This window comes from Pseudomonas sp. S3_C06 (assembly GCF_054667675.1).
In genome coordinates, this window is the sequence record NZ_CP162747.1 from 1901042 (window position 1) to 1958712 (window position 57671).

44 protein-coding genes (2 of these 44 running past the window's edge) are annotated in these 57671 nt (G+C 59.8%); 28 read left to right on the forward strand and 16 right to left on the reverse strand.

All coding sequences use genetic code 11. The features are described from left to right. Positions 1-210 carry the 5' end (the start) of a response regulator gene (locus tag AB4N44_RS08225; RefSeq protein ID WP_007908710.1) on the reverse strand. The gene continues 471 nt to the left of window position 1, outside the view, so 210 of the gene's 681 nt are visible here — the first part of the coding sequence; the start codon lies at positions 208-210; its stop codon lies beyond the left edge, outside the window. A gap of 238 nt (positions 211-448) precedes the next feature. Here AB4N44_RS08225 and AB4N44_RS08230 point away from each other — a divergent pair, with 238 nt between their 5' ends. From AB4N44_RS08230 to dsbG, 4 genes are all read left to right on the forward strand, one after another. After that, positions 449-1141 (forward strand): hypothetical protein, encoded by a 693-nt coding sequence (locus AB4N44_RS08230; RefSeq protein ID WP_455807429.1) that lies wholly within the window; start codon positions 449-451, stop codon positions 1139-1141. Between the two features lie 98 nt (positions 1142-1239). Beyond that, positions 1240-2973 (forward strand): protein-disulfide reductase DsbD, encoded by a 1734-nt coding sequence (dsbD, locus tag AB4N44_RS08235; RefSeq protein ID WP_460109344.1) that lies wholly within the window; start codon positions 1240-1242, stop codon positions 2971-2973. Further along, the gene (locus AB4N44_RS08240; RefSeq protein WP_127929200.1) at positions 2973-3854 is read left to right on the forward strand and encodes a TlpA disulfide reductase family protein; all 882 of its coding nucleotides are present in this window, start codon (positions 2973-2975) and stop codon (positions 3852-3854) included. The genes dsbD and AB4N44_RS08240 overlap by 1 nt, the downstream gene beginning before the upstream one ends. Continuing rightward, complete coding sequence (dsbG, locus tag AB4N44_RS08245) at positions 3830-4600, forward strand: thiol:disulfide interchange protein DsbG (protein WP_150775656.1); 771 nt, start codon at positions 3830-3832, stop codon at positions 4598-4600. Before AB4N44_RS08240 ends, dsbG begins: the two co-directional genes overlap by 25 nt. A 103-nt stretch (positions 4601-4703) precedes the next feature. Here the strand turns inward: dsbG and AB4N44_RS08250 are convergent, their stop codons facing one another. Next, the gene (locus AB4N44_RS08250; protein ID WP_127929202.1) at positions 4704-5519 is read right to left on the reverse strand and encodes an alpha/beta fold hydrolase; all 816 of its coding nucleotides are present in this window, start codon (positions 5517-5519) and stop codon (positions 4704-4706) included. Between the two features lie 183 nt (positions 5520-5702). Next, positions 5703-18701, reverse strand: coding sequence for a non-ribosomal peptide synthetase (locus tag AB4N44_RS08255; protein ID WP_460109341.1), 12999 nt, complete (start codon positions 18699-18701; stop codon positions 5703-5705). 369 nt (positions 18702-19070) lie between these two features. On the opposite strand from AB4N44_RS08255, the gene AB4N44_RS08260 reads away from it, so the two are divergent. Beyond that, the gene (locus AB4N44_RS08260) at positions 19071-19625 is read left to right on the forward strand and encodes an RNA polymerase factor sigma-70 (RefSeq protein ID WP_141127401.1); all 555 of its coding nucleotides are present in this window, start codon (positions 19071-19073) and stop codon (positions 19623-19625) included. 136 nt (positions 19626-19761) lie between these two features. Here AB4N44_RS08260 and AB4N44_RS08265 read toward each other — a convergent pair whose 3' ends face one another. The 3 genes from AB4N44_RS08265 to AB4N44_RS08275 form a co-directional block, all read right to left on the reverse strand. After that, complete coding sequence (locus AB4N44_RS08265) at positions 19762-20775, reverse strand: GNAT family N-acetyltransferase (protein WP_460109339.1); 1014 nt, start codon at positions 20773-20775, stop codon at positions 19762-19764. Positions 20776-20861: 86 nt separating this feature from the next. Next, entirely contained in the window at positions 20862-21659 is a 798-nt protein-coding gene (locus AB4N44_RS08270; RefSeq protein WP_127929206.1) for a substrate-binding periplasmic protein, read from the reverse strand. Between the two features lie 92 nt (positions 21660-21751). Beyond that, positions 21752-22375: a TetR/AcrR family transcriptional regulator gene (locus tag AB4N44_RS08275; RefSeq protein WP_122597091.1), complete on the reverse strand. Its 624-nt coding sequence runs from the start codon at positions 22373-22375 to the stop codon at positions 21752-21754. A 184-nt stretch (positions 22376-22559) separates the two neighbouring features. Between AB4N44_RS08275 and AB4N44_RS08280 the strand changes: the two genes are divergently transcribed. From AB4N44_RS08280 to ppnP, 8 genes are all read left to right on the forward strand, one after another. Continuing rightward, complete coding sequence (locus tag AB4N44_RS08280; RefSeq protein ID WP_460109336.1) at positions 22560-24344, forward strand: acyclic terpene utilization AtuA family protein; 1785 nt, start codon at positions 22560-22562, stop codon at positions 24342-24344. Positions 24345-24356: 12 nt separating this feature from the next. After that, positions 24357-25226: an SDR family oxidoreductase gene (locus AB4N44_RS08285; RefSeq protein ID WP_127929208.1), complete on the forward strand. Its 870-nt coding sequence runs from the start codon at positions 24357-24359 to the stop codon at positions 25224-25226. A gap of 3 nt (positions 25227-25229) precedes the next feature. After that, a complete protein-coding gene (locus AB4N44_RS08290; protein ID WP_127929209.1) occupies positions 25230-26846 on the forward strand; it encodes an acyl-CoA carboxylase subunit beta in 1617 nt (538 codons plus the stop codon). A 30-nt stretch (positions 26847-26876) separates the two neighbouring features. Beyond that, positions 26877-28034, forward strand: a complete 1158-nt coding sequence (gene atuD, locus AB4N44_RS08295) for a citronellyl-CoA dehydrogenase (protein WP_007908685.1) — start codon at positions 26877-26879, stop codon at positions 28032-28034. Further along, entirely contained in the window at positions 28031-28828 is a 798-nt protein-coding gene (locus tag AB4N44_RS08300) for an enoyl-CoA hydratase/isomerase family protein (RefSeq protein ID WP_160041285.1), read from the forward strand. The genes atuD and AB4N44_RS08300 overlap by 4 nt, the downstream gene beginning before the upstream one ends. Positions 28829-28946: 118 nt before the next feature. Continuing rightward, a complete protein-coding gene (locus AB4N44_RS08305) occupies positions 28947-30908 on the forward strand; it encodes an acetyl/propionyl/methylcrotonyl-CoA carboxylase subunit alpha (RefSeq protein WP_460109334.1) in 1962 nt (653 codons plus the stop codon). Positions 30909-30978: 70 nt separating this feature from the next. Further along, complete coding sequence (locus tag AB4N44_RS08310; RefSeq protein WP_127929212.1) at positions 30979-31521, forward strand: 3'-5' exonuclease; 543 nt, start codon at positions 30979-30981, stop codon at positions 31519-31521. Positions 31522-31638: 117 nt separating this feature from the next. Continuing rightward, entirely contained in the window at positions 31639-31923 is a 285-nt protein-coding gene (ppnP, locus tag AB4N44_RS08315) for a pyrimidine/purine nucleoside phosphorylase (RefSeq protein ID WP_003226701.1), read from the forward strand. Between the two features lie 87 nt (positions 31924-32010). Here ppnP and AB4N44_RS08320 read toward each other — a convergent pair whose 3' ends face one another. Beyond that, positions 32011-32817 (reverse strand): MOSC domain-containing protein, encoded by an 807-nt coding sequence (locus AB4N44_RS08320; RefSeq protein ID WP_127929213.1) that lies wholly within the window; start codon positions 32815-32817, stop codon positions 32011-32013. A gap of 167 nt (positions 32818-32984) precedes the next feature. Beyond that, positions 32985-33920 carry a chemotaxis protein CheV gene (locus AB4N44_RS08325; RefSeq protein WP_007908676.1) on the reverse strand — a complete coding sequence of 312 codons (936 nt, stop codon included), beginning with the start codon at positions 33918-33920 and terminating at the stop codon, positions 32985-32987. A 455-nt stretch (positions 33921-34375) separates the two neighbouring features. Between AB4N44_RS08325 and AB4N44_RS08330 the strand changes: the two genes are divergently transcribed. The 3 genes from AB4N44_RS08330 to AB4N44_RS08340 all read left to right on the forward strand — a co-directional run bounded on the left by AB4N44_RS08330 (position 34376) and on the right by AB4N44_RS08340 (position 36878). Next, positions 34376-34843, forward strand: a complete 468-nt coding sequence (locus tag AB4N44_RS08330) for a hypothetical protein (protein WP_127929214.1) — start codon at positions 34376-34378, stop codon at positions 34841-34843. Between the two features lie 485 nt (positions 34844-35328). Beyond that, positions 35329-36222, forward strand: coding sequence for a sensor histidine kinase (locus AB4N44_RS08335; protein WP_127930432.1), 894 nt, complete (start codon positions 35329-35331; stop codon positions 36220-36222). Beyond that, positions 36219-36878 carry a response regulator gene (locus tag AB4N44_RS08340; protein ID WP_034155212.1) on the forward strand — a complete coding sequence of 220 codons (660 nt, stop codon included), beginning with the start codon at positions 36219-36221 and terminating at the stop codon, positions 36876-36878. The genes AB4N44_RS08335 and AB4N44_RS08340 overlap by 4 nt, the downstream gene beginning before the upstream one ends. Here AB4N44_RS08340 and yegS read toward each other — a convergent pair. Further along, a complete protein-coding gene (gene yegS, locus AB4N44_RS08345; protein WP_316916865.1) occupies positions 36862-37779 on the reverse strand; it encodes a lipid kinase YegS in 918 nt (305 codons plus the stop codon). The genes AB4N44_RS08340 and yegS overlap by 17 nt on opposite strands. 313 nt (positions 37780-38092) lie before the next feature. Between yegS and AB4N44_RS08350 the strand changes: the two genes are divergently transcribed. After that, on the forward strand, positions 38093-38401 hold the full coding sequence (locus AB4N44_RS08350; RefSeq protein WP_174245074.1) for a hypothetical protein: 309 nt from the start codon (positions 38093-38095) through the stop codon (positions 38399-38401). Between the two features lie 60 nt (positions 38402-38461). Here the strand turns inward: AB4N44_RS08350 and AB4N44_RS08355 are convergent, their stop codons facing one another. Then, a complete protein-coding gene (locus AB4N44_RS08355) occupies positions 38462-39688 on the reverse strand; it encodes a molybdopterin molybdotransferase MoeA (RefSeq protein ID WP_127929216.1) in 1227 nt (408 codons plus the stop codon). Then, positions 39672-40211 (reverse strand): molybdenum cofactor biosynthesis protein B, encoded by a 540-nt coding sequence (moaB, locus tag AB4N44_RS08360; protein WP_064120226.1) that lies wholly within the window; start codon positions 40209-40211, stop codon positions 39672-39674. The genes AB4N44_RS08355 and moaB overlap by 17 nt, the downstream gene beginning before the upstream one ends. Positions 40212-40292: 81 nt before the next feature. On the opposite strand from moaB, the gene mobA reads away from it, so the two are divergent. Both mobA and AB4N44_RS08370 read left to right on the forward strand, forming a co-directional pair. After that, complete coding sequence (mobA, locus tag AB4N44_RS08365) at positions 40293-40895, forward strand: molybdenum cofactor guanylyltransferase MobA (protein WP_460109324.1); 603 nt, start codon at positions 40293-40295, stop codon at positions 40893-40895. A 77-nt stretch (positions 40896-40972) separates the two neighbouring features. After that, the gene (locus AB4N44_RS08370) at positions 40973-41194 is read left to right on the forward strand and encodes a YgdI/YgdR family lipoprotein (protein WP_007908660.1); all 222 of its coding nucleotides are present in this window, start codon (positions 40973-40975) and stop codon (positions 41192-41194) included. Positions 41195-41273: 79 nt separating this feature from the next. Here the strand turns inward: AB4N44_RS08370 and AB4N44_RS08375 are convergent, their stop codons facing one another. The 3 genes from AB4N44_RS08375 to AB4N44_RS08385 all read right to left on the reverse strand — a co-directional run bounded on the left by AB4N44_RS08375 (position 41274) and on the right by AB4N44_RS08385 (position 42901). Beyond that, positions 41274-42164, reverse strand: coding sequence for a pseudouridine synthase (locus AB4N44_RS08375; protein WP_460109322.1), 891 nt, complete (start codon positions 42162-42164; stop codon positions 41274-41276). Positions 42165-42234: 70 nt separating this feature from the next. Further along, positions 42235-42552: a transcriptional regulator gene (locus tag AB4N44_RS08380; protein WP_123466484.1), complete on the reverse strand. Its 318-nt coding sequence runs from the start codon at positions 42550-42552 to the stop codon at positions 42235-42237. A gap of 112 nt (positions 42553-42664) precedes the next feature. After that, the gene (locus AB4N44_RS08385) at positions 42665-42901 is read right to left on the reverse strand and encodes a glutaredoxin family protein (protein WP_127929219.1); all 237 of its coding nucleotides are present in this window, start codon (positions 42899-42901) and stop codon (positions 42665-42667) included. A gap of 209 nt (positions 42902-43110) precedes the next feature. Between AB4N44_RS08385 and AB4N44_RS08390 the strand changes: the two genes are divergently transcribed. Then, positions 43111-44823, forward strand: a complete 1713-nt coding sequence (locus tag AB4N44_RS08390; protein WP_150750720.1) for a cation:proton antiporter — start codon at positions 43111-43113, stop codon at positions 44821-44823. Here AB4N44_RS08390 and AB4N44_RS08395 read toward each other — a convergent pair. Further along, on the reverse strand, positions 44820-46028 hold the full coding sequence (locus tag AB4N44_RS08395; protein ID WP_016985472.1) for an ammonium transporter: 1209 nt from the start codon (positions 46026-46028) through the stop codon (positions 44820-44822). The two genes, AB4N44_RS08390 and AB4N44_RS08395, sit on opposite strands and share 4 nt — an antisense overlap. A gap of 305 nt (positions 46029-46333) precedes the next feature. On the opposite strand from AB4N44_RS08395, the gene AB4N44_RS08400 reads away from it, so the two are divergent. The 8 genes from AB4N44_RS08400 (at position 46334) to AB4N44_RS08435 (ending at position 57652) form a co-directional block, all read left to right on the forward strand. After that, positions 46334-46648 (forward strand): ElaB/YgaM/YqjD family protein, encoded by a 315-nt coding sequence (locus AB4N44_RS08400; protein WP_007908653.1) that lies wholly within the window; start codon positions 46334-46336, stop codon positions 46646-46648. A gap of 2 nt (positions 46649-46650) precedes the next feature. Beyond that, a complete protein-coding gene (locus tag AB4N44_RS08405; RefSeq protein ID WP_016985474.1) occupies positions 46651-47037 on the forward strand; it encodes a phage holin family protein in 387 nt (128 codons plus the stop codon). Further along, positions 47034-47372 (forward strand): hypothetical protein, encoded by a 339-nt coding sequence (locus AB4N44_RS08410; RefSeq protein WP_150776328.1) that lies wholly within the window; start codon positions 47034-47036, stop codon positions 47370-47372. Before AB4N44_RS08405 ends, AB4N44_RS08410 begins: the two co-directional genes overlap by 4 nt. 124 nt (positions 47373-47496) lie before the next feature. Then, on the forward strand, positions 47497-48660 hold the full coding sequence (locus AB4N44_RS08415; RefSeq protein WP_150750718.1) for an EAL domain-containing protein: 1164 nt from the start codon (positions 47497-47499) through the stop codon (positions 48658-48660). A gap of 76 nt (positions 48661-48736) precedes the next feature. Then, positions 48737-50065, forward strand: a complete 1329-nt coding sequence (locus AB4N44_RS08420) for a deoxyguanosinetriphosphate triphosphohydrolase (protein WP_127929223.1) — start codon at positions 48737-48739, stop codon at positions 50063-50065. Positions 50066-50379: 314 nt separating this feature from the next. Continuing rightward, positions 50380-51006 carry a response regulator transcription factor gene (locus AB4N44_RS08425; RefSeq protein ID WP_007908640.1) on the forward strand — a complete coding sequence of 209 codons (627 nt, stop codon included), beginning with the start codon at positions 50380-50382 and terminating at the stop codon, positions 51004-51006. Positions 51007-51014: 8 nt separating this feature from the next. Further along, the gene (locus AB4N44_RS08430; protein ID WP_460109315.1) at positions 51015-54659 is read left to right on the forward strand and encodes a transporter substrate-binding domain-containing protein; all 3645 of its coding nucleotides are present in this window, start codon (positions 51015-51017) and stop codon (positions 54657-54659) included. A 47-nt stretch (positions 54660-54706) separates the two neighbouring features. Then, positions 54707-57652, forward strand: coding sequence for an HD domain-containing phosphohydrolase (locus tag AB4N44_RS08435; RefSeq protein WP_460109312.1), 2946 nt, complete (start codon positions 54707-54709; stop codon positions 57650-57652). Here the strand turns inward: AB4N44_RS08435 and AB4N44_RS08440 are convergent, their stop codons facing one another. After that, positions 57653-57671, reverse strand: partial view of a GAF domain-containing protein gene (locus tag AB4N44_RS08440; protein ID WP_127929226.1) — the end only. Its footprint extends 464 nt past the window's final position; 19 of the gene's 483 nt are visible here — the last part of the coding sequence; its start codon lies off the right edge, out of view; its stop codon occupies positions 57653-57655.

Consider the following 57671-nt stretch of genomic DNA (forward strand, 5'->3'; position numbering starts at 1 on the left):
GCCGCTCTGCCGCAATTGTTGCAGCAACTTGAGGCCATCTTCGTCTGGCAGGCCGAGATCGAGCACCATCACGTCAAATTCGGCAACCTTGAGCATCGCCCGCGCTTTCGACGCGGTGTTGACGTGCTCGACGGTCAAACCCTGAGCCGTGAGACCGGCAACGATGCCACTGGCAATCAGCTCATCGTCTTCGCAAACCAGTACGTGCATGGGTGCTCCGTGGATAAAAAAGGCGAGTGAAGCAGGCGAGGATTAAGCGGCAATTATGGCCGTCACCGGTGTTTACGCAAAGCCGGGCAAACACATCGGGGCGCCACCTGACGCTGGGACTCACTCTGCGCTGAAACTTCCCCACTAATAAAGAAACAGTTTCTCACTATGTAATAACCCTTCGTTCATTTAGTTTTCGACTGGCAACCACCAACAACTTTAAAGGGACTTAATAAGCATGCCTAAACTAAAAAACTTCGTCGCGATCGATTGGCGCTCAGGCCCCGACCGGATTTATTTCTTCTTCAAGGACAGCGACACCTATTCCCGATTCGATCTCGGTGACAACAAGGTATCCGCCAACTATCCCGCATCGGTCGGCGCTAGCTGGGACAGCTTTGGCCCCCATGCCAAAGACTTGCGTTTCGGACTGACAACCACTTCATTCGGCTGGAATACCTCGTCCGACGAAGATATTGCCTGGCTGTTCTTCTATCAGGGAACAATCCCCATGGTGTGTAAATACAACCAGGACAAGGACAAGGTCGATGCCTTCTATAAAGTGGCCGATTCGATCTGGAAGCCCATCCTGCCTTACTTCGACAAAATCATAGCCGGCACCTGGTTTCAACTAACCGGCCACCCGTTCCTGTTCAGATTCATCCTCAACGATGGACACTATCTATCGTTTAACTACAGGGCAAAAACCCTCACTTACAAATCCTTCGGGGATTATCAACTTGGCGCGCTGAAACCGTACAAGGACCGCATCATCACGGCAGCGCAAAATGACCGGACTTTCGCCGACAGCTACTGGTACATCTTCCTGACCGACAACCAATACCTGACTTACAACATTCAGTCCGACCGTCTGGTCTCCGGACCGAAAACCATCAATGACGCGAACTGGCCAGGACTGCTGCGAGGCTGATTGGCCGAAGCCCCGAGGGCCTTGTAGGATACGGTTAATTATCGGTTAATCGCAGCCGCCCATTCTGCGCCTCACTTGCACAGGGACAAGGCTCCTCCATGCGTCATTTTTTTCTATTGTTTGCTCTGCTGATTTCCAGCCTGGCCCAGGCTGGAAACAATCCATTTGAGACAAAACCAGAGTTTCTGCCGGTCGACCAGGCATTCGTGCTCACGTCCGAACGCCTGGAATCCGGTGAAACCCAGCTGTTCTGGCAAATTACCGACGGTTATTACCTGTATCAGAAACGCCTGAAATTCGACGGACTGAACGCAGCACAGCAGCCGACACTCCCGGAGGGCGAATCCCACAGCGACGAGTTTTTCGGTGAGCAACCGGTCTATCGCCAAGGGCTGGAGGTGAAGATCCCGGCAGCGGCCACAGGCCAGATCAAGGTCAGCTATCAGGGCTGTGCCGATGCGGGCCTGTGCTATCCACCGCAAACCCGGGTCATTGATCTGGGCGGCAAAGCCACAGTGGCCGCAAGCACTGAAGCGCCGGATCAGGCCTTGGCCAGCAGCCTGCAACAACGGGCGCTGGGCTGGAGCTTGCTGGTATTTTTCGGCCTCGGTCTGTTGTTGGCGTTCACGCCTTGCACGTTGCCGATGCTGCCGATTCTGGCCGGCATGGTGGTCGGCAGTGGCGCCACCCCGCGTCGCGGTTTCGCGCTGGCCGGCAGCTATGTAATCTGCATGGCGCTGGTGTATGCGGCGATGGGCGTGATTGCTGCGCTGCTTGGTGCGAATCTGCAGGCGTGGTTGCAGAATCCGTGGCTGCTCGGCACCTTCGCCGCGATCTTCGTGGTGCTGGCCTTGCCGATGTTCGGTTTCTTTGAACTGCAATTGCCGGTGGCCCTGCGCGACCGCCTCGAACACGCTTCGCGCAGTCGCAGCGGTGGCAGCCTGATCGGCGCCGGGGTACTCGGAGCATTGTCCGGTCTGCTGGTCGGCCCGTGCATGACCGCGCCGCTGGCCGGTGCGTTGCTGTATATCGCGCAGAGCGGCAATGCATTGCATGGTGGCCTGATTCTGTTTTCACTGGGCATCGGCATCGGTGTGCCGTTGTTGTTGCTGGTTACCGTGGGCAATCGCTTCTTGCCTAAGCCCGGCGCGTGGATGAACCTGCTCAAGGGCGTATTCGGTTTCCTCTTCCTCGCCACGGCGCTGTTGATGTTGCGTCCGGTACTGGATGCTTCGTTGTGGCTGGGCCTGTGCGGTGCATTGCTGTTGATCGCCGCGTTCTGCGCGTGGAAACAGTCCGAAGGTTTTGGCCGCGTTGCCCAGTTGTTCGGCGCCAGTTCGTTGTTGCTCGGCCTGTGGGGCAGTCTGCTGGTGATTGGCGCGGCGGGCGGCAGCGATGATCCGTATCAACCGTTGCATGTCTACAGTGCCGGTCGTGTCGGGACTGCGGCGCCTTCGGCTCATGACGCATTCATCACGATCAAGGATCCGGCGGCACTGCAAAGTGAACTCGATGCCGCCAAAGCCAAGGGGCAGTGGGTACTGCTCGACTACTACGCCGACTGGTGCGTGTCGTGCAAAGTCATGGAAAAACAGGTATTCGGCAAGGACAAGGTCATGCAGGCGTTGAGCGACGTGCGCCTGCTACGGCTCGATGTCACCGCTGACAACGCGGCCAGCCGTGAATTGCTCAGCCACTACAAAGTGCCGGGGCCACCGAGTTTCGTCTGGATCGGCACGGATGGCGAAGAACGCCGCAGCCAGCGCATCACCGGCGAAGTCGATGCCGAGACATTCCTGCAACGCTGGGCTACCACCCGGGAAGCCAATTAATGCTGACTTTCACCCTCGGCACCTTTGCCATTGCGCTTAATCACCTGCTGCTGATCAGTGCCCTGGCGCTGGCGACCTTTGTCGGCTGGCGGGTGGCCAAGCGTGGCGGCGATAACCCCGAGTCGGCGTTGTTCAGCCTGTTTCTGCTGGGGATGCTCGCAGCGCGTGTTGCCTTTGTGTTGCTGTACTGGTCGCACTATCGCAGTGACCCGTGGCAGATCATCGATTTGCGTGACGGTGGCTTCCTCGCCTGGCCGGGCGTGATCGTGCTGCTGCTGGTGGCGCTGTATCGCGGCTGGCGCCGTCCGGGCTTGCGTCGCCCGCTGGGTTTTGGTGTGGCCAGCGGCGTGACGTTCTGGCTGTTGGCGACGCTGTCGCTGAATATCTATGAACAAGGCACCCGGCTGCCGGACATCTCGCTGCGCAATGCGGCTGGGGAAACCATCCAGCTCAGCGACTATCAGGGTGGCCCGCTGGTGATCAATCTGTGGGCGACCTGGTGTCCACCGTGCCGACGCGAAATGCCGGTACTGGAAAACGCTCAGCAACAGCGCCCGGACCTGACCTTCCTGTTCGTCAATCAGGCCGAAAGCATGCAAAGCGTGGCGACGTTTCTGGAAACCCAAGGCCTGAGCCTGAACAACGTGTTGTTTGACCGCAGCGGTCGGCTGGGCCAGGCCGTGGGTTCCATGGCCTTGCCGACTACGCTGTTCTATAGCCCCGACGGTCGGTTGCTGAGCAGTCACCTTGGTGAGCTATCGAACGCCAGTCTGGCGCGCGCCCTGGAAAACTTCGACACCCCGACCCCGAATTCGAACCCGGCCACTGCACCGGCCACCTCTGCAAGGAAACTGCCATGCCCCGCCTCCGCCACCTGCTGACGCTGACTCTGGGCACCGCCCTGCTGCACTTGCCGTCGGTGCAGGCTGCTGAAGAGTTGCCTGCGGCGATCAAACAGATCGAAGCCAAAGGCGCGAAAATCGTCGGCCAGTTCGACGCCCCCGATGGCCTGCGCGGCTATGCGGCGCAGTATCAGAATCGCGGCATGGCGCTGTACCTGACCCCGGATGGCAAACACGTTTTACTCGGTAATCTGTACGACGCCGACGGTAAGGACTTGAGCAGTGAACCGCTGCAGAAACTGGTTTACGCGCCGATGGCCAAGGAAGTCTGGGCCAAGTTCGAGGCAAGCAACTGGATTCAGGACGGCAACAAGGATGCACCGCGCACCGTGTACCTGTTCAGTGACCCGAACTGTCCTTACTGCAACATGTTCTGGGAACAGGCTCGACCATGGGTCAAGGCCGGCAAGGTACAGTTGCGGCACATTATGGTCGGCATCATCCGCGAGGACAGCCCGGGTAAGTCGGCCGCGTTGCTGGCGGCGAAAGATCCGGCCAAGGCGCTGGAAGATCACGAGAAGGCTGGCAAGGGCAGCACGCTCAAGGCCTTGAAAGATATTCCGGTGGCCGTGCAGACCAAACTGGCGGCGAACATGCAGTTGATGGAAGACCTCGACTTGCAAGCCACACCGGCAATCTTCTATATGGATGACAAGGGTGAGTTGCAACAGCAACAAGGCGCGCCTTCGCCGGACAAGTTGGTGAAGATTCTCGGGCCTAAATAATTTTCGGTGCCTGGACTGGCCCCATCGCGAGCAGGCTCACTCCTACAGGGGAATGCATTCCAAATGTAGGAGTGAGCCTGCTCGCGATCGAAGATCACTCGGTTTAACGGTTGCGCGCGCTGAGGAAGGTAAGCAACACCTCGGTGACAAACTGAGGATTCTCCAGATTGGAGATATGCCCCGCCTCCGGCACCAGTACCCACGGGCAACCGATCAACTCGGCCATTTCCTGTGTTTCCGACGGTGGTCGCGGCTTGTCCTGATCGCCGCACATGACCAGCGTGGTCGCCGCATTCAGCTCACCCAGCCGTGGCAACAAATCATCCCGGCCAAACGTGATGCGCCCCATCGGTACGATGCTTTCGCGTAACCGATCGGACGAGTACGCCGCCAGTTTCGCGCGAAAATCCTGATACAGTGCCGACTGCGGATCGATGCCCGGGCGGAAGAAGATCGGCACGACGATATCGAGTAACTGATCGGAGATTTCGCCGGTTTCTTCAATCTGTTTAAACAGTGAGAAGTAGTACTGGCGGGTCGGCTCAGGCTCGACACCGACGAAGGTGTCCATCAGCACCAGACCATTGACCCGCTGCGGTGCCGACAGCGCCAGACGCACGCCCCACATGCCACCGACCGACAGCCCGACGAGGGTGACCTGATCGATGTCCAGATGATCGAGCAAGGCCTGCGCCTGTCGGGCAATGTCATCCAGAGATGTCGTGCCTTCAGGCAACCGGCCCGATTCGCCATGGCCCCACAGATCCAGCGCAATCACCCGATAATGCGGCGATAACGCGGCAATCTGCGGCGCCCACATGGCCTGATCCCACAGATAACTGCCGGCCAGCAAGACTGCCGGGCCGGTGCCTTGATCAATGTAATGCAGCGCTTGTCCGTCAACCGTGAAAAAAGGCATCGACCACCCCCGCGACAAAAAAGAGAACCGGCAGACTGAGCTGCCGGTTGCTTGTCGTCAACCTTGGAAATGTAGGTGAATGTGCGGACGCCAATCGCGAGCAGGCTCACTCCTACAGGGGAACGCATTCCAAAATGCAGGCCTTCGCCTGCTCGCGATGAGGCCAATGCAGGCGCTAAAGAACTAGAAGCCCTCCAGCTCCGCCATCAGATCATTCAACCGATCAACCTTCTCCTCGGTGATATCGCTCGCCGCCAGCCCGTCAATGTATTCGGCCAGTTCCTCCACCGTGCTGCACTCGAACATCGCCCGCAACGGCACATCACGTTGCAGGGTTTTCTGCACCCGCGAAGCGATCTGCGTGGCCAGCAACGAGTGCCCGCCCAGCTCGAAGAAGTTGTCGCGGACACCAACTTGCTCGACCTTCAACACCTCGGCCCAGATATCAGCCAACGTCTGTTCAAGATCATTGCGCGGGGCCAGATAATCCTGGCTCTGCAACTGGCCGATCTCCAGCGCCGGCAAGGCTTTGCGATCGAGTTTGCCGTTGGCATTGCGCGGTAGCTGATCGAGCCACAACCAGTGCAGCGGCACCATGTATTCCGGCAGTTCGGCGCGCAACCGCTGCTTGATCCGCTCCAGTCGTTCACCCGGATTCAGCGCGCTATCAGCAGCCACCAGATAACCGACCAAGTGCTTACCGTTAACGCCTTCCTGCACACCGACCGCGCCATCGCGTACTTCCGGTTGTTCGTGCAGACGCGCTTCGATCTCGCCCAGTTCGATGCGATAACCGCGAATCTTCACCTGATGGTCAACCCGACCGACGTACTCCAACACACCGTCGCTGCGACGCCGCGCCAGGTCGCCGGTGCGATACAGACGCTCGCCCGGCGCACCGAACGGGTTCGGCACAAACACCGGCGCGGTGCGCAACGGATCGCTGACATAACCGCGACCAACGCCCGTACCCGCCACGCACAACTCACCCACCGCGCCCAACGGCACCAGTTCCAGAGCGCCATCAACGAGGTACAGCAAGTTGTTGTCGGTCGGCGTACCGATCGGCAAGTAACTGCCGCGCGTCGACGCCATGTCGACGCGGAAGAACGCCACGTCATCGGAGCATTCCGCCGGGCCATAAGCGTTGACCAGCCCGATGTCCGGGTAACGCAGCAGCCATTGGTGCGCCAGTTCCGGCGGCATTGCCTCACCGGTCGGCAGCATCCAGCGCAGGCCATCCAGACTCAGGCGATCCGAGGCGAGCATGCCCTGAATCAACGAAGGCACACTCTCCAGCACGGTGATGCCCTGCGCCTGCACATGCACCAGCAACCCTTGCGGATCGTGGGCGATGGTGTTCGGCACGATGTCCACCCGTGCGCCGAACAACGGCGCGGCGAGGAACTGCCAGACCGAAATGTCGAAGCTTTGCGACGCGGTCTGGGCGATCACGTCGGCATCGCTCAGTTGCAGATACGGCACCTTGCTCAACTGATTGTTGAGCATGCCGCGCTGCTCGACCATCACGCCTTTCGGCAGGCCGGTGGAGCCCGAGGTGTAGATCACGTAGGCGAGGTTGTCCGGGCCGCTGTAAATGCCCAGGTTCTGCGCCGACGTCGCCGCTGCTTGAACCTCTTCCCACACCAGCAAGCGCGGGCGATTGGCGCAGCTGAATTCATCCAGCAAGGTCTGCGCCTGTTCAAAGCATGTTTTAGAGCAGACCAGCACCGGCGTGCGGCTCAGCTCGATGATGCGTTGCAGACGTTGACTCGGCAGGCCCGGATCCAGTGGCAGATAACCCGCGCCAGCCTTGAAGCTGCCGATGATCATGCCGAGCAGATCGAGATTCCGTTCTGCGAGCAAGGCCACCGGTTGATCCATCTGCACACCCGCGGCGACCAGTGCATGGCCGAGACGGTTGGCGTTGTGGTTCAGCTCGGCGTAGCTCTGTTGCTGGTCAAGGCATGTAGCGGCGATGCGCTGCGGATGCGCGGCAACTTGAGCTTCGAACAGCGCAACGTAGCTCTGCTCCAGCGGATAATCGTGGGCACTCTGGTTGCAACCGTGCACCAGGAAGTCCTGTTCTTCACTGCCCACCAGCGGCAGATCGGCCATGTCGCCATGGAAGCCGTCGACCAGCGCCAGCAGCAGACGTTTGAACTCGCCGAGCATGCGCTCGATGGTCGATTCGTCGAAATAACGCTGGTCATACGACAGGTGCAGACCGAGATCATCGCCCGGGTAGCACACTGCCGTCAGCGGGAAGTTAGTGTGCGTACGGCCCGAGTCCGAGGTCGCATTCAGGCTCTGCGCGCGATCAAGCACCGAGACTTCCACCGGGGCGTTTTCGAAGACGAACAGGCTGTCGAACAGCGGCTGGCCTTTCGGCAGTTCGCTCTGTTCCTGAATGTTCACCAGCGGCAGGTATTCGTACTCGCGCAGCTGCATGTTGCTGTCGAGCAAACCACTGAGCCACTGACGCACGCTGCTGCGTTCATCGTCCGCCGGCATCTGCACCCGCAGCGCAATACTGTTGATGAACAGGCCGACAGTACGTTGCATCTCCGGCATTTCCACCGGGCGACCGGCCACGGTCACGCCGAACAGCACGTCACGATCGCCGCTCATACGGCGCAGCACCAAGGCCCACGCCGCTTGGGCGAAGGTGTTGATGGTCAGTTGATGGGCCTGCGCCAGTTCACGCAGACGCGCGCCGTCCTCGACATTGAGGCGGGTGTAGCGGTCGCCGACGATCATGCCGCCGCTTTCGCCAGCATGTTCACGCAGGAACGGCCGGTCGCTCGGGATCGGTGTAGTACGCTCGAACCCTCGCAGGTTCTGCTGCCACCACTGCCGCGCTTCGGCCAGGCTCTGGCGTTGCAACCAGCCGATGTAATCGCGATAACGCGGCGGCACGGCGAGTTGCGCTTCACGCCCCTCACCCAGTGCGGTGTAGATTTCGAAGAAGTCATTCATCAGCAACGAGCGGCACCAGGCATCGATGAGGATGTGGTGGTTGCTCATCATGAACCAGTAACGCGCCGCGCCGACCTTGATCAGGCGCAGATGAAATGGCGCCTGATTGAGCAGATCGAAACCGGCTTCGCGCTCGTTTTTCAGCAGCGTTTGCAGCTTCGGTTCCTGCTCGGTTTCAGCGATGGCGCTCCAGTCCAGATACTCGATCGGCGTGCGACCCGGCGTGTGAATCACTTGCAGCATGTCTTCGCCGACGTTCCAGCAGAACGACGCGCGCAACGCTTCGTGACGGGCGATTACTGCTTGCCACGCCTGGGCGAAACGCTCGGCGTCGAGTTCGCTGTTGATGCGGTAGCGATCCTGCATGTAGTACAGACCGGTGCCCGGCTCGAGCAAGGTGTGCAGCAACATGCCTTCCTGCATTGGCGTCAGCGGATAGACGTCTTCGATGTGCGCGGCCGGCACCGGCAACGCATCGAGTTGCGCCTGAGTCAGTCTGGCCAGCGGGAAGTCCGACGGCGTCAGGCCGCCGGCCTCGTCTTGCAGGCAATGGGCGATCAGGCTTTGCAGCTCGCCGAGGTAAGCGTCGGCCAGATCGTGGATGGTTTGCGCCTCGTAACGCTCGGCGCTGAAGGTCCAGCGCAGCAGCAATTCACCACCGTAAACCTGGCTGTCGATGCTCAGTTCGTTCGGCAATGGCGCCTGCGGATCGTGGGCGGCACCGACCGCTTCATCCAGCGGACGGAACAGCGCATCGCTACCGAAGCTCTGGTCGAACTGGCCGAGGTAGTTGAAGGTGACCGGCGCCTGCGGCAACGCGGCCATGCTGCGCTGGCTGAGATCGTCGGCGAGATAACGCAGCACGCCATAACCCAGACCTTTGTGCGGCACTGCGCGCAGTTGTTCCTTGATCGCCTTGATCGAAGCGCCCTGCCCGGCAGCTTCTTCGATGTTGTGCGGGGTCAGGCGCAGCGGGTAGGCGCTGGTGAACCAGCCGACGGTGCGGGTCAGGTCGATCTCGTCGAACAGGGTTTCGCGACCGTGGCCTTCCAGTTGAATCAGCGCCGACGGCTGACCGCTCCAGCGGCACAGCACGCGCGCCAATGCCGTCAGCAACAGATCGTTGACCTGAGTGCGATAAGCGGCTGGCGCCTGTTGCAGCAACTGTTTGGTGTGCTCGGCATCGAGGCGCACGCTGACGGTTTGCGCATGACGATTGTGCTGGCCGCCCTGCGGATTTTCGCAAGGCAGATCGGCGTTCTGACCGGCCAGTTGGGTCTGCCACCAGTTGAGTTCTTCACGCAGGGATTCGCTGCCGGCGTAGGCCTGCAAGCGTGCCGTCCAATCCTTGAAAGCACTGGTTTTCGCCGGTAGTTTTACCGATTGCTCAGCCGTCAGTTGGCGATAGACCGTTTGCAGATCGTCGAGCAACACGCGCCACGACACGCCGTCGACCACCAGGTGATGGATCGCGATAAACAGGCGTTGCTGACCTTCAGGGCCGTCCACCAGCAAGGCGCGAACCAGCGGGCCGTTTACCAGATCAAGGCTGCGTTGCGCATCAGCGAACAGCGCTTCGCACTTGTCCATCGAGGTGACGCGCACTTGCCACAACACCGCCGCATCGGAGACCGGTTGGTGCGTCGCTTGCCATTGACCGTCGGCCTCGGTGAAGCGCAAACGCAAGGCATCATGCTGTTCGATCACCGCCAGCAGCGCTTGCTCCAGACGATGGGGTTCGAGGGTCACCGTCGGCTCCAGCAACAACGCCTGGTTCCAGTGCTGACGCTCAGGAATATCGGTATCGAAGAACCAGTGCTGAATCGGCGTCAGACGCGATTCACCAACCACCAAGCCTTGCTCCGCCGTCACTTGTTCGGTGCGGCTGGCCACAGCGGCGAGGGTTTGTACAGTCTGGTGCTGGAACAGATCGCGCGGGCTGAAATGAATGCCCTGCTGACGGGCACGGCTGACCACTTGAATCGACAGAATCGAATCGCCGCCGAGTTCGAAGAAGTTGTCGTTGAGACCGACCTGTTCGACGTTGAGCACTTCGCACCAGATCTGCGCCAGGGTCTGCTCCAGCTCGTTGCTCGGCGCCACGTAGTCCTGACGATTGAGCTCCGGATCCGGCGCTGGCAAGGCGCGACGGTCAAGTTTGCCGTTAGCGGTCAGCGGCATGCTCGCCAGCAGAATCAGGTGCGTCGGCACCATGTAATCCGGCAGTTGTGCCTTGAGGTGCGATTTCAGCGCTTCGCGCAGCTCGGCCTGCTTGGCTTCGTTTTGCTCAGCGACATCGGTGACGAGGTAACCGACCAATTGCTTGCCGCTCGGCGCATCCAGTGCGAGCACGACGGCTTCGCGGATCGAGTCGTGATCGAGCAGGCGCGTTTCGATTTCGCCCAGTTCAATACGGAAACCACGGATCTTTACCTGATGGTCGATCCGGCCCAGGTATTCCACCAAACCATCGGCACGCTGGCGCACCAGGTCGCCGGTGCGGTACATGCGCCCGCCATCGGTGGCGAACGGATCCGCGACAAAACGTTCGGCGGTAATGCCCGGACGGTCGTGATAGGCCTGGGCCAGACCTGCGCCGCCAACGAACAGTTCACCCGTCGCGCCTTGCGGCACCAGCGCCAGATCGGCGTCGAGAATGTAGGCAACACGCGCACCGATCACGCTGCCAATCGGCACACTGCCGGCGCCCTCTTCCAGCACCTCCGGCGCCAGACTGGCCAGCGGCATGACCACGGTTTCGGTCGGGCCATAGGCGTTGAAGAACGTCGCCGGTTTGAACGCTGCGCGAATCCGTTGCAGGTGTTCACCGGTCAACGCTTCGCCACCGGTGATGATCATCCGCACCGGGAGGATTTCGTTTTGCGTGGACAGGAACTGCGCCAACTGGCTGCCGTAGCTCGGGGTAAAACCGAGCACGTTGATCTGATGAGCACGGATCAAGCCGCAGATTTCTTCCGCGTCCCATTGACCCTGCGCACGCAACACCACCTGCGCACCGCTGAGCAGCGGCACCAGCAGACGTTCGGTCGCCGCATCGAAGTTGATCGAATAGAAGTGCAGTTCGCAGTCGTCGGGGCGCATACCGAAACGCTCGATCACCGCTTGGCAGTGCATGGCGATTTCACCGTGGGAGACCACCACGCCTTTCGGCTTGCCGGTCGAACCCGAGGTGTAAATCAGGTACGCCTGATGCTGTGGCAGGCTGATAAACGGCAGCTCGCTGGCCGGGTAAGCGGCCAGCGCTGCGCTGTCCTCCTCCAGGCACCAACGCGCCACATTTGGCGGCAGATCGCCGAGGGCGTTGAACATCGCGCGATCACTGAGCAGCAAACCAATGCGGCTGTCTTCGATCATGTAATGCAGACGGTCGAGCGGGTATTCCGGGTCCAGCGGCACGTACGCGCCGCCAGCCTTGAGAATCGCCAGCAGGCCGATGACCATTTCCAGCGAGCGCTCCAGTGCCAGACCAACGCGCACTTGCGGACCGACGCCGCGCTCTCGCAGGGCCCAGGCCAGACGATTGGCGCGGGCATCGAGTTCGGCGTAGCTCAGGGTCTGCCCGGCGAAGGTCAGGGCCGGCGCGTCTTTGCGCGCCAGCGCCTGTTCGGCGAACAGGTGATGAATGCACTGGTCGAGACGATGCTCGCCCGGCTCGATGCCAAGGCTGTCGAGCAGCTGCTGTTGCTCGGGTTGATCGAGCAGCGGCAATTCGCTGAGGCGCTGTTGCGGATCGGCGATCAGCGCTTCAAGCAGATTGCGCCAATGTTTGGCCATGCGCGCGATGGTCGGCTCATCGAACAGATCAGTGCTGTAGGTCAGGCAGCAACCGAGGCGATGGTCGAGGTCGGTGACTTCCAGGTTGAGGTCGAACTTGGTCGCCCGCGCATCGTTGGCCAGGTACTCGACGGTCATGCCGGCGAGCATGCGGCTCTGCTGGAATTCCCAGCGCTGCACATTGCACATCACCTGGAACAGCGGGTTGTACGCAGCACTGCGCGGCGGCTGCAACGCTTCGACCAGATGATCGAACGGCAGATCCTGATGCGACTGGCCTTCGATCACGGTGTGGCGCACCTGCTCGAACAGTTCGCCGACCGACATCATGCCGTCGAGCTGGCAACGCAGCACTTGGGTGTTGAGGAACGCCCCGATCAGCCCTTCGCTTTCCGGACGGATGCGGTTGGCTACCGGCGCGCCGATGCGCAGATCGGTCTGGCCGCTGTAGCGGTACAGCAGGGTGGCGAGTGCGGCGGTCATGGTCATGAACAGGGTCAGACCGTTTTGCGCATTGAACGCACGAACCCGCGCGGCGAGGTCATCGCTCAGGTCGAAGCGGAACAGTTCGCCTTGGTGGCTTTGCACCGGCGGACGCGGACGATCACCGGGCAACTCCAGCAGCGGATGTTCACGGCCGAGTTGCGCGGTCCAGTAGTCGAGCTGACGCTGACGCTCGCCGGATTCCAGCCAGTTGCGTTGCCAGACGCTGTAGTCGAGGTACTGCACCGGCAGCGGCTCAAGCGGTGAATCACGGTCATCGACAAACGCTTCGTACAGCGCACTGAGTTCGCGGGCGAAGATGTCCATCGCCCAGCCTTCGGTGACGATGTGGTGCAGAGTCAGGACAAAGTAATGCTCTTGCTCGGCAGTCTTCACCAAACAGGCGCGCAGCAGCGGACCGGTTTCCAGATCGAACGGCAGATGTGCTTCCTCATCGGCCAGTTGCTGAACCTTTTGCTCACGTGCATCGGCGGCAAGTTTTGAAAAATCCTTCCAGCCCATGCGCACACCGGTTTCGGCATGCACCTGCTGACGGGCGACGCCGTCGACGCTCGGGAACGTGGTGCGCAGGGTTTCGTGGCGCAGGATCAGCGCTTGCAACGCCGCCTCGAAACGCTCGACATGCAACACGCCGCGCAGACGCGCCATGCCGCCGACGTTGTACGCCGGGCTGTCCGGCTCCATCTGCCAGAGGAACCACATGCGCTGTTGCGAGTACGACAACGGCACCGGTTTGCTGCGATCAACCTTGTCGATCGGCGGCTGTTTGTTGGTGCGGCCGCTGGCCTGGATCAGGCGGATCTGTTCGGCGAAATCACCGAGTTCGCTGTGTTCGAACAAGGCGCGCAACGGCAGTTCGACGTCGCAGGCCTGACGGCTGCGTGAGATGATTTGCGTGGCCAGCAGCGAGTGACCGCCAAGGGCGAAGAAATCGTCGCGCAGGCCGACTTGTGCCAGACCGAGCACTTCGCGCCAGATCGCGGCGATCTGCTGTTCCAGTTCAGTCACCGGCTCGACGTGTTCACGCACTTGCCATTGCGGTTCGGGCAGCGCGCGGCGGTCGAGTTTGCCGCTTGGGCTGAGGGGCATTGCGTCGAGGCGCATCAGTTGCGCCGGGACCATGTATTCCGGCAGCTCGGCGGCCAGTGCGGTTTTCAGGCGTGTTATTTGCTCGTCGTGATCTTCGCTGGCATCGGTGGCGGTGAAGTAGCCGATCAGCTGCGCGCCGGCAGCAGTTTCACGCACCTGCACCACGGCTTGGGCGACGCCGTCCTGTGCGAGCAAGCGTGCTTCGATTTCTTCCGGTTCAACGCGGAAGCCACGCAGTTTGACCTGCTGATCAAGACGGCCGAGGTATTCGATCACGCCGTCGCAGGTCCAGCGCGCACGGTCGCCAGTGCGGTACAAACGTGCGCCCTGCTCGCCCAGCGGATCGACGACAAAACGTTCAGCGGTCAAGGACGGTCGGCCGAGGTAACCACGGGCCAGACCGACGCCGCTGATGCACAGCTCACCCGGCACACCGCTCGGCACTGGATTGAGATCGGCATCGAGCACGCGGCAAATCACGTTGCCCAACGGCCGGCCGATCGGCGAGCGTTCGCCATCGGCCGTGGTGCAATGCCAGTGGGTGACGTTGATCGCGGTTTCGGTCGGGCCGTAACGGTTGTGCAGTTGCACCGTTGGCAACTGCGCCAACACGCGATTACGCAGTTCGGCCGGCAGCGCTTCACCGCCGGAGAATACCCGGCGCAGGCTGGTGCACTCGGCGCTCAGCGGTTCGTCGATGAACAGCGAGAGCAGCGGCGGCACAAAGTGCAACGTGGTCACGCCATGTTCTTTAACGAGCTGGGCGATGCGATGCGGATCGCGGTGTTCGCCGGGGCCGGCAATCAGCAGACGCGCGCCAGTGATCAGCGGCCAGAAGCATTCCCACACCGACACGTCGAAACTGATCGGCGCCTTTTGCATCAGCACATCAGTTTCATTGAGGGCGTAAGCGTTCTGCATCCATTGCAGACGTTCGGCCAGCGCGGCGTGAGTGTTGCCGACGCCTTTCGGCTGGCCAGTGGAACCCGAGGTGTAAATCACATAGGCGAGGTTGTCGCCGTGCAGGTGCAAACCCGGTGCCTGGCTCGGCCAGTTTTCCAGGTGCAACGCGTCCATGGCGATCACGCTGACGCCATCGCTGGCCGGCAAACGGCCGAGCAATTCGGTTTGGGTCAGGAGCAATTCGACGCCGCTGTCGCTGAGCATGTAGGCCAGTCGATCGGCCGGGTAATCCGGGTCCAGCGGTACATAGGCGCCGCCGGCCTTGATGATCGCCAACAGACCGATCAACAGCTGCGGCGAACGCTCGGCGGCGATGGCCACGCAGACATCCGGGCCGACGCCTTTGTCGCGCAGATAGTGCGCGAGACGATTGGACTGGCTGTTCAATTCGGCGAAATCGAGGCTGCCGCCGTCCCATACCAGCGCCGTGCGCTCAGGGGTCAGGCGCGCCTGTTCGTGGAGCAGTTCCGGCAGCCATTGTTGCGCCGGGGTGCAGGGTGCAACGCCCCAGACTTTTTGCTGATCGTACTCGCTGGTGGTCAGCAACTGCAGATCACCGATGGCTTGCTCCGGGCGTTCGCAAACTGCGCGCAACAGGTTGCTGAAATGCTCGGCCAGACGTTCGATGGTCGCGGCGTCAAACAATTCGCTGGCATAGTCGAAGGACAAGGTCAGGCGACCGTTGCGATCTTCCTCGCTATGCAATTGCAGGTCGAACTTGGCTTCGCGACTGTGCCACGGCAGTTCTTCGGCGAGCAGCCCCGGCAGGCGCTTGAGCGCGCTCAGATCGCGCTGCTGGTGGTTGAACATGACCTGGAACAGGCCTTGTTCGCGGGCCTGCGGGAAGGCTTCGAGCAGTTGTTCGAAGGGCAGATCCTGATTCGCTTGTGCCCCGAGGGCGGCCTCGCGGGTCTGGGCCAGCAGTTCAACAAACGGCAGGCGCGAATCAATCTCGGCGCGCAGCACTTGAGTGTTGATGAAGAAACCGATCAGGCCTTGGGTTTCCAGGCGCGGACGGTTGGCATTCGGCACGCCGATGCGGATGTCGCGCTGACCGCTGTAGCGCTGCAGCAAGCTCTGGAATGCCGAGAGCAGCAGCATGAACGGCGTCGATTGATGCGTTTGCGCCGTGTTGCGGATCGCATCGCTGAGGCTGGCGCCCAGACGCACAGTGTGGCGTGCTGCGCTGTGATTTTTTTGCGCCGAACGCGGATGATCGGTGGCCAGTTCCAGCGTCGGATGCTCGTCACCCAACTGCGCTTTCCAGTAGGCCAGTTGTCGCTCGCCCTCACCTTGCGCCAGCCATTGGCGCTGCCAGCTGCCGTAATCGGCGTACTGGGTTGGCAGTGGCGCGAGGCTAGCCGTCGCGCCTTGCGAAGCGGCGGCGTACAGGCGCGAGAACTCGTCGATCAACACGTTCAGCGACCAGCCGTCGGCGATGATGTGGTGCATCGTCACCAGCAGTTGATGATCTTCGTCATCGAGGCGCACCAGCGTCACCCACAGCAGCGGGCCATTTTCCAGATCGAACCGGGTGCGTGCTTCTTCTTCGCGGATTTGTTGCGCGCGGGCTTCACGCTCATGGGCCGGCAGGTCGCTGATGTCGACCAATTGCAAATTGAATTCGGCGGCGGCATCGACTTGTTGCAAGGCCACGCCGTCGCGCTCGAAGAAGCGCGTACGCAAGGATTCGTGGCGCTCGATCAGTTGCTGGAAGCTGGCGCGCAAGGCGTCTTCGTCCAGTTCGCCGCGTAAACGCAGGGCACCGGGAATGTTGTAGGCGCTGCTCTGTGGGTCGAGTTGCCAAGTGATCCACAAACGGTTTTGTGCCAGCGATTGCGGCATTGGTTCGGAGCGCGACAACGCGGTGATTGCGCCTTGAGCGCTACCGCCGTCCTGTTGCTGTTGCGCCACGGCAGCGGCGAACGCGGCCAGCGTCGGCGCTTCGAACAGCAGGCGCAGGTTCAGCTCAAGGGCGAGTTCTTCGCGGACTCGGGCGATGACTTGGGCGGCGGCGATCGAGTTGCCGCCGAGCAGGAAGAAGTGATCGTCAGCGTTGACCTGTTTGACGCCGAGTTGCTCGGCCCAGATTTTACCGATCAGTGCTTCGAGTTCGGATGTGCTGGCTGTTGCACCGTGGGTTTCGGACGTGTTCGACGGAAACACCGCGTAACTGTCGAGGCTGCCATCGGCCAGGCGATTGCGGCACGCCGAACGCTGCAATTTGCCACTGGAGGTTTTCGGCAGCGCGCCTGGATTGAGCAGCACCACCACGCTTGGGGCCTCTTGATAAGCCTCGGCCACCGCTTGGCGGATGGCTTTGATCAACGCTTCCGGCGGCAGGATTTTCTGCACGCTACGGCTGATTTCCGCCGCGATGCCGATGCCCTCTTCGCCATTCTGACTGACGGCGAATGCAGCGACGCGGCCCTTGCGCACCACTTCCACTTCGTTTTCGACGGTCTTCTCGATGTCCTGCGGATACAGGTTGTGACCACGCACGATCAGCATGTCTTTCAAACGGCCAGTGATGAACAGTTCACCGTCGCGCATAAAGCCCAGGTCACCGGTACGCAGCCAGGTCCGGCCGGCGTGCTGAACGAAGGTCTTGGCGCTGGCTTCGGGGTTGCGCCAGTACCCGAGGGCGATACTCGGCCCGGCAGCCCAGACTTCACCGACGGCGTTATCGGCGAGTTCTTCCAGTGATTGCGGTTCGATGATCAGCACGGCGTGTTCGGGCTGGCTGATGCCGCAGCTCATGATCGGGCTGCCCTCGCCCGGCTCGGCACGGTTTTGTGCCAAAGCCTGATCGTCGACGCGCAGCGCGGGAATACCGGTGCCGCGTGGGGTGCCGGCGACGAACAGCGTGGCCTCGGCGAGACCGTAAGAAGCCATGAAACTGTCGGCGCTGAAACCGCTCGCGGTGAACTTCTCGGCGAAGCGTTCGAGGGTGTCGAGACGGATCGGTTCGGAGCCGGAATAGGCCACACGCCAGCCGCTTAGATCCAGGCGTTCAAGCGCCGATTCGCTGACCCGCTCGCTGCACAAGCGATAAGCGAAGTCCGGCCCGCCGCTGATGGTGCCGCCGTATTGGCTGATCGCTTCGAGCCAGCGCAATGGCCGGCCGAGGAAGTAGGCCGGCGACATCAGGATGCACGGCACGCCGCTGAAAATCGGTTGCAGCAGACCACCGATCAAACCCATGTCGTGATACAGCGGCAACCAGCTGACGATGACGTCATCAGGGTTCACATCGATACCGAAACCGTGGCGGATCAGCAATTCGTTGGCGACCAGATTGCCGTGGCTGACTTGCACGCCTTTGGGCAACGCGGTGGAGCCGGAAGTGTATTGCAGGAAGGCGATGTGGTCTGGTGGCAGATTCGGCTCAACCCAGTTTTGCGCCAGTGCGCTGTCGAGGCTGTCGACACACAGCAGCGGCGGCGCGCCTTCGATTTGCTGCAAGGCGTCGCGCAGGTCGGTGCTGGTCAGCAGCAGACGCGGTTCGGCGTCGGCAATGATCGACAGCAAACGCTCCTGATGGTGACGACGCGCGGATTCCGGCGGATAGGCCGGCACCGCGATCACCCCTGCGTACAGGCAGCCAAAAAAAGCAGCGACGTAATCCGGACCGCTTGGGAACAGCAGCACCGCGCGATCACCGAATTCAGCGTCAGCCTGCAATGCAGCGGCAATGGTGCGCGCGCGCTCATCCAGTTCGCGATAGCTGAGCACCACAGCCTGCTCTGGGTTTTCGGCAAGAAAACGCAAGGCCAGTTGATCCGGCGTCAGGGCCGCGCGGCGCTGGAGGGCTTGGACCAGGGTGCTGGGGAGTTCGAACGCGTCGGTCATGAGGTTTCCTGCCTGAATTCGGCTTGCTAGTGGAATCGGGTTGCTGCGTCACGCCCCTCAAAGGGCATGCAGGGCGCGGTCTGTGCCGACCGCGCGAGGCATTGGAATGCTGTCTGGTCGGGCGCTTCCCCCGGAACCATTCACCAATGAGAACGGATGACGTCTTGAAATAATTAGTCGGCAGGCTGGATCGCCAACGGGGCCGGGGTGTGGCGGCGTGTCGCAGTTCTCACATCGCACCGATTTGGATCATTAGTTCTCTTTCTCAATTGACAATCATTATCATTCAACATAATTTGTCGCTCGATGTGTAGGACGGCCCGTCCCCGAAGGCGTCCCACTAACCTATTTGGCAGCAAGGTGATTTCCATGACGGAACAAGTATCCACAAGCAAGTGCGATTCACCGCTACTTCAGGCATTCGTCGACAATCGACTGATTCTGGTCAAGATTGCAGCCCGCATTACCGGCTGCCGGTCGCGCGCCGAAGATGTGGTGCAGGATGCGTTTTTCCGACTGCAATCGGCGCCACCGATCACGTCGTCGATCAAGGCGCAACTGAGCTATCTGTTCCAGATCGTGCGCAACCTCGCCATCGATCACTACCGTAAACAGGCGCTGGAACAGAAATACTCCGGCCCTGAAGAGGAAGGGCTGAATGTGGTCATCCAGGGTGCTTCGCCGGAAACCTCGCACATCAATTTTTCGACCTTGGAAAACATCGCCGACGCACTGACCGAGCTGCCGAGTCGCACTCGTTATGCGTTCGAGATGTACCGCCTGCACGGCGTGCCGCAAAAGGACATCGCCAAGGAACTCGGCGTTTCGCCGACCCTGGTCAACTTCATGATTCGTGATGCGCTGGTGCACTGCCGCAAGGTCTCGGGCAGTCGTCGGGATGCGGTGATCGCGGGTCGTCGCTAAGATTCAGATTTTGCGTCAAGCCATTCGCGAGCAGGCTCGCTCCCACATGGAATTTGTGAGTGCCACAAAACCCATGTGGGAGCGAGCCTGCTCGCGAAGGCGGCCTCAAGATCACAGAAATCCTGAAGCCAGATCATCACGCCAATTTGCACCGATCAAAAAACCGCTCACGCCCCAGGATCATCAGCGCCGCACGCTTGTGCGGGAAGTCGAACTCTTTCTCACAGTGAAAGCACTGATTCTGCATATGGCCGATCATCTTCGCATTGTCGGCGCGTGGTTCAGCGACCACCCGCTGCGTGCGCGGATCATCCAGAAACAGGTAATGCACCAGCGCCGATAGCCAGCTCGCCACTTTGTGCGGCCCGCGGTGATCCTCCTCGCCGACCAGCATGTGAATGCCACGATCGTAATTGTCGGCATCGTAGAACGGTGCAATACGATCTTCCTTGGCCCAATAAGCCTCGAAATAGGCAAACGGCTGATCATCGAAACAGCCGATCAAGGTCAGCGTGTGCGGGTCGGCATCGAGTTTGTCCAGGTATTCGCGGTGTTTCTCGAGACTGCCCTCTTCCTGCCAGAAACTGGCGACACGCGGGCTGTTCTGCCAGCGGTTGAAGCGCGGCAGGTCTTCTTCGATTTCTACGGTGCGCAGAGAAATCCACGCACCCAGACGCGCATCGAAACGCCGATAGACTTCACCGCGCGGCTTCACCGGCCGCAGCGGATGACGCTTGCCTTGGCTGATGATCATCTGCTGCGGATAGCTGCCGGTCAGCGAAGTGCCGAGCCACGGTTGTGGCAATTGCCAGAACAGCGTGCGCTCGCTGCGATATTCGCCAGCCACTTCGGCGCTCACCAACAAGCCACTGAGCAACGCCTCGGTCGGCGGCTGATCCAGTTGCCAGGTCAATTGCTGGCACGCCGGATCCCGCGCGAACAGCCAGTAACAGGCCGCCCACAGTGCCTGCCCGGGCGGCAGCGCAAAGCGCTCATCAAGCTGGATCGGTCCCTTGGCCTCCCTGTCTAGGCGCAGGCGAATCAGTGGTTGCCCGTCCAGGCTCAGGCTCAGACGGCTTTCGGTAGCATCAGCGATCAGTTGACTGCCCGATGGCAAGGCCAGGGCAGTGAGGTCATTCAGATTGGACATGGGTCGGGCTCACGATAATCGTCGACAGTTCAACGATGTGACGTGAGCCGAGAGGGGAAATTTAGGCCCTTAAGGGAAATCAGGCATCAATGAAGGGGCACCGGCACTACCGCAATCTTGTACGGATCGAAAATCTTCAGCATTTCGCCATTGTCACGTAACCCCTTAAGCAGCTTGCCAAACGCAGCACCGGTGATCGGCGCCGTCGGGCGAAGAATGGCGTAATGGTGATAGACCTGATCGATGCGCTGCGACACCAGCAATTCGTCGCGCACTTTCTCGTTACGCAGCAGGTAATCGAACAGATAGGAACGCGTCACCAGGGCGATATCCGCCCGCGAACGCAGGACCATCAGCAGATTGCTGTCGTGGGAATAGGTCAGCGTAGCGTTGTAATTCTGCGCAAGAAATTTGGGGTCAGCGTTGAAGTTGGCGAACTCGTAGTGATAACCGCTGAACAGCGCCAGGCGCTTGCCGGTGAGGTCGGCAAAATAGTTCTGCTGACGACCGTCTTCGCGTTGCGCGACGAAAATCTCCGCGTCCTCAAGACCCATGTCGACGTCCGTGTGCGGGATATCCTTCCAGCCCCATTCCGGATTCTCGAAAATCGCCATGTCGATACGGCCCTGCTTGAAGTCACCGAAACGCCGGGGGATCGAGGTCGGCACAAGGACGAACTGATAGTCGCTTTGCAGGCGATTGAGGGCCTCGACCAGTTGCGGCAAGAGGCCGGTGTCGGCACCGTTTTCCGGGCGAATGGTGTAAGGCGGAAAATGCGCCGCGCCGACCCGAACCAATTGCGCTGCCTGAGCGGGCAATACCCAGAATGCAGCCAGCGCTGCGAGCATCAACCCCGCGGCCGTCCGAATTGGCAAAGACTTCAAAACACCCCACTCCCCGAAAAAATACCGATCAATGCATTCAAGCTAGGCGGTTTCGCCCAGTTAGCCAGTTTCCCAGCTGGATAGAAAGTGCTTCAACGTTCTTCGAGGACCAGAATCAACGCCTCGTCGGCCAGTTGATCAAGGCTCAGACTGCCGCCGGCACGGAACCATGTGGTCGTCCATGACAGTGCACCGGTGAGGAAACGTCGGGTAATAAATACATCGCCACGGATAAATCCGGCGTCCTTGGCCTCACCCAGCACCTGCAGCCAGATGTCTTCGTAAACATCGCGCAGCGCCAGTACTTTGGCCTGCCCCTCTTCGGACAGCGAGCGCCACTCATAAACCAACACCGCCATGGCTTCACCGCTGCCGCCCATGATCGACTGCAGTTCGCAGCGAATCAGCGCCAGCACGCGCTCGCGCACATCTGCAGCGTCGGCCAGCGCCGCGCGCATCAGGGCCGTGTTGTAGCGGATGGTTTCTTCCATCACCGCGCGGAGGATTTCATCCTTGCTTTTGAAGTGATGAAAAATGCTCCCGGACTGGATGCCGACGGCGCCGGCCAGATCGCGCACCGTGGTGCGTTCGTAGCCTTTGTTGCGAAACAGGTGAGCCGCCACTTGCAGCAATTTGCCACGGGCGCTGTCGGGGTCGGTCAACTGGCCTTCGTCGACCAAATCGCGCATGACCCTCAGGGCTTTTTGCTCGTCCACCCGTTCTCTCCTACAGTCGATCAGTCTGTTGCCCCCTGAAACCGCAGGGTTGCGCGCAATTTAAGCCGCCAGCGGCAACCAAGCAAGCGCTTGGGAAGAAGATAGTTTCAACTGTTTACAAACCAAGCGCTTGCTTGGTAGCCTCCAGACACTTCTGTCGCAGGTTGCTGAGTCGGAGAAAAAAATGCCCACCACCGTTCGCATCGGATGCGCCAGTGCATTCTGGGGAGATACGTCCACCGCCGCCGCGCAGCTAGTGGGAGGCGGCGAGCTGGACTATCTGGTGTTCGACTACCTCGCCGAGATCACTATGTCGATCATGGCCGCTGCGCGCATGAAAGATCCGCAGGCGGGCTTCGCCAGTGACTTCATCGAAATCCTCACGCCCCTGCTGCCACAGTTGGCCGAGCAGAACATCCGCGTGATCAGCAATGCCGGCGGAGTCAATCCGCAGGCCTGCGCCAATGCCTTGCAAGCAGCTTGCGACAAGGCCGGCATCAAGCTGAAAATCGCCGTACTGCTTGGCGATGACCTGCAACCGCAACTCAAACACCTCAGCGGCATCAGCGAGATGTTCAGCGGCGCTCCACTGCCACCGATGTGCGTGTCGACCAACGCCTACCTCGGCGCACCGGGCATCGTCGAAGCGCTACGTCTGGGCGCCGACATCGTCATCACCGGACGCGTGGTCGACAGCGCTGTGGTCAGTGCCGCACTGGTGCACGAATTCGGCTGGTCGTGGCACGACTACGACAAACTCGCGCAAGCCGCGCTGGCCGGGCACATCATCGAATGCGGCGCGCAATGCACCGGCGGCAATTTCACCGATTGGCGCGAGGTGCCGGACTACGAACACATCGGCTTTCCGATCGTGGAAGTCAGCGCCGACGGCCAATTCATCGTCAGCAAGCCTGAAGGCTCCGGCGGACTGATCACGCCGCTGACCGTTGGCGAACAGATGCTGTATGAAATCGGCGATCCACAGGCCTATCTGCTGCCCGACGTGGTCTGCGATTTCACTCAGGTCAAACTTCAGCAGCAAGGCAAAAACGCGGTGCACGTGCACGGCGCCAAAGGCTTGCCGCCCAGCGACAAGTACAAGGTCAGCGCCACTTACCCGGACGGTTTTCGCTGCACCGCCAGTTGCCTGATCGCCGGTATCGATGCGGTGGACAAGGCACGGCGCGTCAGTCAGGCGATCATCGCCAGAACGGCGGAGATGTTCAGCCAGCGTGGCTGGGCGCCCTACAGCGAAACCGATATCGAACTGCTCGGCAGCGAAGCCACCTACGGCCCCCACGGTCAGCGTCACGACAGCCGTGAGGTGGTAATCAAACTCGCCGTGCGTCACCCGAACAAACAGGCATTGATCCTGTTCTCCCGGGAAATTGCCCAGGCCGCGACCGCCATGGCGCCGGGATTGACCGGCATCGTCGGCGGACGGCCAACGGTGTACCCGCTGATCCGTCTGTTCTCGTTCCTGATTGATAAAAGTGCCTGCACCCTGCAAATCGACATGGCCGGTAAAAGCCATCCTTGCGCCCTGCCCTCACTGGTTGCACTCGACAGTGACGATTTGCCGATTGCCCACCAACCAGACAAACCTCAAGGCCGCGCCGATGCCAGCGTGGCGCTGGTGAAACTGGCCGTGGCGCGCTCTGGAGACAAAGGCAATCACAGCAACATCGGCGTGCTGCCGCGCCAACCCGAATACCTGCCGTGGATCGCCGAAGCGCTGACGCCAGCCGTCATCGTCGACTGGATGAGCCACGTGCTCGACCCGATCCACGGCCGGGTCGAGCGCTGGTATCTGCCTGGCACCCACAGCCTGAATTTTCTCCTGGAAAACGCGCTCGGCGGTGGTGGCGTGGCCAGCCTGCGCATCGACCCGCAAGGCAAAGCCTTCGCCCAGCAACTGTTGGAAATCCAGATTCCGGTGCCGCAAAGCATCGCCGAACAGCTCGACTAGAGGAGGGTTTGCATGGCTTACGCGTCGATATTCAAGGCCGATCTGTTCAGCGGCCAGACCATCATCGTCACCGGCGGCGGCAGCGGCATCGGCCGTTGCACCGCGCATGAACTGGCAGCGCTCGGCGCGAATGTGCTGCTGGTCGGGCGCAAACCGGAAAAACTGCAAAAAGTCGCCGGCGAAATCGCCGAGGACGGTGGCCGCGCGCACTGGAAGGCTTGCGATATCCGCGATGAAGAAGCGGTGAAACAACTGGTCAAGGAGCTGATCGCCGAGCACGGGCCGATTCACGGTCTGGTCAACAATGCCGGCGGCCAGTACCCGTCGCCCTTGGCTTCGATCAATCAGAAAGGTTTCGAAACCGTGTTGCGCACCAACCTGGTCGGCGGTTTCCTGATGGCGCGGGAAGTGTTCAACCAATCGATGAGCAAACACGGCGGCAGCATCGTCAACATGCTCGCCGACATGTGGGGCGGCATGCCCGGCATGGGCCACTCCGGCGCGGCGCGTTCGGGCATGGACAATTTCACCAAGACTGCCGCGTTTGAATGGGGTTATGCCGGGGTGCGGGTCAACGCGGTGGCGCCGGGCTGGATCGCCTCCAGTGGTATGGACACCTATGAAGGTGCGTTCAAAGCGGTGATTCCAACCTTGCGCGAGCATGTACCGCTCAAACGCATCGGCACCGAGTCGGAAGTCAGCGCAGCGATTGTGTTTCTACTCAGCCCGGCGGCGGCGTTCATCAGCGGCAGCACCTTGAAAATCGACGGTGCGGCCAGCCTTGGCAGCCGTGCATGGCCGCTGCACAAGGCGAATCACAGCGAGTCGTTCAACGGCTTTCACCGGGCCTACCTCCCCGATGTCCTCAAGGACAAGGAGTAAGTCATGTCGCAGATCCAGTCTCAACTCGATCCGCGCAGTGAGGCCTTTGCCCGTAATCGTGCGGCAATGCTCACGGCCATTGAGCAAGTGCAGCAGCTCGAACAGAACCTGTTGAACAGAGCCGCAGAAGCCAAGGCGAAATTCGACAAGCGCGGGCAACTGTTGCCCCGCGAGCGCCTGAATCTGTTACTCGATCCCGGTGCCCCCTTCCTCGAACTGGCCAGCCTCGCCGGCTACAAACTGCACGACGACAAGGACGGCAGCTCGGCCGGGGGCGGACTGATCGCCGGCATCGGTTATGTCTGCGGCATCCGCGCGATGGTCGTGGCGAATAACAGCGCGATCAAGGGCGGCACCATCTCGCCGAGCGGCCTGAAAAAATCCCTGCGCCTGCAACAGATCGCTCAGGAAAACAAGCTCCCGGTGATCACCCTCGCCGAAAGCGGCGGCGCCAACCTCAACTACGCCGCCGAGATTTTCGTCGAAGGCGCGCGCAGTTTTGCCAACCAGGCGCGAATGTCCGCCATGGGCTTGCCGCAGATCACCGTGGTGCACGGTTCAGCCACGGCTGGCGGCGCTTATCAGCCGGGGCTGTCGGATTACGTGGTGGTCGTGCGCGGCAAGGCCAAGCTGTTTCTCGCCGGGCCGCCGCTGCTCAAAGCCGCCACCGGCGAAGTCGCCACCGATGAAGAACTCGGTGGCGCCGAGATGCATGCGCAGGTCGCCGGGACCGCCGAATACCTCGCTGAGAACGATGCCGATGGCGTGCGTCAGGTGCGTGACATCCTGCGCATGCTGCCGTGGAATGAACAACTGCCATGGTTGCCGGAGCCGCAGTACAAAGAACCGCTCTACCCCATCGATGAATTGCTCGGACTGATTCCGGATGATCCGAAAAAGCCCTATGACGTGCGCGAAATCATCGCGCGCATTGCCGACGAATCGAACTTCGTCGAGTTCAAAGGCGAGTTCGATCAGCAAACCATCTGCGGCCAATTGAAGATTCAGGGCCGCGCCTGCGGCTTTATCGGCAATAACGGCCCGATCACACCCAACGGTGCAAGCAAGGCTGCACAGTTCATCCAGTTGTGCGATCAGAGCCAGACGCCATTGCTGTTCTTCCACAACACCACCGGCTTCATGGTCGGTACCGAATCGGAACAGCAAGGCGTGATCAAACACGGCTCGAAGCTGATTCAAGCGGTGGCCAATGCGCGCGTGCCTAAACTGACGATGGTCGTCGGCGGTTCCTACGGCGCCGGCAACTACGCGATGTGCGGGCGCGGTCTCGATCCGCGTTTCATCTTCGCCTGGCCGAACAGCCGCACGGCGGTGATGGGCGGCGCACAAGCCGGGAAAGTCTTGCGCATCGTCACCGAAGCCAAACAGCTCAAGGACGGTCTGACGCCAGACCCGAAGATGCTCGACATGCTCGAACAGGTCACCGCGCAGAAACTCGACAGCCAGTCCACCGCGCTCTACGGCAGCGCCAACCTGTGGGATGACGGGCTGATCGATCCGCGCGACACGCGCACCCTGCTCGGCTATTTGCTCGATATCTGCCACGAAGCCGACATTCGCACGTTGCAACCCAACAGCTTCGGCGTCAGCCGGTTCTGACCGCCACGGATTCTACGGAGAACAAGAACAATGATCTTCACCCCGGAACACGAAGCCTTGCGCCGTACCGTCCGCCAGTTCGTCGAGCACGAGATCAATCCGCACGTCGATGAATGGGAAAAGGCTGGCCGCTTTCCCATCCACGAGATTTTCCGCAAGGCCGGCGACCTCGGTTTGCTGGGTATTTCCAAACCGGAAAAATTCGGCGGCATGGGCCTCGACTACAGCTATTCGATTGTCGCCGCCGAAGAGTTCGGCACCATTCATTGCGGCGGCATTCCGATGTCGATCGGCGTGCAGACGGATATGTGCACCCCGGCGCTCGCCCGCTTCGGCTCCGATGAACTGCGGGAAGAGTTCCTGCGTCCGGCGATCACCGGCGAACAGGTCGGTTGCATCGGCGTCTCCGAAGTTGGCGCCGGATCTGATGTGGCCGGGCTGAAAACCACCGCGCGCAAGGACGGCGACGACTATGTGATCAACGGCAGCAAGATGTGGATTACCAACTCGCCGAGCGCTGACTTCATCTGCCTGCTGGCCAACACTTCGGACGACAAACCGCACATCAACAAGTCGCTGATCATGGTGCCGATGAACACACCGGGGATCAGTCTCAGTTCCCATCTGGACAAGCTCGGCATGCGCAGTTCGGAAACCGCTCAGGTGTTTTTCGACAATGTGCGCGTGCCACAGCGCAACCGCATCGGTCATGAAGGCGCCGGGTTCATGATGCAGATGCTGCAGTTTCAGGAAGAACGTCTGTTCGGCGCAGCGAACATGATCAAAGGCCTGGAATACTGCGTCGACAGCACCATCGAATATTGCAAAGAGCGCAAGACCTTCGGCAATGCGCTGATCGACAACCAGGTGATCCACTTTCGCCTCGCCGAATTGCAGACCGAAATCGAATGCCTGCGCGCGCTGGTCTATCAGGCCACCGAGCAGTACGTGAAAGGCCAGGACGTCACGCGCCTGGCGTCGATGGCCAAGCTCAAGGCCGGACGCCTCGGCCGCGAAGTCAGCGACAGTTGCCTGCAATATTGGGGCGGCATGGGCTTCATGTGGGACAACCCGGTGGCCCGCGCCTATCGCGATGTGCGGCTGGTGTCGATTGGCGGCGGCGCCGACGAAATCATGCTGGGGATCATCTGCAAACTGATGGGCATCCTGCCCGGGAAAAAGAAATGAGCAGCCTGCCGGATTGCCAGACGCTGCTGCAGGAGCTGCATGGCGGTGTGCTGCACATCACCCTCAATCGGCCGGACAGCCGTAATGCGATGAGCCTGCAGATGGTGGCTGAATTGCGCTCGATGCTGGCGGCTGTGCGGGATGACCGTGCTGTCCGGGCCTTGGTACTCAGCGGTGCTGGCGGGCATTTCTGTGCCGGTGGCGATATCAAGGACATGGCCAGTGCACGCGCTCAGGGCTCTGATGCTTATCGTGATCTGAATCGTGCTTTCGGCGCCTTGCTGGAAGAGGCGCAACACACGCCGCAAGTATTGATCACGGTGCTGCAAGGCGCGGTGCTCGGCGGTGGTTTCGGTCTGGCGTGTGTCAGTGATATCGCGATTGCCGATCATCAGGCGCAATTTGGTCTGCCGGAAACCAGCCTCGGCTTGCTGCCGGCGCAGATCGCACCGTTTGTGGTGCAGCGCATCGGCCTGACCGAAACCCGTCGGTTGGCGCTAACGGCAGCGCGTTTTGACGGGCATCAGGCACGGCGTCTGGGGCTGGTGCACTTTGTCGAACAGGATCCGCAGGCGCTGGCCGAGCGGCTGGATGAGGTACTGCAACATGTGTTGTGTTGCGCGCCGGAGGCGAATGCGATGACCAAGAAATTGCTGTTGGCGAGTGCCGGGCAGCCTTCGAGTGAATTGCTTGATGAGGCGGCGCAGTGGTTTAGCGAAGCGGTGACTGGCGACGAAGGTGTGGAGGGAACCATGGCATTCATGCAGAAACGCAAACCTCGGTGGGCCTCTTAAAAGCTTCGCGAGCAAGCTCGCTCCCACAGGTTTTGTGAACGACGCAAACCCCTTGTGGGAGCGAGCCTGCTCGCGAAGAGGCCAGCCAATCCACCGCCAAATATTCAGGAAGATCACCATGCCCGCCATCCACAAAATCCTGATCGCCAACCGCGGTGAAATCGCCTGCCGCATCCAGCGTACCGCCCAGGCTTTGGGCTATCGCACCGTCGCCGTCTTCAGCGACGCCGACGCCGATGCCCTGCACGTGAAAATGGCCGATCAAGCCGTTCACATCGGCCCCGCGCCCGTGCAGCAGTCCTACCTGAACATCTCGGCCATAGTGGACGCCGCCCGCCGCAGCGGCGCCGACGCAATCCACCCAGGCTACGGGTTTCTCTCGGAAAACGCCGAATTCGCCCGCGCCTGCGAGCAAGCCGGGCTGATCTTCATCGGCCCCAGCGTCGCAGCCATCGAGCTGATGGGCAGCAAACGCCAGTCAAAAATCGCCATGCTCGAAGCCGGCGTGCCGTGCATCGCCGGTTATCAGGGCGCAGAACAAGACGACGCAACGTTGCTGCGCGAGGCTGAACGCATCGGTTATCCACTGATGATCAAAGCCAGCGCCGGCGGCGGTGGACGCGGCATGCGTCTGGTGCTCGACGCCGCTGATCTGCCAGCGCAACTGCGCACCGCACGCTCCGAAGCTTTGAACGGTTTCGGCAGCGACGAATTGATTCTCGAACAAGCGTTGCTCGAACCACGGCACGTCGAAGTACAACTGTTCGGCGATCATCACGGCAACCTGATCTACCTGGGCGAACGCGACTGTTCGATCCAGCGTCGCCACCAGAAAGTCATCGAAGAGGCACCTTGCCCGGTGATGACCGCCGAACTGCGCCAGGCCATGGGTGAAGCGGCGCTCAAGGCTGGCCGCTCGGTGAATTACGTCGGTGCCGGCACGGTGGAGTTCTTGCTCGATGCGCGCGGACAGTTCTACTTTCTGGAGATGAACACGCGTTTGCAAGTGGAACACCCGGTGACTGAATTGATCACCGGGCTGGATCTGGTGGCGTGGCAAATATTGGTTGCCGAAGGTCAGCCATTGCCGCTGACTCAGGATCAGGTCCAGCTCAACGGGCATGCAATCGAAGTGCGACTCTATGCCGAAGATCCAGCACAGGATTTTCTGCCGCAAACCGGCCGCATAGAAGCCTGGGCGCCAGCGCTTCGACACGGCGCGCGAATCGATCATGGCTTGCTGGAAGGGCAATCGATCAGCCCGTTTTACGACCCGATGCTCGGCAAAATGATCGCTTTCGGCGCCACTCGCGAAGAGGCCCGGCGCAAACTGTTGCGCGCAGTACAGGACACGGTTTTATTGGGCATGCAAAGCAATCAGCGCTTGCTCGTCAGCCTGTTGCAACATCCGCAGTTCATCAGCGGTGAATTCAGTACCGCCTTCATTGCGCAGCATTTCAGCGATCATCCGAGCCTGCACCGTTACTCGCCGAGTGTCGAAGACCTGGCGATCGCCGCAGTGCTGTTCTATCAAACCAGCGCCCTCAGCCATCGCGCGCCGCTTTCCGGCTGGCGCAACAACGCCAGTGTGCCGCTGCATTATCGTCTTGGCCGCGACGAACAGAACTGGACACTGCAACTGCTCGCCGAGCCGCAAGGTGCGTTCAAGGTGCAGGTCGGCGAACGCACGCTGGCATTGAAACTCATCGACCACGACGCACATTCAGTGACGCTGGAAGTCGACGGTCTGCGCCAGCGCCAGGCCTTTCGCCAGAATGGCCAGCAGCTCTGGCTGTTCACCCTCCCCGGAAGCCTGCGCCTGGAGGATCGAACTCACGCCGTGATCGACAGTCAGACCAGCGTCAGCTCCGGCACCCTGAAAGCGCCGATGGACGGTGCCATCGTCGACGTACTGGTCAGCGAAGGCAGCCCGGTCAGCAAAGGTCAGTTGCTGGTGGTGCTGGAGGCAATGAAAATGGAGCACCCGCTCAAGGCCGGCATCGACGGCGTGCTCAAGCGGGTGCAGGTCAAGGTCGGCGATCAGGTAAAAAATCGTCAGGTTCTGTTGCAGGTCGAGTAGTCGCCCACACGCGGATGCGGGTTTTGACTACGCTCTGAGTTATCAGAACGCGGAAATCAGGAACCCTGCGATGCCCCACTGGCTGGTCATAGATCTGGAAGCCACCACCGATGAGGGTGGCTGGCCGGTCACCGAAATGGAAATTATCGAGATCGGCGCCACTTTGGTCGATCGCGCCGGGCGCGAGCAGGATCACTTCCAGCGCTTCGTCAAACCGACGCGGCGGCCATTGCTGACACCTTTTTGTCGTGAGCTCACGCACATCACTCAAGCCAATATCGACACGGCGCAGCCGTTGACCGAAGTCTGGCCGGCGTTCGAACGCTGGCTGGCCCAGCATCAATCACGTCTCGAAGGCTGGGCCAGTTGGGGTGATTACGACCGCAAGCAGTTGTTGCAGGAGTGGCAGCGTCTGCAAATCGACAGTGGCTTGAGCAAAGTGCCGCACATGAACCTCAAACAACGCTTCGCCAAGGCTCGGCGCCTCGAACGGCCGCTGGGCCTTAACGGCGCACTGCAATTGGCCGGCATGCAGTTCAGCGGTCAACAGCATCGAGCGCTGGAGGATGCACGCAACACCGCGCGATTGTTGCCACTGGTATTGCCACTTTGATTGCCACTCCAGGGTCAATTCGAGAACTCACTGGACAGACGCCGGGCAGGTGACGGCGTTGAACGCCTTGTGCATACTGGCCGCCTCCATTTTTCAGCCCTTTGCGAGGAATCGCCCATGTTTAAAGTCAACGAGTACTTCGACGGCACCGTCAAGTCGATCGCCTTTGGCACCGCTGAAGGTCCGGCGACCATCGGCGTCATGGCGCCGGGCGAATACGAATTCGGCACTGCTCAGCGTGAAATCATGCACGTCGTGTCTGGTGCACTGACCGTCAAACTGCCCGACAGCAGCGACTGGGAAACCTTCGCCGCTGGCAGCCAGTTCAACGTTCCGGCCAACAGCAAGTTCCAGCTGAAAGTGGCGGTCGACACCGCTTACCTGTGCGAATACCGCGGCTAACCCCAAGGCTCGCAGCGAAAAAAGAAGTACTGCACCCATAAAAATGCCCGTGTCCAAAGACACGGGCATTTACGTTTCAGTGGCGGATTACTCGAGAATCTCCACCGGCATGCCGACTTCGAGTCGACCATTGCTGTCATTCACCAGGTTCTGGCCGAACATCGCGCCATCGGCTTCGGCGCGATATTTCTGCAGGGTTGCCAGCGGTTCACGATCGGCACTGCGTTCGCCGGTTTGCGGGTCGATGGTGGTGAGAATGCAGCGCGAGCATGGCTTGACCACGCGAAACTCGACGTCGCCAATGCGAATCCGCTTCCAGCCGTCCTCGGCGAATGCCTCGCTGCCCTCGATCACCAGGTTCGGCCGAAAACGCAACATTTCCAGCGGGCGTCCAACCTTTTGCGAGAGATCCTGCAAAGAGGCTTCGCCGATCAACAGCAGAGGAAATCCGTCGGCGAACGCGACCTGATCATCTTCGTAGCCATAGCCAGCTTGCGTGGTGCGAGCGCGATCCAGCGGCACCTGCACCAGACGGGTCGGTTTTCCAATGAAATCGCTGACCCACCGGGCAGCCTCATCACCGGCATCCGGCACGCGCAAGGTGTCACGCCAGATCGTCACGCCGCGCAGTTCAGCGTCGTTGCCCGGCAAGGCGATGTCGATGGAAGACTGCTGCGGCGCACTGAGGGTCAGACCGCCCTGCACATTCCACAGGGCCGACAACTGGCTCATCTTCGCTTCGGCGCGCTGGGTCAGGAAGCGGCCGCTGGCTTCGTCCACGAGCATCCAGCGTCGGTCGCCATCAAGGCCCAGCTTGTCGAGGTCGACGTGTTGCAGCACATCGACTTTGCCGGATTTCAACGGGTAACGATAAAGCGCGCTCAGACGCAGCATGGCCAGCTCCCTGGAGGATAAAAACGCCACCCTATACGAGCTTGATCAGGAATCAAAGAGCAAAAACTGTAGGAGTGAGCCTGCTCGCGATAGCGGTGTGTCAGGTAATGATTCGGGGCTGACACACCGCTATCGCGAGCAGGCTCACTCCTACAGTGGGTGTGTGATCAGGCCGGAACTTCGTCGAGCATCAGACGCTGGCGAACCACGTCGACCAGTTTGTCCGGCTGGAACTTGGAGAGGAAGTTGTCGCAACCGACCTTCTTCACCATCGAATCGTTGAAGCTGCCGGACAACGAGGTATGCAGCACCACGTACAGGCCACGCAGACGCGGGTCGTTGCGAATTTCGGTAGTCAGACGATAGCCGTCCATTTCCGGCATTTCCGCATCGGTGAAAATCATCAGCAGCTTGTCGGTCATGTTGACGCCGGTATCGGCCCAGGCCTTGAGCATGTTCAGCGCCTTAAGACCATCGCTGGCAATGTGCATTTTCACGCCGAGCTGGCCGAGCGTGTCACGCAATTGCGAGAGCGCGACGTTGGAGTCGTCCACCAACAGCACTTCACGGCCACGGGCGCGTTCCAGCACCGGGTCTTCGAGTTTTTCCCGCGAGACCTTGGCGTTGTACGGGACGATTTCGGCGAGGACTTTTTCGACGTCGATGATTTCCACCAGTTGATCATCGACTTTGCTGATCGCGGTCAGATAATGCTGGCGCCCGGCGCTGGTCGGCGGCGGCAGAATGGCTTCCCAGTTCATGTTGACGATGCGGTCTACACCGCCGACGAGGAAAGCCTGCACCGAGCGGTTGTACTCGGTGACGATGATCGTGCTGTTCGGCCCCGGCACCAATGGACGCATGCCGATCGCTTGCGACAGATCGATCACCGGCAAGGTCTGACCGCGCAGATTGACCACCCCGCAGACAAACGGGTGACGCTGCGGCATCAAGGTCAGCTTCGGCAGTTGCAGCACTTCCTGAACCTTGAACACGTTGATCGCGAACAACTGACGCCCGGCCAGTCGAAACATGAGAATTTCCAGGCGATTCTCACCCACCAGTTGCGTGCGTTGGTCTACCGTGTCGAGAATGCCGGCCATCAATGACTCCTGGGCTTGTTCTGATGAATTTCACTATGTGAGGTTATCGGCGGCAAATGGCGGTTCTTGATTGCCATGCCAGACCCGCGCAAAAATGCCATGATCGGGCATTGATGTCACATTAACATCATGGTTTACTGGCGCAGTGATTTTCATCTGCTACATTCTCTGCGGCGCGACCTCGGTTTGCACGGTAGGTTCCCGTGCCTAAGGGATTCCCCTAGTAACAATCAGGCCCAACCTGATATTCGCAATATCCAATAGCCATTAATGTGACGCCATTCTCATTGCATGAACGGAGTCAGGCTATTGTGTGCGATCGCAGTTCAGTGGAAACAACCCCTCTGGAACCCCTCAGCCTGTGCACCTGCACGTCTGGGCGCGATCTCCCGACGATTCATGATCGTCGCCACACACGGCATTCCCTCATCAGACATGACGTGGTGGAGATAAGCATGCCAATGGACCGCAAAGAGTGGGTACAACGCTTCCCCGAATTCCTTGTCGAGGCCGAACAACTCCTGGCCAAGTCCGAAGAATGCCTCAGCCATCTGCAACTGATCAGCAATGACAAGGACGCCATCGAGTGCATACTCAGTACCCTCCTCAAACTCGCACGCCGCGCTGAAGCCTTGGCGCTGGAGGCGATTTCCGAGTTTTCCCTGCACATTTACAGCCTGCTCAATCTGAACCAGGATCACGTCGACCTGCACGAACAAGCGCTGCAAGCGTTGCAGGACTGCTTCACGCTGATGGCCTGGCAGTTGGAACTGGTCGATCAGCAGACCGGGCAACTGAGCCTTGATGAAAGCGAACAGACATCGCTGATCGAAGCATTCGCCTTCCAGGTCGGACAAAGCCAGTTGCAGCCACCATTGACGGGCAAACGCTTGCCTCAACTGCCCTACTCGGGCCAAGCCTGAACTGCCCCTAGTACTCCGCGCAGGCACATTGAACTCAAACGTTGATGTCGTAATTGGATAGTTCATACCTGTCAGCGACAAACCGAATTAAATAATCAGCTTTGACAGACACGAATGTTTTCTGCCGGCCTCAGGGTTTGCCTGTGTGTAAACAAGCACACTTTCAGGCAACACCAACATCTCCCGCACACAATAAATCGGCTTTTCCATTATGGAACTTGCGTCCAATATCGCCTATTTCCTGACTCAATGGACATATATAGCAAACGCGACCAACGGTATCTTAAGTGGTATTATGCCGGGCACTAACTGCTTTCAAATTAATGGCACAGTGACTTCAGAGAGCGCTATTCGCTGAAGTAGGCGATCAATACGTTCACTGAACCGCGTTGAAATCAATAACATAATTCACAGCATTTTCAGACAGAGACCCGCCAGCCTCCGGCCGGTCTGCCCGCAGCGAACATCCATTGGCTCCATCCGTTATGTACGCCAGCCTCAAGTCAATCACTACATGGCCACCCTCCCGGGAAAATGCACGCCGGTTCACACTCATACTGTGTATCGCGGCAACGCTTGGCAGCCTGCTGACCTACAGTCTTTCGACTCCACTTTGCCTTGGATTGCTATTGCTCGACATTGCGGCTACCGCGTGTGTCTGGGTGCAATATCGCCTGTCGCGCAAATCGATCAAGTTTCAGCCGCAGGAGCTCGCCGACCGTCTGCTGGAAGTCCAGGAAAACGAACGCCATCGCCTCAGCCGTGAACTGCACGACGATATCGGCCAGTTGCTGACGGCCGCCAAACTGCAGAGCGAGTGGCTCAAACGACGCATGCCGGCTGACTTGCAGGAACAATGCACGGCGTTGTGCGACACCCTGGAAGAAACCCTTAACAAAGTGCGCGACGTTTCGGCCATTCTCAATCCACGTCAATTGACCAGCCTGGGACTTGAAGCCAGTCTGCGTGCGCATCTGCTCAAGACCTTGACCAACAGCAACGTGCACTGGAGCCTTGATTGCCAGCAGCGCCTTAACGGTATTCCAGAAGAAATGGCCGTGGCCGCTTTTCGCATCACCCAGGAGGCTGTTACCAATATCCTGCGTCACGCACAGGCGAAAAACCTGGTGATACGCGTGCAACGTCTGCCAAAAGGCCTGACCTTGCTGATCAGCGATGACGGCCTGGGATTCGCCCCGGCTGTCAATCCGGGTCGTGAAGGACAACGAGGCATGGCCGGGATGGCCGAACGAATCGAACAACTGGGTGGCACCCTGAACGTCATCAGCGAACCGGGCAAAGGCACTCAAATCGAAGCACTCTTCCCCTGGGCGCCTCGCGCACTCGAGCGGGCCAGTACGAATAAGGTTATGCGTTGACTTGCAACTTACTTCTGGTGGATGACCACTCGCTGATCAGGGCCGGCGTGCGCGCTCTGGTGCTGGATATTCCCGGTTACGCGGTGATTGGCGAGGCCAATGACGGTTCGCAACTGCTCGAAATGGTCGAGCAATTGAGTCCCGACATCGTCTTGCTGGATATCTCCATGAAAGAAACCGGTGGCCTGGAAGCCTTGCAACGGCTCAAGCGGGTGCGCCCGCAGAGCAAGGTGCTGATCCTGTCGATGCATACCGATCCAGCGTTGATCATGCAGGCCCTGGAGTCCGGCGCCCATGGTTACCTGCTCAAGGACACGACGGCCACCGAACTCGAACATGCGCTGGAAGCCTTGCGCAACAACGAGCGCTATTTGAGCCCGGCCATCGCCCATACCGTGATCAATCAGGCCCTGACGCGCAACCAGAAGCAGCAGCCGGAAATCGCCGACTCGCACAATCTGACCGCCCGCCAACTGGAAATCCTGCGCTTGATCGTGCGCGGGAAATCCACCCGGGAAATCGCCAATGGCCTGGGGCTGAGCATCAAGACAGTCGAGACCCACCGCTCTCAGATCATGAAGCGCCTGCAAATCTACGACGTTGCAGGCCTGGTGCTGTTCGCCGTGCGCGAACAGATCATCAGCCTGGACGACTGACCGATCCGGCGCTGCCCAACAATGGAGAATGCTCCGGCAAATGCACACGCAACGCCGCCGGACGCACTTCAAATCGCATGCTGTCGCCTTCCAGCGGTTCGCCATCAAGATTGATGCAGAGCCCCTCGGCGACCTTGATTTCGACCCATGGCAAGCGGGTTCGTACAAACATGTTGTCGATCCCGAAACCATCACTGAGCAGCGTCTTCAACGTGCCAACCAGCTCCTGCGGTGCCGGCAGGATGCTGATATCAAGCAAACCGTCATCGGCCAGCGCCTCTGGACACAAAACGTGCCCGCCGCCGGCCTGACGGCCATTGCCGATGCCCAGCGCCAGCAACTCGCCACGCCAGTGAAAGTCCGGCCCCTGAAGTTCGCCGTAAGCGGCATGCAGTTCGCTGAACCGTGACAAACCGGTGAACAGATAAGCGGCACCACCCAGCACCTTTTTCAGGTCCTCGGAGGTATTGGCCGTGACCTGGCTACCGAAACCGCCAGTGGCCATGTTGAGGAAAATCTGCCCGCCCACTTCACCCAGATCGATATCGCGCGGCGGTACATCAAGTAGCTCGAGTGCCTCGGCGGGCTCCAGTGGCACACCGGCTGCGCGAGAAAAATCGTTGGCGGTGCCCAAAGGTAAAAGCACCAGGCTGGCTTTACCCGGATGCGCCGCGAGCGCTTCGGCAATGTCGCGCAACGTCCCATCTCCACCGCCGGCAATGATCTTTGTGTAGCCGTCCGCCAATGCCTGTTCGACCCAACGCTGAGCATCCCCTGCCTCCCAGGTCAGGCGTACGGCCAGTTCCCAGCCCTGTTTACGCTTGTCCTCGACGGCGGTTCGAACCGCCTCGTTGAGAGCCTGCTTGCCATGCAGAATCAACAGCGCTCGGCGTTCAGTCATTACGTCACTCCACAAATCGAATCGGTTGAAACATCTTGACCGCTGCCGCACACAAAAAAGCCGTGGAAATCACAATTAATTCAGCCTTCCGGCCCGGACGTCCTACACAGCGGTATTTTTTCTTACAAAACATGCGGAATCGGCTTAATTGACCCGGTCCGAGCATTGAGTCACCGTGTTCTGGCGGTATCAATCTTCAATCCAATACACAAGGACGTGCATGTAATGAGCGGATACACCCCCAGTGCTCTTGTCAGTTCGGGAGCTGGAACAGGTAGCAAGCGAACATTCGAAACAACCGGTGGATGCTTCCATGCCAAGTCATGAAGCAAGAATGCCAGTGAGCCCGGTCGGCCCTCTCGTCGAAAGTCGCGCGAATCACAAGTCCGAATTCAAAAACAGCGCCAGAGCTACTGGAGAAGTTGATATGGAACCTCGTGTAACCGAGCTGGAAACCCATCTCAAATATCTACGACGGGACATGGACGAAGTCCGCAGTGATGTCAGAACGATCAAACACCGGCTTGCCTACTCGGCAGGCGCGACAGCAGTAGTTCTGGGACTGCTGGGTTGGGTGGCGAACAGCCGATTCGACCAGCTTGTGACATTGATCAGCAACTGACGAATGAGTCATTGCAGGCGCCGCCAGAGTCAACCGACGCCTGCATTTGCGAGACTGCGATCAGTCCAGCAGGTCACTCAGCGGAATGAAGGCAACTTCGTCTCCCTCGCTCAATGTGCGACCTTCCAGCACTTCGACCAATCCATCTGCCCACGCAGCGCTACGCAATACGCCTGAGCTCTGGTTGCGGTAAACAGTCGCCCGTCCTTGCTCCAGACGACCACGCAGATATTCGCGCCGATTGCCTGCCACCGGCCAGACAAAACCAGCCGGGACAGTGAACTTCAGCGGCTCGACGTCCCGCACACCCTGACGGCGTAACAGGTAAGGCCGAGTGAGCAGCGCGAAGGTCACCAATGTTGACGCCGGATTCCCGGGCAAACCAATGACCGGCACGCCGCGGAAATGCCCAAACGTCAACGGCTTTCCGGGCTTGATCGCCAGCTTCCAGAGGGCCAGCTCACCCTCTTCGCGCAAGGCAATACCCAGAAAATCCGCCTCACCCACCGAGACGCCACCCGTGGAAAGAATCAGATCAACATCCTGCAACTCACCCAGACGGGCACGGGTAGTGGCCAGATCATCCGGGAGAATGCCGGCGTCGACTACCTCACAGCCCAGACGTTGCAACCAACTGCACAGCAACACCCGATTGCTGTTGTATATCTGACCCGGCCCCAGTGCCTGGCCTGGTTCGACCAACTCATCGCCGGTGGAAATCACCGCGACTCTCACCTTGCGCACCACCTTCAGTCCGGCGCAGCCCAACGATGCAGCCAATCCCTGCTCAATCGGACCCAATCGAGTGCCGGCAGGCAGAATCAGCTCACCGACGGTAGTTTCCTGGCCTTGCGGGCGGATGTTCTGCCCGGCTTTCATCGGTTCCAGGAAACGCACCATTGCGTCGGCTTGAACCTCAGCGTTTTCCTGCATTTCTACACAGTCAGCACCCGCCGGCACCGGAGCCCCGGTGAAAATCCGCGCACAAGTGCCGGGCTTCAGCGGTTCGGGGGATTGCCCGGCAAACACTTTCTGACTGACCGGCACCGGTTGGCCATTCCAGTCGGCCAGATTCAACGCATAACCGTCCATGGCGCTGTTAGGCCAGGGTGGCAGATCCAGCGCCGAAATCAGGTCCTCGCTCAGCACCCGCCCCTGAACCTGTGCCAACGGCAAATACTCATGCTCGACAATTGCCGACGTTTCAGCCATTTCGAGCAGACGCGCCAGCGCCACCTCGACCGGCATCAGCGCCCCCGTTTTGCCCGGCTTACCCACGGGATTCACAAGGCGCCGCCTGTTTCAAATGGGTGACGAAATTGCACGGGCGGTGCCGAGCGTCCAGTTGCTCACCAAGGATGCCGTCCCAGCCAGTGCGTACGGCATTGGTCGAACCCGGCAAACAGCAAACCAGCGTGCCATTGGCCAGGCCGGCCAATGCACGGGACTGCACCGTCGAAGTGCCGATATCGGCTACCGAAATCTGCCGGAACAACTCACCAAACCCGTCGACCTGTTTGTCGAGCAGACAGGCGACCGCTTCGGGTGTGCTATCACGGCCAGTGAATCCGGTGCCGCCAGTGATCAGCACTACCTGCACGACATCGTCGGCAATCCAGTTGGCGACTTGCGCGCGAATTTTGTAGAGGTCATCTTTGAGCAAGACCCGCTCTGCCAGATGGTGGCCCGCCGCAGTCAAGCGGTCGACAAAGACCTGACCTGAGGTGTCGGTTTCCAGAGTTCGGGTGTCACTGACTGTCAGCACCGCAATATTGAGCGGCACGAAAGGTACATCAGCCTTGGCTTTCATAGGCTCGTCCAGTTGTAGGAGAAACAGCCCGGTGTTATATCACAGCGCCTCATTTTTTCGCCGCCCCTCTGGAGAGCTGCCATGCCCCTGAATATGCAATTGCCACCCTGCTCCATTCTGCTCCTGGCAGGCGGACGCGGCCAACGCATGGGCGGTCAGGACAAAGGCTTGGTGGAGTGGCTGGGTGAGCCGTTGATTGCACATTTGCAGCGCAAGGTTCGTGCAATGACTGACGACCTGATCATTTCGTGCAACCGCAATCGCGAGCGTTACGCGCCATTCGCCGATCAATTGGTCATCGATGACGAGGGCGATTTCCCAGGGCCATTGGCCGGCATTCGCGCCGGCCTGAAAGCGGCGCGCCACACGCACCTGTTGGTCTTGCCCTGTGATGTCCCGAGAATTGACGCAGCACTGCTGCAAAGCATGCGTGAGACCGCCAATCTGAATCCTGAAAAACCTTTAATGTTGCGCCATGACGAGCACTGGGAACCGTTGCTGTGTGTAATTCCGGTGGCTCTTTTATCGGCCTTCGAAGACGCCTGGAACGCCGGTGAACGCAGCCCCGGCCGGGTCATGCGCGGTCTCGGTGCCACTGCCCTGCAATGCCCGGACAACGATCCGCGACTGGCCAACCTCAACACCCCCGAACTGTTAAATTCCCACAACACTGTGTCAGACTGACACTATTCAAGGAACTCTCACGCCTTGTATACGTCTCAAGCTCAGTAACCAAAAGAATTTCCATTCGGAGACACACCATGACTCAACGGACCCTCGCCACTTTCATGCTCGCACTGGGCCTTGCCACCCTCGCCGGTTGCTCCTCGCCTACAGTGATCACCTTGAATGACGGTCGCGAAATCCAGGCCGTCGACACCCCGAAATACGATGATGATTCGGGCTTCTACGAGTTCAAACAGCTGGACGGCAAAGAAACCCGCATCAACAAGGATCAGGTTCGTACCGTTAAAGAGCTGTAAGCTCTGGTTCGACGCCGGATACAGAAAGCCCGCATTGATTGCGGGCTTTTTTATGGGCGCTCGAAAAGTGAAGTCGGTATTACCACTGCAGCGTAATCCGGCTCTCGAATTCGCGTTCTTCACCGGTCACCGGGTCGATAAACCGCAAACCTTGCGCCAACAACTTCAGCGGATTGGCGTAATCGTCCTCGACGTCTTTCAACACCTGCGGATAAAACGGATCGTTGCAGATGCTCGCGCCCAGCGCAGTCATGTGGACGCGCAGTTGATGTTTCTTGCCGGTCACCGGAAACAATCCATAGCGCCACAGATCGCCATGTTTTTCCCGAACCTCCACCGCCGTTTCGGTATTGCTCGCACCTTCGCCTTCCTGCATGCGGAAAAACGGTTCGCCATCCACCAGACGGCTTTTGTGCACCAAGGGAAAACTCAGATCCGGCAGCGCTGGGGCGATGGCTTCATAGCGTTTGTCGATCTGCCGCGTGGGGAATAGCGACTGATAAGCCGAACGGGTTTGCGGATTGGCCGAGAAAATGACCAGTCCCGCCGTATGCCGGTCGATGCGGTGCAGCGGCACCAGGTGAGGATTGTCCAGACGTCGGATCAAACGCCGCAGTAACGTTTGTTCGACGTACTCACCGGCTGGTGTCACTGGCAGAAAATGTGGTTTGTCAGCCACCACCAGATGCTCGTCCGCATACAGGATCGACTCGACCACCGGGATCGGCTTTTCGTCCGGCACTTCGCGAAAATAATGAATCCGCAGACCTTCCTTGTAAGGCAAGTCCACCGGGATTGGCTGACCTTGGCCATCCAGCACGCGTCCCCGAGCGATGCGGTCCAGCCATTGCTCGCGATCAATAGCGCTGAAATGCTCGCACAGACAATCGAGTACGGTCAGCCATTTACCGGGTGGCAGATAAAGCGTGCTCGCCTGATTCTGCGCAGCAGAGAATGTAGATGTGGACATACGGAAATCAAACCCTCAATACAGGGCGGCATTATCCAGCACTGAGGGAAGTGAACCTAGCATTGAATGCTCAGGCCGGGATCGTTTTGAGCGCTGCAGCTTCAGTGAATTCCTTGAGCCAGCGCAGCACATCGACCGCCTCCCAGCGGCCCGGGTCATACAAGGCGTAGAGCAAACCCTGATAACCGACCACATCCAGTTGCTTGTGATAACCGGCACGCTGAAACAAGGCCTCGATCTCGGCAAAACAGGTGTTGAAATGCAATTTGTTGAAGGGCGTCTTGCCTTCCGTGACCAACCCGTCCAGGCGCAATTCGAGAACCGCCTCGCGCACCACGTCAACCGACATCCGGTTCACGCTGTTCTTCAACTGTTCGACATTGACCACGGTTCATCCCTCTGACGCATTTACTGTATACACATACAGTAACCGAACAGTCCGCAAAATGCCAAGGAATGGATGGCAGCGGCGACCGGCGGGATAAACGAAAAAATGCTGATTAACGCAGAAACGCGACGATGTCATCGGAGCCGAATGGCCACCCCAATTCTGCCCCTGTGTCGACACGACGCAACACCGGAATCCGCAGGCTATAAGCTTCAAACCAGGATTCATCTTCAGCGATATCGACCAGTTCGACCAGCAAACCGCGCTCGACAAACTCCATCAGCACGGCCTCGGCGACTTCACACAAATGGCATCCAAGGGTGCCGAACAGCTGACATTCAGGAGGCATGATTGCTCAACCAGAAAATGAGTGGGCCTATTCTAGGCCGCAGCTGAAAACCCGTCGAGCCACCGCCGCCCAAAGGCTCCAGTCCCCTCGACGAAGATTCACAGGCAAAACCCTGACGCAAATCAGTCCGCAGAAAAACCATTTACGCGATCCTCCCGGTCTTTTTGCCTCTACGCTTGAAAAGCCTGAATCTGACATCGGAGTGTCCAGTGTTTGCCAATCTGTTGATCATCCTCGCCTCGTCCCTCGTGGTGATTGCCCTGTTCCGTCGCCTGCGCTTGCCGCCGGTGCTGGGCTATCTGTGCGTCGGACTGCTGGTCGGGCCGAGTGCTTTCGACTGGGTCAACGAAAGCGAACACCTGCCTGATGTCGCCGAACTGGGCGTGGTGTTTCTGTTGTTTTCACTGGGACTGGAGTTCTCCCTGTCGAAGATGATCGCCTTGCGCCAGGTGGTGTTCCGTCTCGGTAGTCAGCAGGTGCTGATCAGTACCGCGCTGCTCGGTTTGTTACTGATGCTGCTGGGCATGCCGACGACACCGGCACTGCTGCTCGGCGCCGGGCTTTCGCTGTCATCAACGGCGATTGTGACCAAAGAGCTGGGCAGCCTCGGCGAGGTGTTCAGCAGCCATGGGCAGAATGCCGTTGGCGTTCTGCTGTTTCAGGACGTGGTCGCGGTATTGCTGCTGACGTTGGTGCCAGTGTTCGCCGGCAGCAGCGAGCAAGCCTGGTATTGGGCGCTGCCACTGACGCTGGCGAAAACCGTGGTGCTGTTTGTCGGTCTGCTGCTGGCCAGCCGCTGGTTACTGCCGAGGCTGTTTCATGAAGTGGCCGCGTCACGCTCGGCAGAGTTGTTCGTACTGCTGGCGCTGGTGATTGTGCTGTTGACCGCGTGGCTGACTCACCTGCTGGGCCTGTCCCCTGCCCTCGGTGCATTTCTGGCCGGAATGCTGCTCGGTGAAAGCCACTATCGGCACCAGATCGAGGCGGACATCCGACCGTTTCGCGACATCCTGCTCGGGGTGTTTTTCGTCAGCATCGGCATGCTCATCGACCTGCAACTGTTCGTCAGTCACAGCCTGCTGATCCTCGGGCTCACCGTCGGTTTGATGGTGATCAAAGGCATCGTCGTGGCCTTGCTGGTGAAGTGGCGCGGCAGTGACAGCGAAACGGCGTGGCGCAGCGGTCTGGCGTTGGCTCAGGGTGGCGAGTTCTGCTTCGCACTGATGGCGCAGATGCAGCAAAACAGCATGATGCCCAAAGCACTGGGCGACCTGCTGCTCGCCGCAACGTTTTGCTCGATGCTGCTGACGCCGCTGTTACTGCGCGCAGCGCCACGCATCGCGGCAGTGCTGCACCGCAAACCCAATCAAGAGGCACAGATCGAAGAGATCAGCGCACTCAACGCCGACCTCAACCAGCACGTGGTGATTTGTGGTTACGGCCGCGTCGGCCAATCCATCGGGCGTTTCATGCGCAATGCCAAGCAGCCTTACATCGCGCTGGACAATGACCCGGTCCGGGTCCAGGAAGCCGCCAGCGGAGAAAGCGACGTGCATTACGGCGACTCGTCGCGCGGCGAGCTGCTGACTGCGGTTGGCCTGCTACGCGCCAGATTGCTGGTGGTTGCCGTGGATCAGAGTGACATTGCCCTGCGCATCCTCAAGGAAGCGCGCCGGCTCAACGCCCACGTGCCGATTCTGGTGCGCACCCGCGACGACAGCCAATGGGCCGAATTGAAAGCTGCCGGCGCCACCGAAGTGGTGCCGGAGCTGTTGGAATCGAGCCTGATGCTCGCCTCCCACGCCTTGATCATGCTTGGCTTGCCGGCGCACCAGGTGCAGGAAAAAGTCGATCAGGTACGCATCGACCGCTATCGCCTGCTCCACGGTTTTTATCCGGGTAGCGACGATGCCGAAACCTAGTCCTGACTCACCGCGCCGATCTTGTGCAGCGACAGATCGGCGCCGTAATACTCTTGTTCCTGACTCAGGCGCAGCCCGTGCAGCGCCTTGATCACGCCGTATACGACGAAGCCACCGATCAGCGCCACCGCGACGCCGAGCGCAGTGCCGATCAACTGACTGATCAGGCTGACGCCGCCAATTCCGCCGAGTGCGGTCTGGCCGAAAATCCCGCAGGCAATCCCGCCCCACACGCCGCACAAACCGTGCAGTGGCCATACACCCAGGACATCATCGATACGCCATTTCACCTGCGCAGCGGTAAAGCACCAGACAAACAGCGCTCCAGCGATCGCGCCGGTCACCAGCGCACCGACCGGATGCATCAGATCGGAGCCGGCACAGATCGCCACCAGTCCGGCCAACGGCCCATTGTGCAGAAAGCCCGGGTCATTGCGCCCGACAAGCAGTGCTGCCATCGTGCCGCCGACCATCGCCATCAACGAATTGACCGCCACCAGACCGCTGACCCCTTGCAGCGTTTGCGCGCTCATCACGTTGAAGCCGAACCAGCCGACAATCAGAATCCACGACCCCAGCGCCAGAAAGGGAATGCTCGACGGTGCGAACGCCACCAGGCGACCGTCGCGGTAACGTCCATTGCGTGGCCCCAGCAACAGCACCGCCGCCAGCGCCAGCCAGCCGCCCATGGCGTGCACCACGACGGAACCGGCGAAATCATGAAAAGCGGCACCAAATTGCGCTGTCAGCCACGCTTGCAGACCGTAGTTGCCGTTCCAGATCATGCCTTCGAAAAACGGGTAGATGAACGCGACAATCAAGGCCGTGGCGCACAACTGCGGCACGAAACGCGCGCGCTCGGCGATGCCGCCGGAAATGATCGCCGGGATCGCAGCGGCAAACGTCAGCAGGAAGAAAAACTTCACCAGTCCATAACCGTGATCGGCACTCAGCACCGCCGCCGGTTGCATGAAGGTCACGCCATAGGAGATCCAATAGCCTATAAAGAAATAGGCCAGGGTCGAGACGGCGAAGTCACTGAGAATTTTCGACAGCGCATTGACCTGGTTTTTCTGACGGACCGTGCCGACTTCCAGAAAGGCGAAACCGGCATGCATTGCCAGCACCATCACCGCACCGATCAGAATGAACAAGGTATTGGAGCTGTGAACCAGGGTGTCCACAGCGCTTTGCAGATTTTCCATAAGCAGGCAGACCTAAAGGCGAAAAAGGCACCAAAGCGGTTCATGCGCACATTTCATGCACCAAGTTGCGACCACGCAGTCACGGATCCGCAGATGCGGCGAACTGCTTTGGCGCACGAGGTCGATGTCCTGACACGAACCGGGCTTGTTTGAGATAAGGTTTCTCGAGGCGCACGCCCGGCAACAGCGCACAACGGCCAGGCGACGCACCACGACACAGCAAAAGTTGTACCAGTCATTTGTACTGAACCTTCGCGCAAGGCTCATACTCGAACGCTTCAGACGTCACTTACGGAGATCCACCCATGGCCAGCATCAAGGCAAAGACTGCTCAAGAAATCCTCATGAACGACTTCCAGACTTTGGTCGCCGACACCGAACGCTTGCTCGAGCACACCGCCACCCTGGCCGGCGATCAGGCCGATGAGCTGCGCGAGCAGATCCACGACAGCCTGCTGCGCGCCCGCGAAACCCTGAAACTGACCGAAGAAACCCTGCGCGACCGCGGTCAGGCGGCGGTAACCGCCACCGAGGATTACGTGTCGGCCAACCCTTGGCAGTCCGTCGGCATTGCTGCCGGTGTCGGCTTCCTGATCGGCCTGCTGGCTACTCGGCGCTGATTATGTCGATCGGTGAATCCGGCCCGACTGCGGGCACCGCCTCTTCCACACGACGCCTGGGCGCCGCCGTTCTGGGTCTGTTGCACAGCCACGTCGAATTGTTCGGCATCGAATTGCAGGAGCAGAAATCCCGTACCGTCAGCCTGTTGCTGTTCGCCGGCCTGGCCCTGGTTTTTGCTCTGTTGTTGCTGGTGGGTTTATCGACATTGGTGATGATCGTGTTCTGGGACACTTACCGCTTGGCCGCGATCATTGGCCTGTGCGTTTTCTATACCCTGGCCTCGATCTTCTGCGGGCTGCGCCTCAAGGCGGCGATCTTCGATGAGTCCTCACCTTTCCACGGCACGCTCGAAGAGCTGGCCAACGACCGGGAGCGCCTGCTGCCATGAGCCTGCCTGAACTGCCACACAACAGCTCGCGTCGGGAAATGCGCAAGGCGTTGATCCGCCTGCGCATGGAAATGCATCGCCAGGAAATCCGCCATGAAGCCGGGCAAGTGCTGCAGCCTCTGCATCGCATGCGCGGCATGTCGCAAAACCTGCAAGGTGGCTTCGGCATCAAACACGCGCCGTTGTGGGGCGTGGCTGCCATTACGCTGCTGGGCTTTATCACCGGCAAAGGCGCGAAAAGCGGCGGCGTTGGCGGATTGACTCGCTTGGTCCGACTCGGCACCAGTCTTGGGCCGCTGATCAAACTGGTGATGCAGAGCTCGGCAAAACGCTAAGCAGATACATCTGGCTACATTCTTGCAGTAGCGGCGGGATGAACCTCTTTATCCGGAGGTTCAATCCCGTACGCCTATCCGGTCGACGGGGTTCAACCAGAACAAGAACGACTAAGGAGGCCCCGTGATCGACGGGCAACCGCTCGCCTGCTTTCAGCCTTTCATCGATACCGCCACGGGACGTATTGCCGGCGTCGAAGCCCTGGGGCGCCTGCGCCAGGCTGACGGTCAATTGAATTCGGTCGGGCCATTGTTCGCCGACCCGCGCACACCCGCCATAGCCCTGCGGCGCCTCGACCGGCAAATCCGCGATAACGCCTTGAGCCGCTTGCACGAAGCGCCGGCAGACTGGTTTCTCAGTCTGAACATGTCGCCGCGCTGGATCAGTCGCCTGCGCGCCGATCAAGCCTTGCCCAGCCTCAAGCAATTGGCACGCTACAACATCGATCCGCAACGTATTGTTTTCGAAATCACCGAACTGGGTGGCAATGGTCAACGCCTGGCAGAAGTCGTCGCGCGTTACCGCGAGGCAGGCGCAAGAATCGCCATTGACGACTTTGGCGCCGGCTACTCGCAACTGGATCGGGTGCTGGCGCTGCAACCGGACATTCTCAAACTCGATATGCGCCTGTTCCAGGCCGCAGCCCTGGGCGGGCCGAGCAGCGACGTGGTCAAGGCTCTCGCGCAGATGGCCGAAAAGACCGGCTGCTGGATCATCGCCGAAGGCGTCGAGACCGAAGCGCAATTGAATTTCGCCCTGGAATGCGGTTCGCGCTACGTGCAGGGATTCCTGTTCGCGCGGGCGCAGGAGGCGTTCTTCCCCACCGATGCGTTCGTGCAGCGCTTCGCCGAGCTGCGCCAGCGTTATGTTCGGCAAAAACTCGCGGAACGCGGTCGGCTGATGCAAATGCGTCAGCAACTCGCTGAGCTGATGTCGATCCTGCAAGCCTGGGCTCAGGCACATGCTCCCTTGAGCGCATTGCCACAACTGGACGCCTTCCCCTGGTTGCTGCGCTTTTATCAATGCGATCGTCACGGCACGCAACTCACCCCCAACCTCGAATGGCGGCAGCACGGCTGGGTCGCCGACAATCGGTATCTGGGGCACAACTGGTCGTGGCGTCCGTACTTCTATCATTTGCTCGCCGAAGGTTGGGAGGAGCGGCGTTTGACGCTCTCTAATACGTACCGCGACGCCACCAGCAATCAGTACTGCCTGACGGCCGGACAGTTTTTCGACAATGGCGAGCGTTTGCTGCTGATCGACATCGACGCCGCAGGACTGTAGTTCCGCTTGCAGGGCCGGGCGTGAACCGGGAAGCTAGGGGCCAACGCCCCCAGTCACCTGACGGAGAGAATCAGCCTTGGATTGGCAAACCCTGCTCAACCGCGAACGTCTCGGCAAGCCGCTGCACAGCCCGCAAGAACTTGGCCGCAGCCCTTTCCACAAAGACCATGACCGCATCATTTTCTCCGGCGCCTTCCGCCGCCTCGGGCGCAAGACCCAGGTGCATCCGGTCACCAGCAACGACCACATTCACACGCGCCTGACCCACTCGCTGGAAGTCAGTTGCGTTGGTCGTTCGCTGGGCATGCGGGTGGGCGAAACCCTGCGCAGCGCCCTGCCCGAATGGTGCGACCCGGCCGACCTCGGCATGGTGGTGCAGTCGGCGTGTCTGGCCCACGACATTGGCAATCCGCCGTTCGGCCATTCCGGTGAAGATGCCATCCGCCACTGGTTCCAGCAGGCGGCCGGCCGTGGCTGGCTCGACGGCATGAGCGAAGCCGAGCGCGCTGACTTTCTCAATTTCGAAGGCAATGCCCAAGGCTTTCGCGTACTGACTCAGCTCGAATACCACCAGTTCGACGGCGGCACGCGGCTGACCTACGCCACCCTCGGCACCTACCTGAAGTACCCGTGGACCGCGCGCCACGCCGACTCTCTGGGCTACAAGAAACACAAATTCGGCTGCTATCAGAGCGAGCTGCCGCTGCTTGAGCAGATCGCCCACAAACTGGGCCTGCCGCAAATCGAGGATCAACGCTGGGCGCGCCACCCGCTGGTGTACCTGATGGAAGCCGCCGATGACATCTGCTACGCGCTGATCGACCTCGAAGACGGCCTCGAAATGGAGCTGCTGGACTATGCCGAAGTCGAATCGCTGCTGCTCGGGCTGGTGGGCGATGATCTGCCGGAAACCTATCGTCAGCTCGGCCCGCAGGATTCACGTCGACGCAAACTGGCGATTCTGCGCGGCAAGGCCATCGAGCATTTGACCAACGCCGCCGCGCGAGCCTTTGTCGAGCAACAGGACGCACTCCTTGCCGGCACGCTGCACGGCGATCTGGTCGAACACATGCACGGTCCGGCCAAGCGTTGCGTGTTGAATGCCAAGGACATCGCCCGCAAGAAAATCTTTCAGGACAAACGCAAAACCCTGCATGAGATCGGCGCCTATACCACGCTGGAGATCCTGCTCAACTCGTTCTGCGGCGCGGCGCTGGAACAACACAACGGTCGCACGCCGTCGTTCAAGAGCCGGCGCATTCTCGATCTGCTGGGCAGTAACGCACCGGATCCGCAAGGTTCGTTACACACCTCGTTTCTGCGCATGATCGACTTCATTGCCGGCATGACCGACAGCTACGCCAGTGACATGGCGCTGGAAATGACCGGTCGCTCCAGTCACTGATCCATTGCACGCGGGCGGCTACTGATATTGGCCGCCCGCAGGCATCGCACTCACTGCCGCCAACCAATGATTCAGCAACTTTAAACAGCTATAAAAAACCATTTACAGCCAGCACTTGCAAATCATTCAAGTCAAACTATAAGCCTGTTCAAATCCTGCACTTCCTTACGTCAAACCTAGTTTGACCGTAGTCTGTTTCCTTATTAGTTGTAGGAATAATCCGATAACGTGGCTAGAGCCATGTCACTTCATGCGAGCGTTCATTCATCTGAGCTAAGGTGCGCGCTTTATTCGTGCTTGCATGGGATTTGATTATGAACTCCGTTTTTATTGTCGACGATCATCCGGTCATCCGTCTCGCCGTTCGAATGCTGCTGGAGCATGAAGGTTACAAGGTCGTCGGTGAAACCGATAACGGGGTCGATGCCATGCAAATGGTGCGCGAATGCATGCCCGATCTGGTCATTCTCGATGTGAGCATCCCCAAGCTGGACGGCCTGGAAGTGCTGGCCCGCTTCAATGCCATGGGCTCTCCGCTGAAAATCCTGATTCTGACGGCACAGTGTCCGACCCTCTTCGGCATTCGCTGCATGCAATCCGGCGCGTCGGGTTATGTGTGTAAACAGGAAGACTTGAGCGAACTGGTCAGTGCGATCAAAGCGGTACTTTCCGGTTACAACTATTTCCCCAGTCAGGCATTGAATCCGGTTCGCAGTGATGACATTCGTTTTGCCGAACTGGAACTGTTCAAATCCGTCAACGACCGCGAATTGATGGTGTTGCAACTGTTTGCCCAAGGTCGCACTAACAAGGAAATAGCCAAGGGCATGTTCCTGAGTAACAAGACTGTCAGCACCTACAAAAAACGCCTGATGCAAAAACTCAAAGCCAAATCCCTTGTAGAACTTATCGAGATGGCCAAACGAAACGCACTCGTGTGAGAGCCCGCATGCCCAGCCGTTTAAAGGACTATTTAATGGCGTTGAGTGCAGGTCTTTGCCTGAGCACCAACGTATTCGCCATGCCCGGCACGTCACCGGACTATGCCCTGCTGAGCCGGTCGGCGAACGAACCGGTGCAGGTCACGCTCGAACAGTCCCAACGGCAATGGCTGCTTGCACGTAGCGAACTGGTTCTGGGCACCTCCGCGCCCGACTATCCGCCTTTTGACATGACGGTCAGTGGCAAGGACTACGAAGGCCTGACGGCCGACTACGCCGGACTCCTCGGCCAGGCCACCGGTTTGCCGATCAGGGTGCAGCGCTTTCCCTCTCGGGGTGCGGCCATTCGCGCATTGGTCGACGGCCAGGTCGATCTGCTCGGTACCGCGAACGGCTTCGAAGCGAGCAACGCCAACCTTGCGTTATCGACCCCCTACGCTGTTGACCAACCTGTGCTGGTCACCCGCGAAGACGAAACCCGCTCTCTCACTGAAGGCCTGGCCGGCTTGCGGCTGAGCATGGTCTATCACTATTTGCCGCTGCCCGAAGTCAAGGCGCTGTACCCCAAAGCACTCATCACCTGCTACCCCTCCTACCAGAATGCGATCAATGCCGTAGCGTTCGATCAGGCCGATGTGTTTCTCGGCGATACGCTCTCCACGCACTACATGATCAACAAGGGCTACCTGAACAACGTGCGCATGGCCAACTTCGGCAAACAGGAAGCCCAGGGATTCAGCTTCGCCGTACGCCGCAACAACCCGCAACTGCTGGCCATCGTCGACAGCGTGCTCAAGGCCGTGCCGGCCAGTGAGCGTGACAACATCGCCAAACGCTGGAGCGCCGGCAGCGATCTGCTGCTCACCGACCAGAAACTGCAACTGACCCAGCGCGAAGAAGCGTGGCTCAAGCAGCATCCAGTTGTCAGTGTGGTGGTGAACGAAGCGTTCGCGCCCCTGACATTCTTTGACAACGACGGCAATTTTCGCGGCATCAGTGCCGACCTGCTCGAACTGGTCCGCCTGCGTACCGGCCTGCGTTTCGAGATCCGTCGCAGCCGCAACGACGCGGAAATGATCCAGCAGATAGACCGTCATCAAGCTGATCTGATCGCAGCGCTTCTGCCATCAACGGAGCGCGAAAAAACCCTCAACTTCAGTCGCCCCTACCTGGAAAACTCCTACGTTCTGCTGACCCGCAAAAGCGCCGATGGCCCGACCAATCTGGGCCAGCTGAAAGGCAAACAACTGGCGATTGCCCAAGGCAATCCGATGGTCGAATACCTGCGCCGAGAGTACCCGCGCATCCAGTTGATCGAAACGGCGGATACCTTCAGTGCAGTCTCGCTGCTCGCTGAAGGCCGCGTCGAAGGCGCTGTGAACTCGCTGGTCATTGCCAACTACTTCATTTCCTCGCGGATCTTTAATCAGGCGCTGCAGATCACCACCACCATCGGCACCGGTCAGGCGGCCTTTTCACTGGCGACCGCACGGGACAATACGGAACTGACCTCGATCATCAACAAGGCATTGCTGAGCATCGCACCCGATGAACTGGGCGTGATCAATGGCCGCTGGCGCGGTTATTCCACGGCGTCTCAAAACATCTGGCACAACTACCAGCGCCTGTTTTATCAAGTGATTTTCGGCGCCTGCCTGCTATTGCTGTTGCTCCTGGCCTGGAATGCCTACATGCGCCACCAGATCAAACAACGCCAGGCCGCCGAGCGTGCGCTGAACGACCAGTTCGAATTCATGCGTTCACTGGTCGATGGCACGCCGCACCCGATTTATGTTCGTGATCGCCAGGGGCTGCTGCAAAGTTGCAACGAAAGCTACCTCGAAGCTTTCAATGCCAGGCGTGAAGACGTCATTGGCAAAAGCGTCATCGAGGGCACCCTGAGCAACGCGTTCGAAGCCCAGGCCTTTCAGGCCGATTACCAGCGCGTCGTTGCCGAGGGCACGCCGATGGTCGTCGACCGACCTCTGCACATCGGTAACCGGCGCCTGACCATCTATCACTGGATCCTGCCGTACCGCGACTCCAGCGGCGACGTGAAAGGCATCATCGGTGGCTGGATCGACATCAGCGAACGCCGTCAGTTGTTCGAGGAACTACGCACGGCCAAAGAACGGGCGGATGAGGCCAACCGGGCGAAAAGCACGTTTCTGGCGACCATGAGTCATGAAATCCGCACGCCGATGAATGCCGTGATCGGCATGCTCGAGCTGACGCTCAGACGCATGGATCAACAACATCCGGATCGCTCGTCAATCGACACGGCCTATCATTCGGCCAAGGATCTGCTGGGGTTGATCGGTGACATTCTCGATATCGCGCGGATCGAATCCGGACGCCTGAGTCTTTGCCCGGAACGGGTCAATCTGGTCGACACCGTGACGTCAGTGGCGAGAATCTTCGACGGTCTCGCGCGGCAGAAGAATCTCTCCCTGCAAGTCATCTTCAATCCGCCGGATCTGGCCGTCGATGTGTATCTGGACCCTCTGCGTTTCAAACAGGTGCTGTCGAATCTGGTCAGCAATGCGATCAAATTCACCGAACAAGGCCATGTGCGCATTACCCTCGATCTCATGAACACCGATGCGCCCGCCCGCGCCTTGCTGCAACTGACCGTGCAGGACAGCGGTGTCGGTATCAGTGCAGAGGATCAGCAACGCTTGTTCGAACCGTTTGCCCAGACCGAAAACAGCAGTCAACAAGGCAGAAGCGGTGCCGGCCTGGGGCTGGTGATCAGTCGCAACCTGTGCGAAATGATGGGCGGACAACTGCAATTGAGCAGTCAGCCGGGCATCGGTACCCAGGTCTGCCTCTCACTGGCTCTGGAAACACTGCCGATACAGGTGAATACGATCAAAAGTGAACCTGCGATCAAGACATCCTGCTCCCCCCTGCGTGTGCTGGTGGTGGATGACCACCCGGCCAATCGCTTGCTGATGTGTCAGCAACTGGAGTTTCTCGGCCATCACTTCAGCATTGCCGAGAATGGCTGCAGTGGCCTGGAACTGTGGACGGCTGGCCATTTCGATCTGGTGATTGTCGACTGCAACATGCCCTTGATGAATGGTTATGAACTGACTCGCGCCATTCGTCAGCATGAACTGCAGACACGCAGCCCGCCGTGCACCGTGCTGGGCTTCACGGCCAATGCGCAACCTGAGGAAATCCAGCGTTGCAAACAGGCCGGCATGGACGACTGTCTGTTCAAGCCCCTGAGCCTGAGCCTGCTCAGCCAGTGGGTCGATGGCATCACGCCGACGTCGACGGCACCGGCTTTCAATCTGCAAAACATGAATATGCTCACCGGTGGTAATCCGGCGCAGGCTCGCCGGCTGTTGGCCGAATTACTTAAAAGCAGCCGCCTCGACCGCCAGGAATTGCTCGCGCTGTCGCCCGAACATGATCGCGGCGCACTGGCCGTGGTCGCGCACAAGATCAAGGGTGCCGCGCGCATTGCTCAGGCCACGCGCGTGATCGAATGTTGCGATGCCCTCGAGCAGGCCTGCGCCGAGGCACAGGCGACAACCGAGATCGCCCGCCATTGCGAAGCGAGCAACCGCGCGATGCTCGAACTGGAGCAGGCCCTTCAGCAACAACTGACGTTGTCGGATCGAGGCACAATGAGCGTGCCTTAACTATGCTTGGCGCTGAGCAGTGAGTTAACCATCATGGAGAGCCAGAAATGCCCAGCCCACTGCGCCCGGAGCAACGCCGGTTCCCGCTGCACGTGCACATCAGCGTCATGTTCACATTCCTGCTGCTGCTCACCGGGGTCGTGCTGGGATTGTTCAATTACCGCCAGACCACGCAGATCATCCTTTCAAGCAGCGAGAAGCTGTTCGAAAGGATCGAACAGGACGTGCGCCTCGACATGTCCGCCACCTATCAGCCGATCCGGCATCTGCTGAGCCTGCTGGCGGACAACCCCGCCGCTCAGGCCGAGCGCCTTGAACAACGCTTGCCTTTGCTCAGGCCGTTCAGCCAGTCGCTCACCGACAACCCGAATCTGGCCTCGCTGTATCTGGGTTATGCCAACGGCGACTTTTTCATGGTGCGCCCGCTGCGCAGCGCCGCGCTGAAAACACTGCTCAAGGCCCCTGAAGCAGCGGCATATCAGGTTTGGAGCATCGAGCATGACGCGCAGGGCGCCATGCACTCACAGTCACTGTTTTTCGATCAGGCACTGATGCCGATCAGCCGTCAGGACAATCCCGAAGACCGCTACGACCCGCGCAGCCGTGCGTGGTTCACCGATGCCCGCCAGCAAAACGAACAGATCACCACCGAACCTTACGTGTTTTTCTCCACGCACAATGTCGGCACCACGCTGGCCCGACGCAGCGGTGAGCATGCCGTGATCGGCGCTGACCTGACGCTGGTCGCATTGTCTGCCGCCCTGAGCAAACATGTCGTCACTGCGTCCACCGAAATTGCTTTGTTCGATGCTGACGGCAACGCGGTGGCCTATCCCGACAGCCAGCGGCTGATCGTCGATGGCAACACCGCACATCTGGCAAAAGCCGCAGACCTGAGTCCGAGCCTGCACGCGCTGTTGTCCGGCGCGCATTCCGGCAATCGCCTGCTGGCGGACGGCCGGCAATGGATCGTCGCGCGCAGCAGCATTCAGGAGGGCGGCCCGAAAGGTTTGCAACTGGCGCTACTGGTACCGGAAGACGAACTTTTGGTCGATGCCTACCGCTTGCGCTGGCAAGGTGCGCTGATCACCCTGGCGACCTTACTGCTGTGCCTGCCCCTGGGCTGGGTGATTTCGCGGATTCTGGTCAAGCCGTTGCACGCGCTGGTCAAGGAAGCCGACGCCATCCGCAGTTTCGATTTCAATTTTCCGTTGGCACGTCGCTCGCCCGTGCTTGAAGTCGACCAATTGAGCGTGTCGATGGCACGGATGAAAGACACCCTGGCGAGTTTTTTCCGCATTACCGACACCCTTGGCGCCGAAACCCGCTTCGCCCCCCTGCTGCAACGGGTGCTGTTCGAAACGGTGCAGATTGCTCAGGCGCAGGCGGGGCTGATCTATCTGCGTGAAAGCGATAGCAGTCGCATGGAGCCTTACGGACTGGTCATCGACGGCACGCCCCGGACGCTGGAGGCGTTCGACATTGAGGGCCATGATCTGCAACACAACCAGGGCCCGACGTGGTTCGAGCAATTGATCAACGCCAACAATGTGGTGAGCAACTTCGGCGTCGATCAGGCCGGCGATCTGCAGAAAGTCCTGCTGGCGATGCAATCGCCACGCGTTCATCTGATCGGCCTCCGCCTGCACAATCGCCACGACGAAACCATCGGTCTGCTGATCCTGCTGGTGAACGACAGCGGCACGGCAGTCGATCTGGAAAAACTGCGCCCCGACCGCATCGCGTTCCTCCAGGCCGTGTCCGGCGCGGCGGCGGTGAGTATCGAGAGCCAGCGTCTGCAAGCCCGCCAGAAGCAGTTGCTCGACGCCTTCATTCAATTGCTCGCCGGCGCCATCGACGCGAAGAGCCCTTATACCGGCGGACATTGTCAGCGCGTGCCAGAGCTGACGCTGATGCTTGCTCAGGCAGCGGCAGCCAGTCAGGCGCCAGCCTTCAGCGCCTATCAACCCAGCGAAGACGAGTGGGAAGCCTTGCACATTGCCGCGTGGCTGCACGATTGCGGCAAGGTCACGACGCCCGAATACGTGGTCGACAAGGCGACCAAACTGGAAACCATCAACGACCGTATTCACGAGATCCGCACCCGCTTCGAAGTACTCAAGCGTGATGCCTGGATCAGCTATTGGCAGGCGCGGGCCCTGGGCGGTGATGAGACAGCATTGGCCGAACTGCGCGATGCGACACTGACGGCGCTCGACGACGACTTCGCGTTTGTCGCGCGCTGCAACCTGGGCAGTGAGGCCATGGCCGAAGCGGATCTGCAACGCCTTGATGATCTGGCTCGACGCACCTGGATGCGTACCCTCGATGACCGTCTGGGTGTGTCCTGGGAAGAGAACCGGCGTCAGTCGCGCACGCCGGCGCCGAGCTTGCCGGTCAGTGAACAGCTATTGGCAGACAAACCCGAACACTTGCTCGAACGCGACCCGAACGAGTTGATTCCCGAAGACAATCCGTGGGGCTTCAAACTGGAGGTGCCGCGCTACAAATACAATCGCGGCGAGCTGTACAACCTGAGTATCAGCCGTGGCACCCTGACCCGCGAAGAGCGTTACGTGATCAATCACCACATGGTCCAGACCATCATGATGCTCAGTCACCTGCCCTTCCCCGGCCACCTCGACAGCATTGCCGAAATCGCCGGCGGTCATCATGAAAAAATGGACGGCACCGGTTATCCGAAACGCCTGAAACGCGAAGAAATGAGTCTGCCGGCACGGATGATGGCGATCGCCGATATCTTTGAAGCGCTGACAGCGGCTGACCGCCCGTACAAGAAAGCCAAAACCTTGAGTGAAGCATTGGCGATCATGGCCACCATGTGCCGTGAAGCGCACATCGATGCCCAGCTGTTTGGATTGTTCATCAGCGAAGGTGTGTACATGCAGTACGCCGTGCGCTTTCTCGATCCAGCGCAGATCGACGCCGTGGATCCGGCCAGCCTGTTGCACAAGGCTGGCCTCAGCGCATGATCAGCAGTCGGTCAGACGC

Coding starts and splice junctions, on each gene's coding strand:
- AB4N44_RS08230 (WP_455807429.1), top strand. CDS start 449: ATGCCTAAACTAAAAAACTTCGTCGCGATCGATTGGCGCTCAGGCCCC.
- dsbD (WP_460109344.1), top strand. CDS start 1,240: ATGCGTCATTTTTTTCTATTGTTTGCTCTGCTGATTTCCAGCCTGGCC.
- AB4N44_RS08240 (WP_127929200.1), top strand. CDS start 2,973: ATGCTGACTTTCACCCTCGGCACCTTTGCCATTGCGCTTAATCACCTG.
- dsbG (WP_150775656.1), top strand. CDS start 3,830: ATGCCCCGCCTCCGCCACCTGCTGACGCTGACTCTGGGCACCGCCCTG.
- AB4N44_RS08250 (WP_127929202.1), bottom strand. CDS start 5,519: ATGCCTTTTTTCACGGTTGACGGACAAGCGCTGCATTACATTGATCAA.
- AB4N44_RS08255 (WP_460109341.1), bottom strand. CDS start 18,701: ATGACCGACGCGTTCGAACTCCCCAGCACCCTGGTCCAAGCCCTCCAG.
- AB4N44_RS08260 (WP_141127401.1), top strand. CDS start 19,071: ATGACGGAACAAGTATCCACAAGCAAGTGCGATTCACCGCTACTTCAG.
- AB4N44_RS08265 (WP_460109339.1), bottom strand. CDS start 20,775: ATGTCCAATCTGAATGACCTCACTGCCCTGGCCTTGCCATCGGGCAGT.
- AB4N44_RS08280 (WP_460109336.1), top strand. CDS start 22,560: ATGCCCACCACCGTTCGCATCGGATGCGCCAGTGCATTCTGGGGAGAT.
- AB4N44_RS08285 (WP_127929208.1), top strand. CDS start 24,357: ATGGCTTACGCGTCGATATTCAAGGCCGATCTGTTCAGCGGCCAGACC.
- AB4N44_RS08290 (WP_127929209.1), top strand. CDS start 25,230: ATGTCGCAGATCCAGTCTCAACTCGATCCGCGCAGTGAGGCCTTTGCC.
- atuD (WP_007908685.1), top strand. CDS start 26,877: ATGATCTTCACCCCGGAACACGAAGCCTTGCGCCGTACCGTCCGCCAG.
- AB4N44_RS08300 (WP_160041285.1), top strand. CDS start 28,031: ATGAGCAGCCTGCCGGATTGCCAGACGCTGCTGCAGGAGCTGCATGGC.
- AB4N44_RS08305 (WP_460109334.1), top strand. CDS start 28,947: ATGCCCGCCATCCACAAAATCCTGATCGCCAACCGCGGTGAAATCGCC.
- AB4N44_RS08310 (WP_127929212.1), top strand. CDS start 30,979: ATGCCCCACTGGCTGGTCATAGATCTGGAAGCCACCACCGATGAGGGT.
- ppnP (WP_003226701.1), top strand. CDS start 31,639: ATGTTTAAAGTCAACGAGTACTTCGACGGCACCGTCAAGTCGATCGCC.
- AB4N44_RS08320 (WP_127929213.1), bottom strand. CDS start 32,817: ATGCTGCGTCTGAGCGCGCTTTATCGTTACCCGTTGAAATCCGGCAAA.
- AB4N44_RS08325 (WP_007908676.1), bottom strand. CDS start 33,920: ATGGCCGGCATTCTCGACACGGTAGACCAACGCACGCAACTGGTGGGT.
- AB4N44_RS08330 (WP_127929214.1), top strand. CDS start 34,376: ATGCCAATGGACCGCAAAGAGTGGGTACAACGCTTCCCCGAATTCCTT.
- AB4N44_RS08335 (WP_127930432.1), top strand. CDS start 35,329: ATGTACGCCAGCCTCAAGTCAATCACTACATGGCCACCCTCCCGGGAA.
- yegS (WP_316916865.1), bottom strand. CDS start 37,779: ATGACTGAACGCCGAGCGCTGTTGATTCTGCATGGCAAGCAGGCTCTC.
- AB4N44_RS08350 (WP_174245074.1), top strand. CDS start 38,093: ATGCCAAGTCATGAAGCAAGAATGCCAGTGAGCCCGGTCGGCCCTCTC.
- moaB (WP_064120226.1), bottom strand. CDS start 40,211: ATGAAAGCCAAGGCTGATGTACCTTTCGTGCCGCTCAATATTGCGGTG.
- mobA (WP_460109324.1), top strand. CDS start 40,293: ATGCCCCTGAATATGCAATTGCCACCCTGCTCCATTCTGCTCCTGGCA.
- AB4N44_RS08370 (WP_007908660.1), top strand. CDS start 40,973: ATGACTCAACGGACCCTCGCCACTTTCATGCTCGCACTGGGCCTTGCC.
- AB4N44_RS08375 (WP_460109322.1), bottom strand. CDS start 42,164: ATGTCCACATCTACATTCTCTGCTGCGCAGAATCAGGCGAGCACGCTT.
- AB4N44_RS08385 (WP_127929219.1), bottom strand. CDS start 42,901: ATGCCTCCTGAATGTCAGCTGTTCGGCACCCTTGGATGCCATTTGTGT.
- AB4N44_RS08395 (WP_016985472.1), bottom strand. CDS start 46,028: ATGGAAAATCTGCAAAGCGCTGTGGACACCCTGGTTCACAGCTCCAAT.
- AB4N44_RS08400 (WP_007908653.1), top strand. CDS start 46,334: ATGGCCAGCATCAAGGCAAAGACTGCTCAAGAAATCCTCATGAACGAC.
- AB4N44_RS08405 (WP_016985474.1), top strand. CDS start 46,651: ATGTCGATCGGTGAATCCGGCCCGACTGCGGGCACCGCCTCTTCCACA.
- AB4N44_RS08410 (WP_150776328.1), top strand. CDS start 47,034: ATGAGCCTGCCTGAACTGCCACACAACAGCTCGCGTCGGGAAATGCGC.
- AB4N44_RS08425 (WP_007908640.1), top strand. CDS start 50,380: ATGAACTCCGTTTTTATTGTCGACGATCATCCGGTCATCCGTCTCGCC.
- AB4N44_RS08430 (WP_460109315.1), top strand. CDS start 51,015: ATGCCCAGCCGTTTAAAGGACTATTTAATGGCGTTGAGTGCAGGTCTT.
- AB4N44_RS08435 (WP_460109312.1), top strand. CDS start 54,707: ATGCCCAGCCCACTGCGCCCGGAGCAACGCCGGTTCCCGCTGCACGTG.